At 42.2% G+C, this 57,032-nt stretch carries 62 protein-coding genes, 3 pseudogenes and 1 CRISPR repeat array (1 of these 66 cut by a window edge); of the genes and pseudogenes, 37 read left to right on the plus strand and 28 right to left on the minus strand.

Annotated elements, in window-relative coordinates; all coding sequences use genetic code 11:
• Position 1 precedes the first annotated feature (1 nt).
• From KA717_30180 to KA717_30290, 23 genes are all read left to right on the plus strand, one after another.
• Positions 2-1,222 carry a phosphoglycerate kinase gene (locus tag KA717_30180; GenBank protein UXE64817.1) on the plus strand — a complete coding sequence of 407 codons (1,221 nt, stop codon included), beginning with the start codon at positions 2-4 and terminating at the stop codon, positions 1,220-1,222.
• Between the two features lie 163 nt (positions 1,223-1,385).
• A complete protein-coding gene (locus KA717_30185; protein UXE59922.1) occupies positions 1,386-1,841 on the plus strand; it encodes a hypothetical protein in 456 nt (151 codons plus the stop codon).
• Positions 1,842-1,897: 56 nt separating this feature from the next.
• The gene (locus KA717_30190) at positions 1,898-3,949 is read left to right on the plus strand and encodes an FAD-dependent oxidoreductase (GenBank protein UXE59923.1); all 2,052 of its coding nucleotides are present in this window, start codon (positions 1,898-1,900) and stop codon (positions 3,947-3,949) included.
• A gap of 161 nt (positions 3,950-4,110) precedes the next feature.
• Complete coding sequence (locus tag KA717_30195; GenBank protein UXE59924.1) at positions 4,111-4,854, plus strand: hypothetical protein; 744 nt, start codon at positions 4,111-4,113, stop codon at positions 4,852-4,854.
• A gap of 83 nt (positions 4,855-4,937) precedes the next feature.
• Positions 4,938-5,495: a hypothetical protein gene (locus tag KA717_30200; GenBank protein ID UXE59925.1), complete on the plus strand. Its 558-nt coding sequence runs from the start codon at positions 4,938-4,940 to the stop codon at positions 5,493-5,495.
• Positions 5,479-5,793, plus strand: a complete 315-nt coding sequence (locus KA717_30205) for a tetratricopeptide repeat protein (protein ID UXE59926.1) — start codon at positions 5,479-5,481, stop codon at positions 5,791-5,793. The genes KA717_30200 and KA717_30205 overlap by 17 nt, the downstream gene beginning before the upstream one ends.
• A 27-nt stretch (positions 5,794-5,820) precedes the next feature.
• Complete coding sequence (locus tag KA717_30210; GenBank protein UXE59927.1) at positions 5,821-6,441, plus strand: DUF3782 domain-containing protein; 621 nt, start codon at positions 5,821-5,823, stop codon at positions 6,439-6,441.
• Between the two features lie 175 nt (positions 6,442-6,616).
• Positions 6,617-7,030: a hypothetical protein gene (locus KA717_30215; GenBank protein UXE59928.1), complete on the plus strand. Its 414-nt coding sequence runs from the start codon at positions 6,617-6,619 to the stop codon at positions 7,028-7,030.
• A 54-nt stretch (positions 7,031-7,084) separates the two neighbouring features.
• Positions 7,085-9,286, plus strand: coding sequence for a tetratricopeptide repeat protein (locus KA717_30220; GenBank protein UXE59929.1), 2,202 nt, complete (start codon positions 7,085-7,087; stop codon positions 9,284-9,286).
• A gap of 30 nt (positions 9,287-9,316) precedes the next feature.
• Entirely contained in the window at positions 9,317-9,544 is a 228-nt protein-coding gene (locus KA717_30225) for a prevent-host-death protein (GenBank protein ID UXE59930.1), read from the plus strand.
• Positions 9,541-9,927, plus strand: a complete 387-nt coding sequence (locus tag KA717_30230) for a type II toxin-antitoxin system VapC family toxin (GenBank protein ID UXE59931.1) — start codon at positions 9,541-9,543, stop codon at positions 9,925-9,927. The genes KA717_30225 and KA717_30230 overlap by 4 nt, the downstream gene beginning before the upstream one ends.
• 171 nt (positions 9,928-10,098) lie before the next feature.
• Positions 10,099-10,338, plus strand: coding sequence for a DUF1902 domain-containing protein (locus KA717_30235; GenBank protein UXE64818.1), 240 nt, complete (start codon positions 10,099-10,101; stop codon positions 10,336-10,338).
• 2 nt (positions 10,339-10,340) lie between these two features.
• Complete coding sequence (locus KA717_30240; GenBank protein UXE59932.1) at positions 10,341-10,562, plus strand: type II toxin-antitoxin system HicA family toxin; 222 nt, start codon at positions 10,341-10,343, stop codon at positions 10,560-10,562.
• Between the two features lie 524 nt (positions 10,563-11,086).
• Positions 11,087-11,302, plus strand: a complete 216-nt coding sequence (locus KA717_30245) for a PIN domain-containing protein (protein UXE59933.1) — start codon at positions 11,087-11,089, stop codon at positions 11,300-11,302.
• Positions 11,299-11,502 carry a hypothetical protein gene (locus KA717_30250; GenBank protein ID UXE59934.1) on the plus strand — a complete coding sequence of 68 codons (204 nt, stop codon included), beginning with the start codon at positions 11,299-11,301 and terminating at the stop codon, positions 11,500-11,502. Before KA717_30245 ends, KA717_30250 begins: the two co-directional genes overlap by 4 nt.
• Before the next feature lie 141 nt (positions 11,503-11,643).
• Positions 11,644-11,982: a XisI protein gene (locus KA717_30255; GenBank protein UXE59935.1), complete on the plus strand. Its 339-nt coding sequence runs from the start codon at positions 11,644-11,646 to the stop codon at positions 11,980-11,982.
• Between the two features lie 199 nt (positions 11,983-12,181).
• Entirely contained in the window at positions 12,182-12,385 is a 204-nt protein-coding gene (locus KA717_30260; GenBank protein UXE59936.1) for a type II toxin-antitoxin system HicB family antitoxin, read from the plus strand.
• Positions 12,382-12,489 carry a type II toxin-antitoxin system HicA family toxin gene (locus KA717_30265; GenBank protein UXE59937.1) on the plus strand — a complete coding sequence of 36 codons (108 nt, stop codon included), beginning with the start codon at positions 12,382-12,384 and terminating at the stop codon, positions 12,487-12,489. The genes KA717_30260 and KA717_30265 overlap by 4 nt, the downstream gene beginning before the upstream one ends.
• A gap of 240 nt (positions 12,490-12,729) precedes the next feature.
• Positions 12,730-12,927: a hypothetical protein gene (locus KA717_30270; protein ID UXE59938.1), complete on the plus strand. Its 198-nt coding sequence runs from the start codon at positions 12,730-12,732 to the stop codon at positions 12,925-12,927.
• Entirely contained in the window at positions 12,905-13,246 is a 342-nt protein-coding gene (locus KA717_30275) for a type II toxin-antitoxin system PemK/MazF family toxin (protein UXE59939.1), read from the plus strand. Before KA717_30270 ends, KA717_30275 begins: the two co-directional genes overlap by 23 nt.
• Positions 13,247-13,253: 7 nt before the next feature.
• The gene (locus KA717_30280) at positions 13,254-13,436 is read left to right on the plus strand and encodes a DUF4926 domain-containing protein (GenBank protein UXE59940.1); all 183 of its coding nucleotides are present in this window, start codon (positions 13,254-13,256) and stop codon (positions 13,434-13,436) included.
• Positions 13,437-13,864: 428 nt separating this feature from the next.
• Positions 13,865-14,104 carry a DUF1902 domain-containing protein gene (locus tag KA717_30285; protein ID UXE59941.1) on the plus strand — a complete coding sequence of 80 codons (240 nt, stop codon included), beginning with the start codon at positions 13,865-13,867 and terminating at the stop codon, positions 14,102-14,104.
• A 2-nt stretch (positions 14,105-14,106) separates the two neighbouring features.
• Positions 14,107-14,328 carry a type II toxin-antitoxin system HicA family toxin gene (locus tag KA717_30290; GenBank protein UXE59942.1) on the plus strand — a complete coding sequence of 74 codons (222 nt, stop codon included), beginning with the start codon at positions 14,107-14,109 and terminating at the stop codon, positions 14,326-14,328.
• 109 nt (positions 14,329-14,437) lie between these two features.
• Here the strand turns inward: KA717_30290 and KA717_30295 are convergent.
• Positions 14,438-14,704 (minus strand): annotated as a pseudogene (locus KA717_30295) (ISAs1 family transposase).
• Between the two features lie 587 nt (positions 14,705-15,291).
• On the opposite strand from KA717_30295, the gene KA717_30300 reads away from it, so the two are divergent.
• Positions 15,292-16,335 (plus strand): IS630 family transposase, encoded by a 1,044-nt coding sequence (locus KA717_30300; protein ID UXE59943.1) that lies wholly within the window; start codon positions 15,292-15,294, stop codon positions 16,333-16,335.
• 302 nt (positions 16,336-16,637) lie between these two features.
• Here KA717_30300 and KA717_30305 read toward each other — a convergent pair whose 3' ends face one another.
• The 4 genes from KA717_30305 to KA717_30320 form a co-directional block, all read right to left on the minus strand.
• A complete protein-coding gene (locus KA717_30305; protein ID UXE59944.1) occupies positions 16,638-16,985 on the minus strand; it encodes a Uma2 family endonuclease in 348 nt (115 codons plus the stop codon).
• A 143-nt stretch (positions 16,986-17,128) separates the two neighbouring features.
• The gene (locus KA717_30310; GenBank protein UXE59945.1) at positions 17,129-18,124 is read right to left on the minus strand and encodes an alpha-ketoacid dehydrogenase subunit beta; all 996 of its coding nucleotides are present in this window, start codon (positions 18,122-18,124) and stop codon (positions 17,129-17,131) included.
• A gap of 110 nt (positions 18,125-18,234) precedes the next feature.
• Complete coding sequence (locus tag KA717_30315; GenBank protein UXE59946.1) at positions 18,235-20,271, minus strand: protein kinase; 2,037 nt, start codon at positions 20,269-20,271, stop codon at positions 18,235-18,237.
• A gap of 72 nt (positions 20,272-20,343) precedes the next feature.
• Positions 20,344-20,832 (minus strand): universal stress protein, encoded by a 489-nt coding sequence (locus tag KA717_30320; protein ID UXE59947.1) that lies wholly within the window; start codon positions 20,830-20,832, stop codon positions 20,344-20,346.
• Between the two features lie 116 nt (positions 20,833-20,948).
• Here KA717_30320 and KA717_30325 point away from each other — a divergent pair, with 116 nt between their 5' ends.
• Positions 20,949-21,161, plus strand: coding sequence for a DUF2839 domain-containing protein (locus KA717_30325; GenBank protein ID UXE59948.1), 213 nt, complete (start codon positions 20,949-20,951; stop codon positions 21,159-21,161).
• A 94-nt stretch (positions 21,162-21,255) separates the two neighbouring features.
• Positions 21,256-21,492 carry a 50S ribosomal protein L28 gene (gene rpmB, locus KA717_30330; protein ID UXE59949.1) on the plus strand — a complete coding sequence of 79 codons (237 nt, stop codon included), beginning with the start codon at positions 21,256-21,258 and terminating at the stop codon, positions 21,490-21,492.
• Positions 21,493-21,591: 99 nt separating this feature from the next.
• Here rpmB and KA717_30335 read toward each other — a convergent pair whose 3' ends face one another.
• Both KA717_30335 and KA717_30340 read right to left on the minus strand, forming a co-directional pair.
• Positions 21,592-21,996, minus strand: coding sequence for a 4Fe-4S binding protein (locus tag KA717_30335; GenBank protein UXE59950.1), 405 nt, complete (start codon positions 21,994-21,996; stop codon positions 21,592-21,594).
• 4 nt (positions 21,997-22,000) lie between these two features.
• The gene (locus tag KA717_30340; protein ID UXE59951.1) at positions 22,001-23,653 is read right to left on the minus strand and encodes an NAD(P)/FAD-dependent oxidoreductase; all 1,653 of its coding nucleotides are present in this window, start codon (positions 23,651-23,653) and stop codon (positions 22,001-22,003) included.
• A 138-nt stretch (positions 23,654-23,791) separates the two neighbouring features.
• Between KA717_30340 and KA717_30345 the strand changes: the two genes are divergently transcribed.
• Positions 23,792-24,130 (plus strand): STAS domain-containing protein, encoded by a 339-nt coding sequence (locus KA717_30345; protein UXE59952.1) that lies wholly within the window; start codon positions 23,792-23,794, stop codon positions 24,128-24,130.
• 93 nt (positions 24,131-24,223) lie between these two features.
• On the opposite strand, the gene KA717_30350 is transcribed toward KA717_30345, so the two are convergent.
• Entirely contained in the window at positions 24,224-25,309 is a 1,086-nt protein-coding gene (locus tag KA717_30350; protein UXE59953.1) for a SpoIIE family protein phosphatase, read from the minus strand.
• Between the two features lie 467 nt (positions 25,310-25,776).
• Between KA717_30350 and KA717_30355 the strand changes: the two genes are divergently transcribed.
• From KA717_30355 to KA717_30365, 3 genes are all read left to right on the plus strand, one after another.
• Positions 25,777-26,625: a sulfurtransferase gene (locus tag KA717_30355; GenBank protein ID UXE59954.1), complete on the plus strand. Its 849-nt coding sequence runs from the start codon at positions 25,777-25,779 to the stop codon at positions 26,623-26,625.
• 228 nt (positions 26,626-26,853) lie between these two features.
• Positions 26,854-27,390 (plus strand): NYN domain-containing protein, encoded by a 537-nt coding sequence (locus tag KA717_30360; GenBank protein UXE59955.1) that lies wholly within the window; start codon positions 26,854-26,856, stop codon positions 27,388-27,390.
• A gap of 189 nt (positions 27,391-27,579) precedes the next feature.
• Positions 27,580-28,815, plus strand: coding sequence for a transposase (locus tag KA717_30365; GenBank protein UXE59956.1), 1,236 nt, complete (start codon positions 27,580-27,582; stop codon positions 28,813-28,815).
• Between the two features lie 42 nt (positions 28,816-28,857).
• On the opposite strand, the gene ilvN is transcribed toward KA717_30365, so the two are convergent.
• Entirely contained in the window at positions 28,858-29,382 is a 525-nt protein-coding gene (gene ilvN, locus KA717_30370; protein ID UXE59957.1) for an acetolactate synthase small subunit, read from the minus strand.
• Between the two features lie 152 nt (positions 29,383-29,534).
• Here ilvN and KA717_30375 point away from each other — a divergent pair, with 152 nt between their 5' ends.
• Together KA717_30375 and KA717_30380 are read left to right on the plus strand one after the other, a co-directional pair.
• Positions 29,535-30,254: a hypothetical protein gene (locus tag KA717_30375; protein ID UXE59958.1), complete on the plus strand. Its 720-nt coding sequence runs from the start codon at positions 29,535-29,537 to the stop codon at positions 30,252-30,254.
• Between the two features lie 104 nt (positions 30,255-30,358).
• Positions 30,359-30,697: pseudogene (locus KA717_30380) on the plus strand (ISAs1 family transposase).
• 221 nt (positions 30,698-30,918) lie between these two features.
• Here the strand turns inward: KA717_30380 and KA717_30385 are convergent.
• From KA717_30385 to KA717_30420, 8 genes and pseudogenes are all read right to left on the minus strand, one after another.
• Positions 30,919-32,487: a B12-binding domain-containing radical SAM protein gene (locus KA717_30385; protein UXE59959.1), complete on the minus strand. Its 1,569-nt coding sequence runs from the start codon at positions 32,485-32,487 to the stop codon at positions 30,919-30,921.
• 199 nt (positions 32,488-32,686) lie between these two features.
• Positions 32,687-35,038, minus strand: a complete 2,352-nt coding sequence (locus tag KA717_30390; protein ID UXE59960.1) for a leucine-rich repeat domain-containing protein — start codon at positions 35,036-35,038, stop codon at positions 32,687-32,689.
• 40 nt (positions 35,039-35,078) lie between these two features.
• Positions 35,079-35,912, minus strand: a complete 834-nt coding sequence (locus KA717_30395) for a DUF2887 domain-containing protein (GenBank protein ID UXE59961.1) — start codon at positions 35,910-35,912, stop codon at positions 35,079-35,081.
• A gap of 110 nt (positions 35,913-36,022) precedes the next feature.
• Positions 36,023-36,193: a DUF4351 domain-containing protein gene (locus tag KA717_30400; protein ID UXE64819.1), complete on the minus strand. Its 171-nt coding sequence runs from the start codon at positions 36,191-36,193 to the stop codon at positions 36,023-36,025.
• Between the two features lie 15 nt (positions 36,194-36,208).
• Positions 36,209-36,295, minus strand: a pseudogene (locus KA717_30405) (DUF2887 domain-containing protein).
• Positions 36,296-36,533: 238 nt separating this feature from the next.
• Positions 36,534-37,961 (minus strand): YdiU family protein, encoded by a 1,428-nt coding sequence (locus KA717_30410; GenBank protein ID UXE59962.1) that lies wholly within the window; start codon positions 37,959-37,961, stop codon positions 36,534-36,536.
• A 246-nt stretch (positions 37,962-38,207) separates the two neighbouring features.
• Positions 38,208-41,051: an N-6 DNA methylase gene (locus KA717_30415; protein UXE59963.1), complete on the minus strand. Its 2,844-nt coding sequence runs from the start codon at positions 41,049-41,051 to the stop codon at positions 38,208-38,210.
• A gap of 56 nt (positions 41,052-41,107) precedes the next feature.
• On the minus strand, positions 41,108-41,824 hold the full coding sequence (locus tag KA717_30420; GenBank protein UXE59964.1) for a C40 family peptidase: 717 nt from the start codon (positions 41,822-41,824) through the stop codon (positions 41,108-41,110).
• A gap of 144 nt (positions 41,825-41,968) precedes the next feature.
• Here KA717_30420 and KA717_30425 point away from each other — a divergent pair, with 144 nt between their 5' ends.
• Entirely contained in the window at positions 41,969-42,451 is a 483-nt protein-coding gene (locus KA717_30425) for a GNAT family N-acetyltransferase (protein ID UXE59965.1), read from the plus strand.
• Here the strand turns inward: KA717_30425 and KA717_30430 are convergent.
• The 4 genes from KA717_30430 to KA717_30445 are packed head-to-tail and all read right to left on the minus strand — an operon-like array spanning position 42,426 to position 45,565.
• Positions 42,426-43,214 carry a hypothetical protein gene (locus tag KA717_30430; GenBank protein ID UXE59966.1) on the minus strand — a complete coding sequence of 263 codons (789 nt, stop codon included), beginning with the start codon at positions 43,212-43,214 and terminating at the stop codon, positions 42,426-42,428. The genes KA717_30425 and KA717_30430 overlap by 26 nt on opposite strands.
• Before the next feature lie 42 nt (positions 43,215-43,256).
• The gene (locus tag KA717_30435; protein UXE59967.1) at positions 43,257-43,844 is read right to left on the minus strand and encodes an L-threonylcarbamoyladenylate synthase; all 588 of its coding nucleotides are present in this window, start codon (positions 43,842-43,844) and stop codon (positions 43,257-43,259) included.
• A gap of 58 nt (positions 43,845-43,902) precedes the next feature.
• Positions 43,903-44,796, minus strand: coding sequence for a peptide chain release factor N(5)-glutamine methyltransferase (gene prmC, locus KA717_30440; protein ID UXE59968.1), 894 nt, complete (start codon positions 44,794-44,796; stop codon positions 43,903-43,905).
• Position 44,797: 1 nt separating this feature from the next.
• Positions 44,798-45,565 carry a hypothetical protein gene (locus KA717_30445; protein ID UXE59969.1) on the minus strand — a complete coding sequence of 256 codons (768 nt, stop codon included), beginning with the start codon at positions 45,563-45,565 and terminating at the stop codon, positions 44,798-44,800.
• Between the two features lie 442 nt (positions 45,566-46,007).
• Between KA717_30445 and KA717_30450 the strand changes: the two genes are divergently transcribed.
• The 3 genes from KA717_30450 to KA717_30460 all read left to right on the plus strand — a co-directional run bounded on the left by KA717_30450 (position 46,008) and on the right by KA717_30460 (position 49,103).
• Positions 46,008-46,895, plus strand: coding sequence for a glycosyltransferase (locus KA717_30450; protein UXE59970.1), 888 nt, complete (start codon positions 46,008-46,010; stop codon positions 46,893-46,895).
• 9 nt (positions 46,896-46,904) lie between these two features.
• The gene (locus tag KA717_30455; GenBank protein UXE59971.1) at positions 46,905-47,966 is read left to right on the plus strand and encodes a glycosyltransferase family 4 protein; all 1,062 of its coding nucleotides are present in this window, start codon (positions 46,905-46,907) and stop codon (positions 47,964-47,966) included.
• A 159-nt stretch (positions 47,967-48,125) separates the two neighbouring features.
• On the plus strand, positions 48,126-49,103 hold the full coding sequence (locus KA717_30460; GenBank protein UXE59972.1) for a glycosyltransferase: 978 nt from the start codon (positions 48,126-48,128) through the stop codon (positions 49,101-49,103).
• 5 nt (positions 49,104-49,108) lie between these two features.
• Here KA717_30460 and KA717_30465 read toward each other — a convergent pair whose 3' ends face one another.
• The 4 genes from KA717_30465 to folB form a co-directional block, all read right to left on the minus strand.
• Positions 49,109-49,741, minus strand: coding sequence for a methyltransferase domain-containing protein (locus KA717_30465; protein ID UXE59973.1), 633 nt, complete (start codon positions 49,739-49,741; stop codon positions 49,109-49,111).
• 37 nt (positions 49,742-49,778) lie between these two features.
• Complete coding sequence (locus KA717_30470; GenBank protein ID UXE59974.1) at positions 49,779-50,492, minus strand: class I SAM-dependent methyltransferase; 714 nt, start codon at positions 50,490-50,492, stop codon at positions 49,779-49,781.
• A gap of 59 nt (positions 50,493-50,551) precedes the next feature.
• On the minus strand, positions 50,552-51,295 hold the full coding sequence (locus tag KA717_30475) for an SDR family NAD(P)-dependent oxidoreductase (protein UXE59975.1): 744 nt from the start codon (positions 51,293-51,295) through the stop codon (positions 50,552-50,554).
• 98 nt (positions 51,296-51,393) lie between these two features.
• Positions 51,394-51,750, minus strand: coding sequence for a dihydroneopterin aldolase (folB, locus tag KA717_30480; GenBank protein UXE59976.1), 357 nt, complete (start codon positions 51,748-51,750; stop codon positions 51,394-51,396).
• Positions 51,751-51,868: 118 nt separating this feature from the next.
• Here folB and KA717_30485 point away from each other — a divergent pair, with 118 nt between their 5' ends.
• Positions 51,869-52,291, plus strand: a complete 423-nt coding sequence (locus KA717_30485) for an NUDIX domain-containing protein (protein UXE59977.1) — start codon at positions 51,869-51,871, stop codon at positions 52,289-52,291.
• A gap of 26 nt (positions 52,292-52,317) precedes the next feature.
• Positions 52,318-53,532: direct repeats of the CRISPR family, unit length 37 nt; unit sequence GTTTCAATCCTCAACTCCTTAAGAAAGGAATTGTAAT.
• Between the two features lie 250 nt (positions 53,533-53,782).
• Here KA717_30485 and cas7c read toward each other — a convergent pair.
• The 3 genes from cas7c to cas5c all read right to left on the minus strand — a co-directional run.
• Positions 53,783-54,643 carry a type I-C CRISPR-associated protein Cas7/Csd2 gene (gene cas7c / locus KA717_30490; GenBank protein ID UXE59978.1) on the minus strand — a complete coding sequence of 287 codons (861 nt, stop codon included), beginning with the start codon at positions 54,641-54,643 and terminating at the stop codon, positions 53,783-53,785.
• 581 nt (positions 54,644-55,224) lie between these two features.
• On the minus strand, positions 55,225-56,979 hold the full coding sequence (locus KA717_30495) for a type I-C CRISPR-associated protein Cas8c/Csd1 (GenBank protein UXE59979.1): 1,755 nt from the start codon (positions 56,977-56,979) through the stop codon (positions 55,225-55,227).
• Positions 56,976-57,032: the end of a type I-C CRISPR-associated protein Cas5c gene (cas5c, locus tag KA717_30500; protein UXE59980.1), read on the minus strand. The gene runs 546 nt beyond the window's last position; 57 of the gene's 603 nt are visible here — the last part of the coding sequence; the start codon falls outside the window, past its right edge; it ends in the stop codon at positions 56,976-56,978. Before cas5c ends, KA717_30495 begins: the two co-directional genes overlap by 4 nt.

A 57,032-nucleotide genomic window follows, 5' to 3' on the forward strand; every position in this document is an offset into this window, starting at 1 on the left:
CGTGGCCAAAAAATCGATCGCGAATTTAACTGCCGCCGATATTGAAGGAAAACGTGTATTTGTACGAGTGGATTTTAATGTGCCTTTGGATGACAGTGGTAGCATTACCGACGATACTCGGATTCGAGCCGCTTTACCCACCATTCAAGATTTAATTTCCAAAGGTGCGAAGGTTATTTTAGCCAGCCATTTTGGCCGTCCCAAAGGAGAAACTTTTGCAGATCGAGTTAAGGATAAATTACGCTTAACCCCTGTCGCGACTCGATTATCAGAACTGTTAGGTAAGTCAGTGACCAAACCCGATGATTGCATTGGGGCTAAAGTGGCGGCAACGGTAGCCAGTCTTAAAAAGGGAGATGTGCTGTTGTTAGAAAATGTCCGTTTTCATCCAGGTGAAGAAGCCAATGATCCCGAATTTGCCAAACAGTTAGCGGCCAATGCGGATTTATATGTGAACGATGCTTTTGGCACAGCCCACCGCGCCCATGCTTCTACCGAAGGTGTGACTCATTTTCTTAACCCCTCGGTTGCTGGTTATCTGATCGAAAAAGAATTGCAATTTTTACAGGGTGCGATCAAAGAACCTAAACGTCCCTTGGTAGCGATCGTGGGTGGTTCTAAGGTTTCGAGCAAAATTGGGGTGATTGAAGCCCTGCTAAAAAAGTGCGACAAGCTGATCCTTGGTGGCGGTATGATCTTCACTTTCTATAAAGCTCAAGGGTTAAGTGTCGGTAAGTCCCTAGTGGAGGAAGACAAATTGGATTTGGCTAAATCTCTCATGGCCAAAGCTCAAGCAAAAGGGGTAGAGTTCCAGTTACCGACTGATGTGGTGGTAGCGGATAATTTTGCTCCTGATGCTAATGCCAAAACGGTTAGCATTTATGCTATTCCCAATGGTTGGATGGGCTTAGATATTGGCCCTGATTCCATCAAGTGGTTCCAAGCGGCCTTGGCGGATTGCCAAACAGTGATCTGGAATGGCCCAATGGGGGTTTTTGAGTTTGATCAGTTTGCGGCGGGTACGGAAGCGATCGCCCATAGTTTAGCGGCTTTAACGGATAAAGGTGCAACGACTATTATTGGTGGGGGTGATTCCGTTGCGGCAGTAGAGAAAGTGGGTGTGGCTGAAAAAATGAGCCATATTTCCACAGGAGGCGGAGCTAGTCTAGAGTTGCTCGAAGGTAAAGTCTTACCAGGGATTGCGGCTTTAAATGATGCTTAATTTTTTCCTGATTTTTTAAGGATAATTCATCGGAGGTTCTATCAAATTTGTGAGGTAGAGCCTCTTTGTCGTTTTTATCCGCGATCGCCGGTCGTGAACATTCGGTTTTAAAATAAGTCTATTTAATTGGTCTATGGGAGTATTGCCCAAACTAACAGCAATTATGAATTTCAGAATCCTTACCTCTATCTTGCTCACTGGAACCATCGGGATTAGCGTCATTCCGCCTGTCTTGGCAGAGACTCCACCCGCCCAAACCTATCAACCTGGCTTTTGGCAACCCGTCGCTCGCTTTAACCCCAAGGAAAACGTTAGTCTGAAAATGGTTAACGAAAGCGGTATCAAACTGAACTATGATCTGACTAGTTTAGATACTGATACGCCGAGAGATCTAGAGAGCGGCCAGGATATTGTCTTAAAAGATATCGGACTCTCCGCTTACATTATGGTTTATCCCGCCGAGACTATTGATCCGGATAATCCCTTTGCCCTGCAATTTACAGTATCAGTTAATGAAGCTGACAATCTAGTGACAGTAACGGTAAAAAGAGCAGAAAAGGGTTTTATGGGTCATCGCACCATTAATCTCCAGAAAACTGGGGCTATTTATTTCTACTAAATTTCAGATCAGTGTCAAACAAACAGTAATATATTAGTTCATTTGGAGATGAGGCTATGGGCCAAACCTTAACAAAGAAAACCTGGGCAGTGCTAAGAGCCATTTCTCTCAGTCTCCTCTTCCCTCCCAGTCTCCTCTTTCCTTCTGCTCCTCTGCTCGCGGCTCCCCCTCGTCCCATTGATAAAACGGTAGAATGTGGGATTTTAATTGTTGGGGCTGGATTGGCTGGATCGGCAGCGGCCTATGAGGGATTACTGGCCGGAAAAAGTGTTTGTTTAACAGATATTACCGATTGGGTCGGTGGACAAATTTCTTCCCAGGGAACTTCCGCCCTGGATGAACGGCCAACTCAAGCTCAAAAACTCTTTTACCCTAGAGGTTATTTAGAATTTCGGAAGCGGATTCAGCAGGTTTATGATACCCGTAACCCTGGAGATTGTTGGGTCAGCGAATCTTGTTTTTTACCGAAGGACGGCCACGATGTGCTGATGGCAGAACTGAAAAAAGCGGAAAAACGAGGACAAGGTAAACTTCGTTGGTTTCCCAATACCGTTATTAAATCTCTAGATATTCAACCTGTCGGTTCAGGTGAACAAATTAAAAGCGCGATCGCCATTCAACATCAACCAGCCCAGGGCGCAGCACCGCTTAATACAGCCCCGCTTTCCCAGACCATTGAAGACAGTTATCGTTACGAAGATTCTGCCCAGTTTAGCAAGACCCTGATTCGTTTGGTGCCTAAATCAGCCTTGAAAGGTGAACCGGCTCCTTGGTATGTAATTGAAGCCACAGAAACCGGGGAATTGATCGCTTTAGCTGATGTGCCGTACCGATTAGGCATTGACCCCCAATCCTATTTAGAACCTTCTGCTTCAAGCCCAAAGGCCGATCCCTACTGTACCCAAGGTTTTACCTATCCCTTTGCCATGGAAAAAACGGTTGATCCTCAACCCCAAACCATGCCGTCTTTCTATCCTCAATATGCCCCCTACTATAGTTACGAAAAGCCCCGTTTTACCAATCCCGATTTGCTTTTTACCTATCGTCAAATTTGGAGTCCAGAGCAGGGAGAAGTCCTAAAATACAATGGCATTAGTTATCATCAGCCCAGCCCAGGCAATATTTCTATGCAAAATTGGACTTGGGGCAATGATTATCGTCCAGGGACAGAAAAAGATAATTTTATCTACACCCGTGATCAATTAGCCGCCACAGGACAATTGGCTCCTAATGGTTGGTTAGGTGGCTTACGCACTGATGCCCTGAAAAAGGGAGAAGAACATTCCCTCGGTTTTTATTATTGGTTTGTGGCTGGTACAACGGATTCACAGTTAGGAGATGGGGTTAAAAAACCCGATCCCAATAATCGTTTTTTAACCGGCTTAGATTCTCCGATGGGAACCGAGCATGGGCTATCTAAATATCCCTATATTCGTGAAGCGCGTCGCATTATTGGCCGTCCTTCTTTTTACTATCCCGATGGTTTTACGGTATCAGAAATTGATATTTCCCGTCGCAATTATCAAGAGGATTATTATCGTCAAAATTTGTCGCCTGATACCTATCGCCAATTGCAAGCAACCTTGTCCGGTTTGGAAGGCTTAGATGTGTTAAGCGGTAAACTTTCTCCCGATGCGGTGGAACGCCGTAAACGTTCGACTATCTATGCTGATTCGGTTGGGATTGGTCATTATGCGATCGACTTTCATCCCTGTATGACCCTTTCTCCTCCTGAAGCTCCCGGTAATACGGAAAAAGAAGGAGAGCGTCAAGGTGCGGCCCAGGCTTACCCCTTCCAAATTCCTTTGCGGGCTATGATTCCTCAGAGAATTGATAATTTGCTCGTGGCCGGAAAGGCGATCGCTGTCAGTCATATTGCTTCAGCGGCCTATCGGGTGCATTCCTACGAGTGGTCATCGGGAGCGGCGGCGGGAACAGTAGCGGCCTTTGCCTTGGATCAAAAAATTATGCCCTTTCAATTAGTGCAGGAACCCTTGGTACAGCAGAAAAAATTACAAGAATTACAATTATTATTAAACGATAATGACAATCCCATCGCTTTTCCTGATACTTCTATTTTTAATAACACCTGGGATGATTGGAAGTAAGCATAGAATCTGAGTAAAAGCTAAAGCTATCGTCAACAGGGAATTCCGTACTATTGTTTTTGCCTACTATCTATGGAGCTTCCTATCCGTCAGTTTTAAGAATCCAGAAAAGATGTGCTAGGCTGGCTTTAGTAACTAGATTTAGACTTTAGAAAAATATCATGAATAAACAATTACTCTATATTCTTACCGTGATAACTGGCATCAGTTTATCTACATCTAAGGTAGTTGGTATTACCCTTGATTTTGATAATCTACCCACGCAAGGGGCAACGAATCAAAGTCTGTCTTTTGAAGACTCTAATGGTGGAAGTAATACGTTTCAAGGCGTTACGTTCAATGCAAATCAGTTTAGAGTAACTGGCGATGACTATCGAGTTGGGGGAGCCGCTCCGAATCCTGCTTTTGGTTTGCCACATTCTGGCCACTTTTTTCTAAATAATGCCAATACACCTAACGATGGCGTAGTTCTGACGACTTCTCTGGTGTTAACAGAAGCGTGGTTTGGTCGAAATGAATATTACGGCTATGGTGGTGGGGCCAGTGATGTTACTGTTACAGCTTTTGGGGTAAACGGAGATCTTGGCTCGGTTGCGATCTCGTTACCAGATACCTTTCCTTATACAGGGAATCTACCTTCTCCAAATCAATCCATTGGTAATGGACTACCTGATCCTATGGTGCGAATGGATACTAGCAACTTTTTGGCTTTGTCTGGAATTACGGGCTATCGAATTAACCGCATTGAGATTGGTTCATCGTCAGGAAACTGGGTCGCTGATGATTTTACCTTTGCTCAAGCTGTTCCTTGGGAAACCGATGCTCTACCTATTGTTGGAAGTACTCTTCTCTTTGGATGTGGTGTTTGGGCAAAACGCAAATTTGGAAATACCGACACAAAATAAGCATTTTTTCTCTTGCTTTTTCTGATTTAAAGAGCTTTATTAAGGGATCAGAATCGGTGTATAGGCGATCGCGTTGTTATTGGTTGCCCTTAAAAGGGTTAGCAGAAGCCGATGCAATTCGTTTGGTGACGGAAGACTATGGATTAACGGGAAAAAAGGAAGAATTAGCCCATTTTGTCAACCAGATGGGACGGCATCCCCTCTTAATGCAACTGGTATCGAGTTGGATGCGGGAGGAGTTGGGGGAAGGGGTTTGCGTGACAGAGGCGGAAAATTTGGGCTTAGATTTGTTTACGGTGGAGGGTTATCACCATGATACGGAAACCTGTGTCAAAGAAGTGGTGACGGCCAGTTTGGCGCGATTATCGGCACGGTTAGGGGATATTTTAAAGCGTTTATCGGTATTGCGAGGGATTTTTGATCTAGGGTTAGCTCAGGGGTTAACAGCAGAGGTAACAGAGGCAGATTTACGGTATTTAGCCCGTTTGTCGTTGTTGCAGGAGTTTCCGCCCGAACCCAAAGAGGGAAAACGGCGACGGTTTCAGTTTTTGCCCTTAATTCAGATGTTTGTGCAACAGCAAGCGGATTCTGAGGTGTTGCGATCGGCGCGACTCGTTAAACCTTGTGGCACTTTGTTATAAATCCTTGGGGCAGTATGAAAAAGCGATCGCCTATCACCAGCAACATCACGACATCAGTGAGGAAATCGGCAATCGACAAGGGGTAGCAAGTTCTCTAGGGAATTTAGGCATTTGTTATAGAAACTTGGGGCAGTATGAAAAAGCGATCGCCCTCTTTTTAACAAGAGATCTAAAATGCGATCGCCACTTCCAATTTCATTCCCATAAAATGCGATCGCCTCTTTATTTTTTGTGGGAGAGCCGTGCTGATGGGAGGGTAGAGGCTTTCTGTTCAGCCAAGTCGCTAGAATGGGACTAGACTTTCCCAAATTTTAAAAATCTCTTTATGTCAGACACCGTATTGATCGCCGATATTTATAAGCTATTTGAGAAAACTGAAGCTCAATTTGCCGAGTCTCAAAAAGAAGCTGAACGTCGCAATGCTGAAGCCGATCGCCGTAGTGCCGAAGCTGAACGTCGCGAGGAAGCGAATCGCACTATGGAAGAATTAAAGAAACAGGTACAAGAAACCACGAAAGCAGTTAATAACCTTACAACTCCTTTGTGTCATTTTATAGAAGAAATGGTGGAGCCTGCGGTAGTAAGGTTATTTCTGGAACGGGGGATTGATGTAACCCAAACGATGAGTCGCCTGAAAAGTCAGCTTCCTGGGGCGGCTATGGAAATTGATATTGTGGCGGTGAATGGGAGCGAGTTGGTAGCAGTGGAATGTAAATCCCGACTATCAAAAGATGATGTCAATGACTTTTTAACCCGATTACAGCGATTTAAAGTTGCCTTTCCCCAATTTCGAGAGTTTCAGGTTTATGGTGCGGTGGCAGGAATTGAAATTGACCAGGGGATAGATGCCTATGCCTATCGGCAGGGATTATTTGTGATTAAGCAATCGGGAGAAACGGTTAAAATTGCTAATGATGATCTGTTTCAGCCAGTGGGTTTTGCCTAATCAACAACAGAAATATAAAAATTTAGTGATCGCCGATTAATTGATAGTTGATAATGAATAGTTGATAATTATCCATTGTCAATTGTCCATTATCCATTGAAAACGGCGATCGCTGGTTATTTCGACATGGATGTATTAGAATTAGAAAATCTTATAAAATCCCCTGATTAAGACGATGGAACCTTTCACAACCGCCGCGATCGCCATTGGTTCAGTAGTAGCAACTAAAGCCCTGGAAAAAACGGGTGAAAAAGTAGCTGAAACCCTTTGGCAACAAACAGGTAATTTTTTGAATTCCTTGAGAAACGAATCACCCGATACGGTCACAGCGATTGAAAAAGCTCCTGAACAGCCCTTGGATTATGGAAAAGCGGTATTAGAAACTGAAGCCGCAGCAAAGGCCAATCCTGAAGTAGCTCAAAGGATGCAGGAATTAGTCGCAATGGTAGAAACGGAACCTTTGCTAAAAGAACTTGTGAATTCAATTAAATCTCAGACGCAACAGACAACCGTTATTAATTCTCAGAAGTTAGCCGATGAAATCAAGAATGTTTTTCAAGGCAATACAATCATTGGTGGAACTTTTTGACTGTATTCGTCTGGTGAGGAACAGACAAAGTTAGCCCCAACGCAATCAGCAACCATGATTACGACACCCACGCCTGTGGATAAATGGCAGGGACGACAGGATGAAATCAAGGAACTACAAACCGCCCTCAGCAATGAGAAAGTACGCTTAATCGGGATGACCGCCGCAGGAGGCTATGGTAAATCAGCTTTAGCGGTAAAGTTCACACAGCAGTTAACCCCTAATTGGCGGGTGTTGTGGGTGAGTTTTATCCAGCCTTATCCCTTGGCGCAATTTGGGCGATGGTTATTGGAGCAGTTAGGACGAGATTATGATGAAAAATGGGACGATGAGACGTTAATTGGGCAGATCATCGCAGGGTTGATCGCCGAGCCTTATTTGTTGGTGTTGGACAATATGGAAACGGTAATACCAGCAGAAGGGAAGTCGGTTTATGGTCAATTTTTGAGTCAATGGTTAGGGAATGGGAGTAACAGTAAGCTATTGCTCACCAGTCGGGAACAGCCAACGTTGGCCCGCAATTTGCAACCGCGTTGTTATTGGTTGCCCTTAAAAGGGTTAGCAGAAGCCGATGCGATTCGTTTGGTGACGGAAGACTATGGTTTAACGGGAACGGAGAAAGAATTAGCCCATTTTGTCAATCAGATGGGACGGCATCCCCTCTTGATGCAACTGGTATCGAGTTGGATGCGGGAGGAGTTGGGGGAAGGGGTTTGTGTGACAGAGGCGGAAAATTTGGGCTTAGATTTGTTTACGGTGGAGGGTTATCACCGTGATACGGAAACCTGTGTCAGAGAAGTGGTAGCGGCGAGTTTGGCGCGATTATCGGCAAGGTTAGGGGATAGTTTAAAGCGGTTATCGGTATTGCGAGGGATTTTTGATCTGGGGTTAGCTCAGGGGTTAACAGCAGAGGTAACGGATGCAGAGTTACGGTATTTAGCCCGTTTGTCGTTGTTGCAGGAGTTTCCCCCCGAACCCAAAGAGGGAAAACGGCGACGGTTTCAGTTTTTGCCTTTAATTCAGATGTTGGTGCAACAGCAAGCGGGTTCTGAGGTGTTGCGATCGGCGCATCAGGCTGCATTAGATTATTTTTTGGCCCATTTACCTGCGCCACCTTGGGAATCGTTGGAAGATTTGACGGCCTATTTAGAGGCGTTTTACCATGCGGGGGAATTGGGAGAATGGCAGTTAGCCTATGATATTTTGGATGAGGAGCGGGGGGGAGAAGGGAAAAATAAATCCGTTGATGAGTTTTTGGATTTACAAGGTTTTTATCGTCAGCAAGCACAGTTATATGAGCAGGTGGTCGCTGGAAGCGCGCCTACGGCAAACGCAGGGAGTCAACAGGAACAAGATTGTCATCGCAACTCGTTAAACCGTCTGGGTATCTGTTATTTTTCTTTGGGGCAGTATGAAAAAGCGATCGTCCTCTACCAGCAATATCACGACATCAGTGAAGAAATCGGCGATCAGCAAGGGGTGGCAAAGTCTCTAGGCAATTTAGGCAATTGTTATGTTTCCTTGGGGCAGTATGAAGAAGCGATTGCCCTTCTCCAGCAAAATCACGACATCAGTGAAGAAATCGGTAATCGGCAAGGGGTGGCAAATTCTCTAGGCAATTTAGGCAATTGTTATTATTATTTGGGGCAGTATAAAAAAGCGATCGCCCACTACCAGCAAAATCACGACATCAGTGAAGAAATGGGCTATCGGCAAGGGGTGGCAATTTCTCTAGGGAATTTAGGCAATTGTTATTATTATTTGGGGCAGTATAAAAAAGCGATCGCCCACGACCAGCAAAATCACGACATCAGTGAAGAAATGGGCTATCGGCAAGGGGTGGCAAGGTCTCTAGGGAATTTAGGCAATTGTTATTATTGCTTGGGGCAGTATGAAAAAGCGATCGCCTATCACCAGCAACATCATGACATGAGTGAAGAAATCAGCGATCGGCAAGGGGTGGCACATTCTCTACATAATATAGGGGTGGCGTTGATTAAACTAGACCAATACAGTGAAGCAGAACCCAAAATTCAAGAATCCTTAGTTATGTCCCAAGAGATTAACTTTAAACAGTTAACCGCCCATAGTTTCAAAGCCCTTGCTCAAATTGCCCATCAAACCAATCAACCCGAACTCGCCCTCAGCCATTGCCAAAACGCCCTCACTCTCTCCCAAGAACTTGGCATTCCTTTAGTCAAAGACTGCGAAGAACTCCTAGCAAAAATTCAGGAAAACTTAGGAGAAAATCAATAAACCATCAATTCAATCTGAATAAACAAAGCCATGCTACAACTAACCCTAAACGAAGCCCAAAACCAACTTCCTGAAATCCTAAAAGCCGCCGCCGAAGGTCAACAAGTCATCATCCAAAACCACGACGGTAAAAACTTTCAGATCATTTCCCTTCCTTTTCCTTCCCAACATTCTCACTATGGAAGCGCAAAAGGTATCGTTAAAATGCTTGACAACTTTGACGATCCGATTGAAAACTTTGAGGACTATATGCCATGAAATTCCTGATGGATACCCATGCGTTTTTATGGTTTATCGAAGGAGACGAAAATCTTAGTCATACTGCTCGCTCTATTATTGAAGACAATCAACATAAAAAACAATTAAGCATTGCTAGTCTTTGGGAAATATCTATCAAAGCCAGCCTTAAAAGACTAGAATTAAAAACCACTTTTCCCGAATTAGTTCAAAATCATATTTATGGTAACAACTTTGACATCCTAGCCATTTATCCCGAACATCTCGAAAAACTAAAGACACTAACATTTCATCATAAAGATCCCTTTGATCGTCTTATTATTGCTCAAAGCTTAGTAGAAAATATGATCATAATAACCAAAGATTCACTATTTAAAAACTATACTAACAAACTGTTATGGTAGTCCCAATAGAGATAATCTCGTTGAACAATATAGGAGAGCGGTTGATCAAATTGGCATTCCTTTAGTTAAAGACTGCGAAGAACTCCTAGTAAAAATTCAGGAAAACTTAGGGGACAATAGTTAGTATCAAAAAAATTCACCTTTCCTATCCATTTTTAAATATTGATCAATATGCAAAACCAAATTATCCTCAATATCGAATATTGCCAAGAAAACAATCAAAATTACTTTGTAGCGACCAGTCCCGACATCCAAGGACTCGTTGCCGAAGCCGATACCATAGACGCTGTGATCGAAATCGCTAAAGATTTGATTCCTATTCTGTTGGAACTTGATCAAACGAAAGCTGAACATCCCTGTATCACCTTGACTCCCGCAAGTCACTTTCAAATTCCCCTTATGGCATCGTAGAAATGGGCAAACTATCTGGCTTTACTTACCGAGAAGTTATCCGCAAACTGAGAAAAATAGGCTTTGAATTTTATCGAACAGGTAAAGGCGATCATGAAATTTGGTTTAATCCTCAAACTCGCTTAAAAACAACTATCCTTCATCATAAAGAAATCCGAGAAGGGACTCTTCATAATATTCTCAAACAATGCCAAGTTAGCATTGATGAATTCCTTAATCTGTAAGGCTATCTGTCAGTAACTCTCATTCTCACTCAACAACTGGAAATTCCCCTCCTTCAAGACTGCGAAGAACTCCTCGCAAAAATTCAGGAAAACTTAGGGGACAATGATTAAAGTTTAATTTCCAAGTTCATAAATATTGGACTTAGAAACTAAGCCCCTACCCTAAAACTTTTGAGAATATGATAAGCTTTTCCTATGAGAATTTATCTTGATATGTGTAGTTTACAGCTTCCATTGGGTAACCGTTCAGGGGGTAATCAAGAAAATGAGCTACATGGAATTGGATGGAATCACTATGAACAAGCAGTTGTAATTGATTTCATTGCCAATAATTCTGAGTAGCCAAAGTCCTATATCAAGTTGCGAATCGCCTTTTAGACTTCTTGGGCGCGCTCATCCCATTGCATTGATCTCATCTATCCCTTGCTATACAAAGGTTTTGATCATTTTGGCAAATGCGCTATCCCCCTGAACGATTACGAAAAAACTATATTGCAGAAATCCTATCGAAAGCAAATCCATTTGTGTCAACAAGTATTCAGGTCGAACAATGGGCAGAGATGTTTTCTACGGTAGGTATTAAAACATTAGACGCACTACATTTAGCCTTCTCAATTGAAGCAAAATCTGACTATTTCTGCACCTGTGATGACAGATTTTTGAGACGCGCTAAAACAATAGATACTAAACAAACTAAAGTTGTTTCTCCCCTAGAACTGATTACGGAGCTATCCCAATGATTACCCAAACTAAAAACCTCAGCGAAATTACTCAACAATCCATAGAAGTTCTCTTTAAAGAGGTTGGTATTGCCAATACAATCCGTTTTTTAAATCAGTTTTCGACGGGCTATGGCAATTATACAGAAGAACGAGAAAAATTTTTTGAAGACTTAACTCTTAATGAGGTTTTAGCAAAGTTTAAAAACTTAACTGAGTAAAACACGCTTTTATTTTTGTCCCAACTTCATCGAGAACATCATTGGCTGAAAAACGCGATCGCCAAACCATCAAAAAACCAATGCCTACTAAAGATATTTTTCAGTATTTAGTTTTGATCCTAGCCAGGAGGTAATTGTACGATGGCTTCCTTAATTGCTCAATATCGGCAAATTATTGAAAAAATACTCCAAGATTATGCCGACTTCCTCGACACCGATCGCCAAATTCAAATCGAATTAGTCTTAGATCAAAAACGCGATCGCTATTTATTGGTTGAAACAGGTTGGCAAAATGGTTATCGAATCTACGGAACCCTATTACATATTGATATTATTGATCAAAAAATTTGGATTCAACACGACGGAACCGAGGATGGTATCGCCGATGAATTGGTTGCCGCAGGAATCCCTCAAAACCAGATCATTTTAGCATTTAAATCCCCTGAAATTAGACCCTATACAGGCTTTGCTGTAGCTTAACGTTCAAATATGATGGACAATTCTCAAGACCGCGATCACCCCAAAATAATCGAGAATATCACTAGCTAAATACGCGATCGCCCTCTCCCAAGAACTTGGCATTTCTTTCGTCAAAGACGGCGAAGAACTCCTCGCAAAAATTCAGGAAAACTTAGGGCATAATCAATAAACTATCAACTCAATCTGAGTGAACAACACCATGAGAATTAAAGCCATTATCCATCCCGCAGAAGAAGGCGGCTACTGGGCAGAAGTTCCTGCTCTCCCTGGTTGCATCACCGAAGGCGACAACCTTGAAGAAGTCACTGAAAATTTAAAAGATGCCATTGAAGGATGGTTAGCTGTCGCCAACGAATCCAGTCAACCCAGTATCAACGATCAGCTAGTGGAAATTGCCCTATGAAATCCATTTCAGGGAAAAAACTCTGTAAAATTGTTGAGCAACAAGGATGGCTTTTAAAACGGGTATCGGGCAGTCACCACATTTATCAAAAACCAGACAGTTAGCAAATTTTATCTATCCCAGTCCATCGTAACCAAGACTTAAAACTTGGTACTCTCAAATCATTGATGAAAATTGCCAATCTATCCGAACAAGACTTACTATAATTGCCAAGCCGCCCTCTCCCTTACCCTAAAATATTAACCAGTGACTGAATAACGCGATCGTCTGAAATATTGGACTTAGGAACTAAGCCCCTACCTTAATTTAAACTAAAAACCCTTTTCAATCGCTCCCTACTGTTTATGAAAACTATCATTGCAACTGTCAAGAATGGCAAAATCGAATTACCTCCACAAGAACAACTCCCTGAAGGAACTCAAATAACAGTAATTATTGATGAACCTGATGCTAACTTCTGGCAAAATACCAGTCATAATTCCCTAGCAAAAATCTGGGATAACACCGAGGATGACATTTATGCCCAGCTACTCCAAGAATGATGTAATTCTAGTCCGTTATCCCTTTTCTGACCTCTCCAACGCAAAAATCCGTCCCGCTATTATTATTAGTATTCCTCATCCCTCTCAAGACATTTTCATTACTCCCTTGACCAGTCGAACCCAAAACCTACTCCCAGGAGAATTTATTCTTCAAGAATGGCAACAAGCTAAACTCAATGTTTTAACCGCAGTCAAAAGAGGCATTTATACCCTAGAAAAATCTCTAATTATCAAAAAAATTGGTATCTTAGCCCCCGTAGATATTGAGAATTTAGACGTTTCCTTACATTACTGGCTAGGTTTTTCCTCTATCGATTAACTGTTTTATGATGAACATCATTCAAGAATACGACCTCGTTGCCCTAACCGAAGATATCACAGCAACTCACAAAACCACCCATCAACCCATCCTCCTCCGTCGTGGACAAATGGGAACTGTTTTAATGTCCTTTGATCAACAAGCGTTTCTGATTGACTTTACTGATCAAAAGGGTGTGACCTCTAATTGATAAATCCTTGTTTAATGAGTCCTTTTGCCGGTAGATACTTCAGAACATCGTATGTTACGATTGATTGAAAAATCGATGTCCAGTAAACTTTTTAAAAACCTTATTTAATATCAACTAGAGGTCGCACCCGATCAAAACGGTCAAACTTTTGCAATGGAAACCGTCGATCGCTCAAAACTTCTACGGCTGATCAGTGAACCTGAATTAGTCTCAGTCTAAATTGTTCTCGCTGCGATCGCCCATCAAACCAATCAACCCCAACTCACCCTCACCCATTGCCAAAACGCGATCACTCTCTCCCAAGAACTTGGCATCCCTTTAGTTAAAGACTGCGAAGAACTCCTAGTAAAAATTCAGGAAAACTTAGGGGACAATAGTTAGCATCAAAAAAATTTACCTTTCCTATCCATTTTTAAATATTGATCAATATGCAAAACCAAATTATCCTCAATATCGAATATTGCCAAGCAAACAATCAAAATTACTTTGTAGCGACCAGTCCCGACATTCAAGGACTCGTTGCCGAAGCCGATACCATAGACGCGGTGATCGAAATCGCTAAAGATTTGATTCCTATTCTGTTGGAACTTGATCAAACAAAAGCTGAACATCCCTGTATCACCTTGACGACCGCAAGTCACTTTCAAATTCCCCTGATGGCATCGTAGAAATGGGCAAACTATCTGGTTTTACTTACCGAGAAGTAATCCGCAAACTGAAGAAAATAGGCTTTGAGTTTTATCGAACAGGTAAAGGCGATCATGAAATTTGGTTTAATCCTCAAACGCGCTTAAAAACCACTATCCCTCATCATAAAGAAATCCGAGAAGGGACTCTTCATAATATTCTCAAACAATGCCAAGTTAGCATTGATGAATTCCTTAATCTGTAAGGCCATCTGCCAGTAGCTCTCACTCTCTCCCAAGAACCTACTGTGTACACACATCTATTCGCAAACCTCATTTTGCCCCCCCAGCCCCCCAATTTTGGGTAGGGCTGTTTCATTCTAACAAATCACAAAGCCTGAACCACCTGTTGTCAAGCCATCTTTGCCCCTTTGTAATGGATAAAAAGCCTAATCCTCTGAAAAGATTAAGAGCTATAGTTTGGAGAATTGACAAATTACTAATAGCTTGAAAGTCAGTTAAAGGAAGAGTATCTTCCTTAAAGATTACGTCTTTTACCCAGTGTAACTGATTTTCTATTTTCCAATGACCTCTGATCTTTTGAGCAAAAGTTTGAGCATTTTCTACCAAACTACTAATGTAACCCATATTCCGTACCAATTAGAAGAAAATAAATAATTTAAAATTTACACGCTATATGCAGGCATCATTAGCCATCACAACACTAGATATAGACGGAGAAGGAAAGACTATAGTAGTGCGTTTATCAGTGCTTTTGTGCTGCATAAAGAGGCGTACTTTTGTTGATCAGCAGATTGTGATTCCTGAAACCTTTGTGGGGAAGCACTTCTGCTAATCTAGACTTGTTCGTATTAATTAAAATTCTTGTTACCAAGTACGGAATGTGGGTTATTAGAGATTTGTTGACATCTTCCCCGCCCTAAAAGGGCTAGGATTCCTCACCACGCTACCTGTTTAGGGTAGTGCGATCACCCCAAAATCCTATTTATTTCCTCGAAAATGGCAAAATTATCGAAAGTAGAACCTTAAACGGAGTCTGGATCAATTCCCAATGCCATTAACTTTTCCCTGAGTCGGCGATTACGTTGTTCAGAAATAGAAAGAGCCTCTTCCGTTGCTAATCTATACTGAACACGGTCACAAGTTGCGAATTTTAAAAATAAGAGATAATATAGTAAAAATAGAAAAAGTAGTCAAGAGGCTGAGAAATGATTAAGTTAGAATTTACGGAAGAAGACAAAAGACTGTTGTCTTACGGTCGGTTTAATCACCCGCATCCTAGAGTACAGCTAAAGATGGAAGTTTTATGGTTAAAAAGTCAGGGATTATCTCATCAAAAAATTGCTCAATTCGCAGGAGTTTCAGTAAACACGGTGACAAGCTATATCCATGATTATCAAGAGGGCGGGATAGAAAAACTAAAAGAAATAAAATTTAATCGCCCGAAAAGCGAGTTAACAGAGCATCAAGGGACAATTGAGGCATATTTTGAGTCAAATCCACCAGCAACAATAAATGAAGCAGTAAAAAGAATAGAAGAATTAACGGGAATAAAAAGAAGTCCAACGCAAGTCAGAAAATTTTTAAAGTCAATAGGAATGAGGTGTCTAAAGGTGGGAACAATTGCATCAAAAGCAGATGTAGAAGCTCAGGATAGCTATAGAGAAAAAGAGCTAGAACCAAGGCTAGAAGAGGCAAAAGCAGGAAAAAGGGCAGTTTTCTTTGTAGATGCCTCTCACTTTGTAATGGGAGCATTTGTAAATTTTATATGGTGCTTCAAAAGGATTTTTATTAAGTCACCATCAGGTAGAAAACGTTTTAATGTGTTAGGAGCATTAAATGCAATTACCCATGAAGTGGTTATGGTAACGAACGATTCTTATATTACGGGAACTCAGGTTTGTGAACTCCTAGAAAAGATAGCAGAATTAGGACTATTAATACCGATTACGTTAGTATTAGACAATGCTCGTTATCAAAAATGCCGAATTGTGCAGGAGTTGGCAGAGTCATTAGGAATAGAGTTACTGTACTTACCTCCTTATTCTCCTAACTTGAATTTAATTGAAAGACTGTGGAAGTTTGTGAAGAAGAAGTGTTTATACGCAAAATATTATGAAGATTTTACGCAGTTTTCTGCAGCAATTTCAGGATGTCTTGAGGATGCTAACGTAAAATATAAGGAGGAGCTTGATTCTTTGCTCACCTTACGATTTCAACGCTTTGATAAATCTCAGATTATGAACGTTTGAAGTATAGTCTTTTCTGATTCCTCTAAAGCTTGCTGAGAAAGGCGATCGCGATCGGCTAATTCTAGAGGCGTTAATAAAGTTTCCCCAGAACGAGGATTATAAAAACGCATTTCTCCATTTTCCAGATGCAATTCTAACCCCAATACCTCTGAAAACAAAATAGCTTTTTGTGACGTATTACGAACAGAAATTGCTTCATAATTCTTACCGACTAAACGATAACCCTGAAGAGCCGGTTTGAGATAATCTGATGTAGGATCATACTGAAAATATTCCCTTACCCCCAGATAGGCATAGAGTCCTCACTTTGTTCCCTGATCTTCACTCACGGTACTTTTAGAAGTAATTTCTAACACAAAAGCAGGAACTTGATTATCCTCTTCCCAGACCTTATAAGAGCCTCTTGCCTTTTTTGTAACCCCAAAAATGACAAAAACATCAGGAGCAATGACCGCTTTAGGGTTGCCTTTTTCGTAATAAATCAACAAATTGCCCGAAACATAAATATGGGGTTGATCCCGAAAATAAAAATTCAGAGCCTCCACCCCATAGACCAAATAATTACGAGCCAAATCACTTTCCGCCATCGGCAAACCGTCACTATCAGGGTAGTCAATGTCTGAAATAACTAAAGGTAGGGTGGTGATCATTGCTAGACTCCTTCGACTAACCGTATTTGTTAGGATAGCATGAGCTTAAAAAACGCTAGTTTTAACCATTAACTAATCTATCCATAACCTACGTACCGTTAAATAATCTTACCCTGATTACCGCTTCCCAAACTATTCAATCATCACCCATTGACACATGTCCCGAAACCAACAATTTGCTTGACTGCCTCTACAATTTGAGGAGGCTGTACAATGGTTAAGCGTTCCAACATCCCATTATAGGGAGTGGGAATGTCCTGGGAAGAAAGACGAATGACAGGGCCATCCAATTCATCAAAAAATTGATCGTTAATAACGGCAATTAATTCCGCTGCAATGCCTCCCGTTTTCATACATTCTTCGACAATAATTACCCGATGGGTTTTGCGAATAGAATTACCGATCGCTTCTAAATCAAAGGGTTTGAGGGAAATTAAATCAATGATTTCAGGATCATAACCGTCTTTTTCCAGTTGTTTTAATGCCTGTAAACAATGGTGACGCATCCGTGAATAGGTCAGAATGGTGACATCTTTACCAGGGCGAACAATTTCAGCCTTATCTAGAGGCACAATATATTCGTGATCGGGTAGATTTTCTTTTAAGTTATAGAGCAGAACATGCTCAAAAAACAGGACAGGGTTATCATCCCGAATAGCTGCTTTTAATAAGCCCTTGGCATTGTAGGGAGTGGAACAGGCGACAATTTTCAGACCCGGAACTGCGTGGAAATAGGCCTCAAGTCGTTGGGAATGTTCTGCGCCTAACTGACGACCAACGCCACCGGGCCCCCGAATCACCATCGGAATTTTAAAGTTACCACCAGAGGTATAGCGTAACATTCCTGCATTGTTGGCAATTTGGTTAAAGGCTAACAGCAAAAAGCCCATATTCATGCCTTCGATGATGGGACGTAATCCTGTCATGGCAGCCCCAACAGCCATCCCTGTAAAGCTGTTCTCGGCGATCGGCGTATCTAGAACTCGCCATTCTCCATATTTCTGAAAGAGATCTTTGGTTACTTTATAGGAACCACCGTAGTGACCGACATCTTCGCCCAAAACAAGAACGGTTTCGTCCCGTCCCATTTCTTCGTCGATCGCCTGTCGTAACGCGCTAAATAAGAGGGTTTCTGCCATAGTTTCTGTCAGTCTTCAGAATCTCACCAACCGTCAGAGCGAAATGCTCATTGCGACGATATTTCGATACATTATAGGGCTTTGTGGAGGTGTGTTGACGAGAAACCGCTTTACCAAACCCGAATATTTAACTGATAGTCCAGGGGCTGTTTCCCTTTTGACATCACCACAAATTCATAGTGGCCAGACTCGGAAAGCAGTCCAGACCATTGATGAAGGCGAGAATTTTCTAAAATCACCTCTTTGCCGGTGGGGGAGTAAACCGAGATCAAGGCATCATTGGGAGCATCTAATTTAACTTCCATAAATTTCCCCTCTGGAATCGGGAGAGCATAGGCTTTTCCGCCCCCTACCTCTAGATGACCACTCACCTGAAGTGGTGTTTCATTGGTATTTAGGGTTAATAATTCGTAATTTTGTCCTGATTCTAGACTTTTAAGCTGATTGACGGCGATCGCACTCCAAACCTGACCCAGGGGTTTATTCAACACATCTTGATTTTCCTGATCGGGAAAAGCCGCCAAAAATTGAACATTCACCAAATCCATCAGGGTGCGACTGCTCAGGTGCAACTGATTAACCCTGGGTTTCCAAGTTTCCCTTTGTTCAGGGGTATATTTCCCCAAGGAAGATAGGGCAGTGGGATCGAGCTTTTCTAGCTGATCCAAAAGTTGCTGGGCCATCTGATTCCAAGCCATTTTTTCCTGGTTATCATTAATAGACAGATTAGGATTTGTTTCTTGTAACCGTTCATCCACCAGTGATTGGAAAAACTGACGATCAATCCCTAACTTGAGACGACGACTCCGAATCGTATTTTTAATTTCTAAATCACTATTCAAATCACTATTGACACCAGAAGCGATCGCACTGGATGAACTCGATGGACTCGGCTCAACGGGCGTAGCAGGAGATAAGGGTACATCTAAGGACGGTTGAACAGTTGGGTTTGTTAGGGACTGAAATACCTGGGAAAGCCATAATTTGCCCGCAAACCAGCCAATGCCACCAGAAGCCACAATCAGCACCAGCAATAATACTATTTTCCCAAAACAACCTAAAACAGGAGACTTTTCAAGCGCAGATAATTCGGTCGAGATCGGTTGAGTAAGCCGGGAACGGGAGGATGGCGATGTATTGGTCTCTGGTTCCTTGATCGGTAAACGGCCGGAGATTGATGCCGTCGGTGGCATAGTAGATTCCGGGGAAATCGTCGGCGAGAGACTCTCTGAAACAGACGAATTCGCTTTAGCTGTACTATCGACCCCATTTGAAAGAGATATAGGCGTTGTTTGAAGTAAGGAAATTAGCTCTTTGGCCGACAAAGGGGACAATATCGGGGGCATAGCCAACATCCTTGCAAGGGTTTGATGAAACCTTGGACGGAGGGAAAGTTCGGAGAGAATTTTTTCCCAATCATTTGCCTGGTCACGGTTAGCGGTAAAATCCTTGCCAGTCAGAAGTACCAAGATAGTGATTGCCAAACTGTAAAAGTCTCGCTCTGGTGTGACAATTTCTTCCGGTTGCTCCTGAGTAGAATAGTTCATTTTACCGAACTGGCTTAATACCCAGGAAGTACTAGGTTGTCCAGAAGCGGCTTTAATCTCTGGTTTAGCAACAATCGGCTTAACACTACCAAAGTCGATGAGAACCGGTAAGTGATCCAATTCACGGCAGATAATATTCTCTGGGCAAATATCCCGATGGACAATTCCCTCCTGGTGGAGATACTCGACAATCGGCAATAGATTTTGCAACAGTTCTAGGACTTCCGCTTCAGAAAAGGTACGCCCCTGACTCCGCCGTAAACTTAGTAAGTTCTGATAGGTTTCGCCTTCAATATAGTCTTGTACTAAAAAAAGCCGTATCTGGTCTCCTTGTTGAACCCGAAAAAACTCCCGAAAGTTAGCAATTTGGGAATGATAAATCCGGTAGAGGATTTCAGCCTGACGTTGAAATAGTTGGGCCGTGGTTTGACGAACAACCGGATCTTGAATCTGAGGAGAAAATTCCTTGATAATGCAAGGTTCATGGAAACGATGAGTATCATCAGCTAAGTGAGTACGGCTAAAGCGTCCCTGTCCTAAAGTAAGTTGAATCAGATAGCGATCATTGATGAGTTTACCGGGTTTGATTGACTGGTTCATCGAGGGGTAGAAGCGTTTATCCCAGGGAGTATCTGATTCATTATCTAATATCCGTTCTTAAAACACTAACCTTTATAGGTCTGGAGTCGGAACAACCAAAACTGAGCAAGGAGAATGATGAAAGACATAGTTACTAACACTTCCCAGAAGAATTTCACTCAGTCCCCAACGTCCCCGATGGCCAACAACAATGACATCTGTACCTTGCTCTTTCGCGGTTTTGCAAATAGTTTTTCCCGGACTTCCTAAAACTTGCTCAAAACTTGATTGAACGCCAGCTTCCCTTGCTTCTTCATTCCGTGCTTGCAAAAGATCTAGACCTCGTTTTTCAAATTTATCCCATTGCTCTTGCCAGAGTTCAATCGTCAATTCATTCCCCATCGCGGGATAGACTTCATCTAAGTTGACGGGGATAGGAATGGGACTGGTTTCTTCTTCCGCCGAGAGGACATGAATGAGATGTAATTCCGCTTCGTATTTCTGTGCTAAGGATAGTGCTTTATTAAAGACTTCCTTTGAATGGTCAGAGATATCCAATGCGACTAAAATTTTGGCAAACATCTGCGGCCCGATTTGATGATGGGGTGTGTGTTTCCCCAATTGTGCCATAAATTGCAGTGAATCCGATAGGATATAAAAGTTGGTAATTATCTTTCAAATCTTTAATAGTTAGTACTATGGGTGAATCAAAACGTCGTAAAATGGCTTTAGGAGAAAAATATGGTCAGGAAGAACGTTTTGTCTCCTGGCTGCCTGTCACCAAAGGTCAAGCTTCGGCTTTTTATCAATGGACAACTCGTGGTGCATGGATTGGCATTGGGGTAATGATTGCGCTCTGGGCCACTGTCCGTTTTATTGGGCCCGCTTTTGGTTGGTGGACAGTTCAGTAATTTTCGAGGAACTTCACCGTAATTTTTTAACATAAAAAGTTTTAAGCCTGGTATGATGGGAGGCTGGACTTATATTCAGTTAATGAGGTTTACTATGTCTCGTCAGTGTCAGTTAACTGGGAAAAAAGCGAATAATGGCTATGCTGTTTCCCACTCCCATCGTCGTACTAAGAAGCTCCAGCAGGTGAATCTTCATTGGAAACGAGTCTGGTGGCCAGAGGGTAATCGTTGGGTAAAATTACGTCTTTCGACCAAAGCCATTAAAACCATAGAACTTAAAGGTTTACAGGTGATGGCTAGGGAAGCAGGGATTAATTTAAATCATTATTAAGTTTGATTCAAGCTTGATCGGGCTTCTGAGTGGTAGTAGGAAATTTTGGAGTTTATCCCCCTTGCTAGGGGGACTGGCCACTGGCAGTTTTTGAGATCTTTAAAAGTTGGTGGAAATTGCCTGTACGGGACAGGCCGGAATACATTGTTCACAAACGACACAACGCGATCGCCGAAAAGTCAGTTTAAAGGTTTCGGGATCAAGAATGAGGGCTTCGGTGGGACATATTCCAGTACAAAGTCCACAGTCCACACAACTATCTTCATTAATACTAATTTCTCGACTGGCGAGGGAAACCTGGATTTCTTGAGAACGCATCCACTCGATCGCCGCTTCCAGTTGATCAATATCGCCGGATAATTCTAAAACCAATTTGCCGACCTGATTAGGCGCAACCTGGGCACGGATAATATTGGCCGCCACATTAAAGTCCTTTGCCAATCGATAGGTGATGGGCATTTGGATCGTGCGTCGAGGAAAGGAGAGAGTAACTCGTTTTTTCATGGCTTTACCCCAAAGCTCGAAATGGACGAAGCCAGGAGCGTTGTTGCTTCAAGAAAACCCTAGCACAGTTACGTCCTGGCATTCCTGAAATGGAACCGCCTGGATGGGTTCCAGCCCCCGTCAGATAGAGATTTTTGATCGGGGTTTGGTAATTCGCGATTTCAGGTAGAGGACGCAAAAACATCATTTGATCTAGGGTCATATCTAAATGATAGTAGTTCCCCTTATAACTGCCCAAACGTTCAGCTAATTCGGCAGGGCTTTCCACATGGCGGGCCAGAATGGCTGCTTTGAGATTGGGGGCATAGTCCGCCAGTTTATCAATGACCCGATCTGCGACTTTGTTTTTTAGCTCCTCTGTCCAACCTGTCCCATTTAAACCCGTTCCTTCCGCTCCGGCAATTTGATAGGGCGCGAAAAATTCAATCCAGAGGGTATGTTTGCCTGGAGGAGCCATCGATGGATCGAGCAGGGTGGGAATATCTAAATAGAGCGAGGGATTACTATCGGGAATTTGTCCCAGAATGGTCAGGGCATGGGACTGTTCCACGTGTAACATGGAATCGGCGATCAAAATCGTTCCCATCAGATGACTTTCATTCTGGGTAAAGCGTTCAAAACGAGGCAGTTCGGCCAAAGCGCAGTCAATTTTTAAAATAGTTTCGTTATTGTTAATTAAGCGTCTTTCAACCCGTTCTCGTAAGTGAGGATCGGCCTCTGCGATCGCCCCTGGTTCCACTAATTGTAGAAATAACCGTCGGGCATCCAGATTAGAAATAATTCCTTTTGCTGCCTTAAAAATTTTGCCATCGGCCACTTCAACGGCGATCGCCGTTCCCTTGTCCACCAAAACCCGCTTAACGGTCTGCTCGGTCAGAATCGTTCCCCCTTTGGCTTGGACTAATTTCACCAAGGCATTGATTAAAGCTCCCGTTCCCCCCTTAGGTCGAGCCATACCAGGATCATGACGCATGGCCATCATCATCATGCCCGCCGTAATCCCTTTTTGAGAGGGGGGAGCACCAATCTCTGCTGCTAATCTAGCTAACGGTGCTTTGACAATCTCGCTATCAAACCATTCATTCAATAAGTCTTCTGGAGAACTGATCATCGTCCGAATAAAATCCAAAGCCTTATTCTTAGAACCGGCGATCGCCCAGATCTGCTGCAAACGGCGGCGATCGTAAGAACCGAGAATTTCCAAAATCGCCTGGGGGGGAACATTAAAAAGGGGTTGAATCGCCTCCATTAAAACTGACCAATAGCGAATAAACTCCCCATACTTTTCCGCATCACGGGGGCTATAACGGGCAATCTCTGCACAGGTTTGAGCCAGGGAACGATGAGCCAGAAAATACTGCCCATTGGGATGGGGACAAAATACCGTCGGATCACAAAACAAATATTCCAGACCGTATTGAGCTAGGCCTAATTCTTGCAGAACAGGGCCTAAAAAAATAAATTCATGATCGATCGCACAGCGATTAAACTGGAAATGAGGAGCCTCCTTTGGCATCAATTCTTCCGTTGTGGCTGCTCCTCCAGGAATAGAACGTTTCTCTAATAACAACACCCGATAGCCAGCTTTCAGTAGATAAGCCGCGCAAACCAAGCCATTATGTCCCGCTCCAATCACAACAACATCATAGATTTCCATTCAATACTTTTCACTTTCAAGAGATAAGGTTGTATAGATAGATAGATGCACTCATTATATAATAGTAAATAGACCATTTTATACTTTCTTTTCTGATTTCCACCAACGTTATCTTATCCCATCTCATTAAAATATCCTATGAATAGCAGTATTAGAGTAATTGAACCATCTGGACTTTTTGATAGTACTCAGGCTCCTAAGTTTTGTCATGATATTGAACAATTACTCAACAATAAAGTTGTGACTATTGTGGTCGATTTTAAGGATGTTACTTTTATGGATAGTTCTGGGTTAGGTGCCCTTGTCCAGTCCTTGAAAATTACACGAGCTACTGGCGTTAAGCTACTTCTATGCTCATTTAATGATCAATTAAAAATGTTGTTTGAACTTACGGGAATGGATCAGGTTTTTGAGATTTTTTCTGGACGGGAAGAGTTAGAGCAAAAAATCGATCCTTTTTCTCCCAACAGCGACTAAAGAGATATCCCAAAAACGAGGATTATTTCACGATGTTGAATTTTGGGGAAAGCAACCTAATTCCTTACAATTTATTTTTGGATCAGTACCCTGTTAGTGAAAATTGATCTCAATAATAGATAAATCATCCTCAAAAATTGCTTTTTGATAAAATTGGTTTAACAGTAATAATAATTTATCGAGATTCTCTGCAGGCATCAAATGATATTTTTTAAGTACAGCGAGAAAGTCCTCTAGGCAAAAGAAGTTATGACTATCCTTTTCCACTTCGTAGATCCCATCACTAAAGATATAGAGACTCGCTGGGGTAGAAATGGGAATGATTTCTTCATAGTATTCTGAATCTAAAAACATACCAATGGGAAAACCATTTGTTTTAAGACGCATTTCTTCGATCTGACCATCCTCAATTGTCCTGAGTAAAATCCCTGGGGGATGTCCCGCACTACTATAGGTTAGTTTTCGAGTGCGACAATTATAGACACCGTACCAGATAGTAAAATAGGAATTATTTCTGGCGGTCATCTGGAAAACCTGATTCTGATTCAATTCATGAAGAACGGCCTGGGGACTGTAGTAATTGACTTGATCGCCTTGTCTTTTTCGCAGGGAATCGATGACATAAATAGACGGCACAGCCGCTTTAAATCCGTGTCCGGCCACATCCAAAAGATAAAAAGCGATATTTTCTTCATCTAACCAAAAATAGTCAAAACCATCTCCCCCCAATTGTCGAGAAGGTATAAATCGAACATCGATACTCAGAGCTTTGTGGACTAGAGATTGAGGTAAAATAGAGCGTATATATTCTGCGGCTTCTCGAAGTTCTGCCTCTAATAGTTCAGTTTTTTCTTTTAACGCTTGACTTAAATCATGAAGTCTTAAACCAGCCCTGACCCGTGCCAGTAACTCAGCAACTTGTACTGGCTTAAAGAGGAAATCATCGGCTCCCGCATCTAAACCGGCTACCCGATCTTCAATCGAAGCGAGGGAGGTCAAGAGAATGAAAAAAGTTGTTGATAATTGAGGTAACTTTTTGATCTGGGAACAAACCTCTAATCCAGACAGGTTTGGCATTAACCAATCACAGATAATCAGAGCCGGACAAATTTCCTTGGCCTTGGCTAACCCTTCTTCTCCATTGCTGGCAACACTGACAGAATAACCGCTTCCTGTCAATATCCGTTGCAGTAAACGTTGGATAGCGAAGTCATCATCAACAATCAAGATTTGTACCATATCTGGTTAAAAATAAATAAAATGTGCTTTCCTCTCAGCTCAATCATTGAGTCTGTCAAAAAGTATGACTTTAAAGATCAGTATTGGCTACTATCCCTAGAGAGGTCTTGCGGGTTACTCAGGACCTTTTTACTAGTTAGGGGAGTTAAAGCGTGAAAGTTAAGATAATGACTCTCCCCCTTAATCTGGTCAGCAACGAACAAACCCTGAATCCCGTAGAGAATGATCGAACAGGGGAAACCAAATTCATTGGGATGCTTCAGAAACTTGTCTCTGAATTGAAGTTATCTTTATGCCAGAAGACTGGCTGAATGAGTTATCTATTGTATATTATCCATTATTCAATAATTTTTTGTCTTTCTTTGGCAAGCATCTGACAACATTTATTCTTAACTATTATTAATATGATGTCTGTTTATCCGCAATCAGAGCTTATTTCCCCCTCTCAATTAGCCCAGGCATTGGAGCATAATCCTTTGCAAGTGGTTGATTGTCGTTTTCAACTGAGTGATCCGGCTTGGGGCTATGAACAGTATTTACAGGGGCATATTCCAGGAGCCGTTTATCTACATTTGGATCGGGATCTTTCCTCTCCTATTGGTCGTCATGGCGGTCGGCATCCTCTTCCTGAGCCATCACAGTTGGTCAAAACCTTAGCCAAAATGGGAATTACCTTGGGGGAAACCTGGGTGGTTGCCTATGATGACAGTCGCTTTGCTTTTGCGTCTCGGCTTTGGTGGTTACTCCGCTATCTCGGCCATGAAAGGGTTTCGCTGTTGGATGGTGGTTGGCAGGCTTGGCAGGCTGCTGGTTTGGCGATCGCCTCTGGCTTAGGGGAAGTAAGCTCGATTCCCATTGTCAATGATTTTGTCCCCACTGTGCAAAGCGATTGGCTGGTGGATTGGGAAACCATGCAAACTAAACTGAATTCCCCTGGCACGGTTTTGGTGGATTCCAGGGAACGCGATCGCTACGAGGGAAAACGAGAACCCATTGATCCAATCGCGGGCCATATTGAAGGAGCTATTTGTTTACCCTGGCAAGAAGTTACCACTCCCGACGGTTATTGTCAATCGCCGGCAATCCTACGTCAACGCTGGCAAGAGCAGGAAAAGGCCGAAGAGATTATTGTTTACTGTGGTTCTGGAGTAACAGCCTGTGTCAATCTTTTTTCACGGGCGATCGCCGGTTTACCGATGGCAAAACTGTACCCTGGCGGCTGGAGTGATTGGTGTTCCTATCTGATTAAATCCTAATAACGGAGGATGGTCTAGGGGATTTGGTCAAGAATCCCCTTCCTCTTGTACAATTTGGAAAGGTTAGTTTCCGAACTGCTTGGATTATAATCTTTATACTATCTATTAAAGACTTATCCCTTATTAAATAGCTGACGCTCAACTTATAATCTAGTCATAATTCTCTAACTTAACTTCTAATTTCAAAATTACTTCTTATTTTATCTAAAAATTTAGGTCTAACTTTCTATGACGAATAGTAACGGTTTTCCTTATCTTAAGGAACGTCTTTCCATTTTTGTGGATGGGAATAATATGTTTTATGCACAACAAAAAAATGGTTGGTTTTTTGACCCTAGAAGGGTTCTAGAACATTTTACCAATGATCCAGGGGTTAATTTAATCAATGCTTTTTGGTACACAGGCTTAAAGGATTCTCAGGATCAAAGGGGTTTTCGGGATGCTCTCATTAGTTTAGGTTATACGGTTAGAACTAAAATTTTAAAGGAATATTATGATGATAATTCAGGCCGTTATTCCCAAAAAGCGAATCTTGATATTGAAATTGTTGTCGATATGTTTAACACCGTTGATCAATATGATCGGGTAATTTTATTTAGTGGGGATGGCGATTTTGAACGGGCAATTGAATTACTGCGTTCTAAAAATACTCATATTACGGTAGTTTCTACCGAAGGAATGATTGCTAGGGAATTACGAAATGCGACAGATCGCTATATCGATCTCAATGATATTCGCCTACAGATCGAGAAAAACGATTATTAATTCGTATTAATTTATCTCAATCCGTCTTTTTTGCCCCCCAACTTTTCAACCTTGCTCAGGGAAGGCTTTGGGGGGATTTTTCAGGTTATTTATCAATTTACCAGAAAAATGGGTAAAAGCCTCGTCCTTCTAGGGCGACTTTCTATAATTCAGTGTTTTATCTGTAAATTTCTATGATAAAATAAAAGCATGATAGTCAGAGAAGCCAAGCTACTCCATGGAACAAAGGAGCAATACCAGTCTCTTGATGAAGCTATCCGTACCGCGCAATTTATCAGAAACAAAGCGGTCAGATATTGGATGGATAATCAAGGGGTAGGTAAAGCCGATTTGTATGTGCTGTGCAAAGAGTTAGCCAAAGAATTTCCTTTTGCGAAGAAGTTAAATTCGGCGGCTAGACAGGCCAGCGCAGAACGGGCTTGGGCTTCTATCTCCAGTTTCTACAGCCGTTGTAGGAGAGGGGAGAAGCAAAAAGGTTACCCCAAATTCAAAAAACATTGTCGCTCTGTAGAGTATAAAGTTTCAGGATGGAAACTGTCTGATGATTGCCTGAAAATTGTTTTCACCGATGGCTTTAATGCTGGTTCTTTTTCTCTTTATTGCAACAAAGAAACGAGGGAAGACCTATTTCGATTAAAGATCAATCGGGTTCGGGTAGTCAGAAGAGCAGATGGTTATTATGCTCAATTCTGCTTTGATGTTGACCGCAAGGAACAAGGGGAATATACAGGGAATGTAGTTGGTTTGGATTTGGGATTAAAATATTTCACCAAAGACCAAAACGACAATGCTGTAATCTATCCCCAGTTCTTAAGAAAGTCCGAGAGCAAATTAAAAAAGGCTCAAAAACGCTTAAGTAAAAAATTTGTAAAGGGGGTTAAACCCCAATCCAACAACTACCATAAAGCGCGAAAAAGACTAGGAAAAATCCATCTTAAAATTCAACGCCAACGGAAAGATTGGGCAATTAAGCAAGCCCGAAATGTAGTGGCATCTAACGATGTCGTGGTGTATGAAGATTTGAATGTGTCGAATATGGTCAAGAATCATTCTTTGGCTAAGTCAATTTCTGATGCTAGTTGGTATCAATTCACTCAATGGTTAGACTACTACGGGAAAATCTGGGACAAGGCAGTGGTGGCGGTTTCGCCAAACTATACTTCTCAAGATTGTTCTCATTGTGGGCATCGGGCGAAAAAGTCATTAAGTACCAGAACTCATTTTTGTCCCAATTGTGGAATGGAGATTTGTCGTGATACAAATGCGGCAATTAACATCCTAAAAAAGGGAATGGGTATCTTGGGAATGGCATGGCAAAACAGTACCCAAGGGCATTGGGAATCTGCCTCGGAAGAGGGAAAGCATGGGGAGAAGACTGCCTCTACTATGGGCGGGAAACCAACAATAGCAAGTGGACTTCCGTGAACCATGAAGAAGAATCCCTCGTCGTTCACGCGGGGGAGTATGTCACAATTTGATGTCCAGGTTTTTGAGTTTTAAAGATTCGGTGTTAACGCCCGACTCTCGTACCAGGGAAATCTTGCCAGTACGAGCCACTTCTTTAATCCCAAATTTAGTGAGCATTTGGAGAATGGCCACCATTTTTCCAGGATCTCCAACCACCTCTACTGTCACCGTTTCTTCTGAAATATCGACAATTCGGGCGCGGAAAATCTGGGCTAACTCAATTACCTCGGCACGACTGTCGGCGATCGCATTGACTTTCACCAACATTAGCTCTCGTTCTACACAAGGGGTTTGGGTAATGTCTTGAACTTTCAGAACATTAATAAGTTTGTAGAGTTGTTTCGTTAACTGCTCAATGGTACTGTCATCACCAGGGACAACCATTGTAATTCGGGAAACGCCAATTTGTTCGGCTGGGCCAACGGCTAAACTCTCGATATTGTATCCACGTCGGGCAAATAACCCGGCGATGCGTGTTAGAACGCCTGCTTCATCTTCAACTAAAACAGAAAGCGTGTGTTTCATGACTGGTTTGTATCAAAAAAAGTAGGATAGAAAAGAGGTATTGCGGCGCGAGTGTAAAAGTTTTGTTCAACAGCAGCAGTCAAATGCTCTTCGTTATCCTAAAATTCATCGTACCATAAGAAGGAGCGAGGCCCCCTAGTGGCCGATTAGAAATGCGTTTCCGTCGTTTTTTCTCCTACGGTTGTCTGACGCTTTTGACGATCGCTTTTTGTTGGGGTTGGGCCTTTCTCAGTTTTCCGTCTGGATTAGCCCAAGTTCCTAAGCTAGAAGCTTTGACTGAAGCGAGTCTTGAATCCAGTGTTAAAAGTGTTGGCCCACTAGAAATCACCGCCAAAAAGGCCTATCAAGAGGGGCAGTTAACCACCGCGATCGCGCTCTGGAAAAATTTGGCCGCGATCTATCAAAAAGCAGAGCGTCCCCTAGAAGCCGGTCGCATTTATAGCTATTTGGCCTTAGCCTATCAACAGCTTGGCAAAGGTAGTCTTGCTCAGGACGCGATCGCTCAAGCTATGGCCTTAGTCGAAAATCAAACCCCTGATCAAACCATCTGGGCAGAGGTACTTAATACCGCCGGAACCTTACAATTGGCTCAGGGTAATGCTCAAGCGGCTTTAGCCAGTTGGCAGGAAGCTAGTCAGCGAGCCACCGCCGATCAAACCCTCAGACTTCGTAGTCAAATTAATCAAGGAAAAGCCTTAATGGCTCTGGGACTCTATCCAGCCGCCTGTCAGCACCTTCTAAAAACTCTGGATATTTCTGAGTCCAATTGTCAGACCTTATCGATTGAGGAACTTAACCAACGTCTTTTGGCCTTGTCCAGCCAGTCTAATCCTTTTAATACTATTTGGGAACATACGTCTGATGTGAGTTAAAATAACCTAGTAGTCAGCAAGGGTTTTAGCCCCCCCTTTAATTAGAGAAAGCATCAATTAAACGAGTTTACGCCATTCCATGCTCCAACTCACATCAGGCGTAACATATAAAAAGTTATATTAAGGTTGAAAGGTATGGTGAAATAGATGGGAAAGAATATTACAATTCTGCCTATTACATTAGTAGTTTGGTAGAAAATGCTCAAACTTTTGCTCAAAAGATCAGAGGTCATTGGAAAATAGAAAATCAGTTACACTGGGTAAAAGACGTAATCTTTAAGGAAGAGTATCTTCCTTTAACTGACTTTCAAGCTATTAGTAATTTGTCAATTCTCCAAACTATAGCTCTTAATCTTTTCAGAGGATTAGGCTTTTTATCCATTACAAAGGGGCAAAGATGGCTTGACAACAGGTGGTTCAGGCTTTGTGATTTGTTAGAATGAAACAGCCCTACCAAACTTGGGGGGCGGGGGGGCAAAATAAGTTTTAGGACAAGATGTGTGTACACAGTAGCCAATGTTGGGGGGCTGGGGGGGCAAAATGAGGTTCACGGGTAGATGTGTGTACACAGTAGCCTTATCAAGGGGGGCAGGGGGGATCAAGTGCAAAGTCTATTTTCTATTTAATGACAACCAGCTACTTGGTTGGACTTTGCCTAGAAAATTTAGATCGCGACGGGGGTTGGACGCAATTCTGGCATCACTGCGGTTAAAGCGGTTTCTAGGGGGGCACGACCTAACTGGGCTTCCAGAATATTCAGGACCTCTCGTCCAAAATCGTTGGGATTACTGCGCCAAGCCTGAAGGCAAATTTCTCCAAAATAGGAGCCTAAAGGTTCAGGATTCCAGAGCAATTTTTTAGCTGTCCAAGGCATAATACTCATGGGATCGTAGCCAGGCTTAAGGATATTATGTTCAAAGGCATATTCTTCTAGGTGGGTATGGGGTTGAAGTCCGATAAAGAAAATAGCTGGTTCGACTTTTTCAACTCCAAAAATAGCTTCTAATTCTCGATGGTAGGCGATCGTTTGGCGAATTGTTTCCCGACTCTCATCAATCACATTAAAGGAATAATTGACTGAGACTAAATCATTAAACCCTGCTGCTTTAAGATCTCGACAGTTTTGGAGAACGTTGCGCAGATTATAGCCCATTCGCATTTTTCGCACTAATTCCTGGGAACCACTGGTAATGCCAATTTCAAAATAATTCATGCCGGTTTTGACCATTAGCTCGCAGAGTCGCGGCGTTAAATTATCAGCCCGAATATAGGCAGCCCAGTGAATATCTTCCATGCCAGATTCCAGAATTTTTTCGAGTAACTCAATGGCATCATTAATGAATTTTTTAGCAGGAATAAATTGAGCATCGGTGAACCAAAAATTGCGAATACCGCGATCGTATAATTGCCGCATTTCCTTAACGACTTCCTCGGCTGGATTAATGCGAACCTGTTTCCCTTCTACCACGGTATAAACGCAATAACAACAATTATGGGGGCAACCCCGTTTAGTTTGAACACCTAAATAAAAGTCACTTTCTTGCAGGTAATAACTAAATTCGGGCCAAATTTGCTGGGTATAATCATAATTACAAGCTGTTTTGACTAATGGTGTCGGTTCTTCGTGAATTAGACGAGGACGGGGAGCATTTTCTCCGACGATATAACAGCGTTCAGCCTGAATGTCTTTGCCTTGAAGTAACTTTTCTAGTAGAGTTTCTCCCTCACCGACAGAGACAATGGTTCCTTGGGGCAGTTTTTGTTTAAGTTGTTCATAAAAGACACTGACGGCACCGCCACCGACGACCACTCGACTTTGGGGATGGTAACGCCGCGATCGCTGTAAGCCCCGACGGATCAAGCCTAAATTGCGCCACAATTCACTGTAGTAGGCAGTTGTCACCTTGAGGCCACCCATGGCCCCCCGCAGTTTAATCAATGGATTTTTTGCGTAGTAAAATTCAAAGGCATTTTGCAGAGGATTGCCCCCACGACCGCCAACGGGTGCATAAATTTGGATATCCCGCCAGGAAAAAACTAAAAAATTGGGTTGAAAATCATCAATACACTGATCGAGGGACTGGGCAAAGTCCAAAGGAGGTACTGTACCGAGATCAAAGATTCTTTGTTCTACTTCAGGAAAAAGTTTATGGACATGATCAGCGAGATAAACGACTCCGATGGGGAAAATGGGATTGCACGGGAGACGAACGTAGAGGATGCGCTGATTCATAGCGTTTTTGTGGTTAAAAGCCAAAAATAAGTCAATGTAAACGGTTTTTAAAGGTAAGAGGCAATCGAGAGGGGGAGGATTCCTTAGAACATAGCAGTGAAATGGCGATCGCCTTCAGTTCTTATTTCTTATTATAGCGCGATCGCTCTTGTTTGATTGCTTGGGATTACTTTCTCGTGTTGAGAATTAGTATTAGACTCTACCGTATTTTGTCGCGGCCAATTTTATCTTGACCAACTTTATCTCCACTCATATTATCTCCTTGACCGTATTGATTATAAATCGTTTGATTGACAATATAACCAACTTGAATTTTCCTACTTTCAAGGGTTTCATAACCATTCAACAGTTGAGAAATATTAAGGTCAATTGGTGGGCGACCAATTGAATATTCTTTTTTTTCCCTTGCCTCAAGAGCAAGTAAATTTTGGTAGTCTAACACTATTTCAGAATAATCTGGTACGGGAACCCATTCGCTTACTTCAAAATTAGTAAAGGTATGATGAATTTTCTGAAAAGTGTCACGAATCAAAGCTAGAAATAGGCGGCGAGTTTGTTCACGTCCATTAATGCTAATAAAGATTTTTTTGTCTTCAAAGTCTGCTTTAATGCAAGCTAAATTACAAATTTCTGAGGCTTCTTGATGAAACAAAATAACCCCACTGCGCCAGTAGGTTCGCTCATAGATTTTTTCATGGTTGAGAACAATAAAACGAGAAATAATACTCTCTGGTAAAACGCGGTAATGATATTGAAATTCGAGGCAATCTTGACCCAGATCGGTATTTTCAGGTTCTTCTTTGGGGAGGAGTCCAGGGATTAGATATTGTTCGCTTTCATTGAGTTTAAAACAGAGTTGAAATTCTTTCATCAATTCGATTAGATAATGATGACGTTTTTCGGGATAGCGTTGATTGTCGAGAATGCGGATGAGTTCCGACGCGCCGAAAATACCTTTCTTTTGGGTTTTCAGGATTTCATCACTGAGCAGGGCATAAATTCCTGTCGTTACCCAGTCGGGTTTAAGAACATTGGTTGATTGCAGGAGGGCATGATTGCGGAAACAGAGAACTAAACCGAGACGATGAAGCAGGTCAATTAATTGTTCTTGATTTTCGTCTTCAGTAATATTGTTTTCAATGCAAATGCGGATATATTTGCGATCACTAATAAAGTCTTCGGTCATCGTTTCTAACTGTTCTTTGACTTCAAACCAGGGCAACGGAAGAGGATTATAGACATCTTTAAGTTGCTCAATTTCTTGCGTAATTGCATTGCGAAGTTTGGCAATACCCTGGCCTGATAAACAAGAGGTTTCGAGGATGGCTTTAATATTGGGATATTTTTCTAATAAGGCTTTACGGTTAATATCAAAGGGTTGTTCATCTTTTTTATTGCCGACAATAATAACGGGAGATTGATCACCAAAGGTTTCTATCAGTTTTAGCCAATATTCGAGGCGATTTTCTTCTTCACTGATGCGACAATTACAGACTAAAAGATAAAGGCTCCGTTTAGTCAGAAAAAATTGGTGGGTAGCATGATAAATTTCCTGACCACCAAAGTCCCAAACATTTAAGCGTATTTTATTTTCGTTAATTTTAATCGGCCAATATTCAACTTCGAGTCCATCTGTTTTAGATTCATTTTGATCAAATTGGTTATGAATTAATTGTTTTTTGAGGGAAGTTTTACCGACGGAACCTTGACCGACTAATAATACTTTAGCTTCATGGAGAGGACGAACTGTATTTTGACGCAGTTGACGCAAATAGTTAAGAATTTCAGCAACAGGAGCAGGGTCTTTATCAAGTCTAAGTGGCCCTAAAATTTCAGGGGGAATAGATAGGTAATTTCTTCGTAGATCAAGTTTTTTAAGCTTGGTTAATTTTTGTATTTCATCGGGGATTTCCACTATTTGGTTACGAGAAAGATCAAGCCTTGTCAGATTTTGTAATTGAGCGATCGCATCGGGTATTTCTACTATTTGGTTATTATGAAGATTAAGTATTGTCAGATTTTGCAATTGAGCGATTGCGTCGGGTATTTCTACTATTTGGTTACGAAAAAGATAAAGCGATGTCAGATTTTGTAATTGAGCGATCGCATCGGGGATTTCCACTATTTGGTTACGAGAAAGATAAAGCACTTTTAGACATTGTAATTGAAAGATAACATTAGGTATTTCCACTATTTGATTATTGTGAAGATAAAGCACTTTTAGACGTTGTAGTTGAAAGATAACATCGGGTATTTTTACTATTTGATTATTGTGAAGATAAAGCACTTTTAGACGTTGTAATTGAGCGATCGCATCAGATATTTCCACTATTTGATTATTGCTAAAATTAAGCCTTATCAGATTTTGTAATTGAGTAATTGCATCGGGTATTTCTACTATTTGGTTATTATAAAGAGAAAGCGTTGTCAGATTTTGTAATTGAAAAACTTCCCTCGGAATCTCAGTTAATCCTTGAGCAGCCAAATTGAGTTCTTTGCTATTGCTCCTAGCCGCTTCTTCAATCCGTCTTAAAACTTCGTCGCTTGCCATTGTTTACCTCTCTAATCTTGATCAATCATTTTAACCAACTTTACAGCGAGCAACTGATTAACCAACTATCTAATTCCGCAATATCCGTAAAATCTAATAGAGCCTCTCCCAAATCCTCCAACTGTTCCAACGAAAGACTATCAATCGCTTCCAAACGGCGATCATTCAACTTACCAAATCGCTTAGACAATAGACGTTTTAACATCAAACTCGCCTCAACCTGACGACCTTCCTGACGCGCCTCTTGATAAACTCTTGTTTGTTTAATATCAGTGAGTAAAAACATCGCTTGAATCTCCTGACGACTTAATTGGGCAAATTTAGAGACCAAGACCGTCTCCAATAAATCTATAATATCGCGTGTTACCCAAGCATCGGCAATTTCCGTCTTTGCCCGTTGTAATAATTCTTGCACCAAAACAGGAGCCTGGGATTCCTGAGCTACAATTAACTGAATTAACCCCACTCCAATGGAACCCGTCGGCAATTCGTCAAGATAAATACGAATAATGCGATCGCTATTGACCAGTTCTTGTTGGTAGGGCGTTAAGTTTTTAACCTCAAAACGACGGTCTGCAAATAAAGCTACCGCTTTCCAATCCTGGACTGGTTTAAATTGATTAAGATAAATGTTAATTTCAGCCAGCAATTCCCAATAAAAATCTGGTTTAGGTTGACATTGTACCTCAACAAAATAGATTAATTTATCTTCACGATTGGGGATAAAAATGCCATCAAAACGAAAAGCTTTTTCCTTGATTTCTTCTGAGATAAATTGATAATAATCTGCCTCTGCCAAGGGCTGGCCAAGAAGTTCAAACAATAAGGAGTGAAAGGTCAGAAATAACTGATAGAAAATAGTATCAGTGTGCATAAAATTTTAGGGTGAGAATCTCACTATCTTAAACGATAATGGCGATCACTTTTCCCTCTCTATTCTGTTTCTCATCTGGGCGATCGTCTTTGCATACCGACTAAAATACTTTACAAAGCAATTCCTTTGGTGATTAACCAAGTATCTAATTCCGCAATATCCGTAAAATCGAGTAGAGCCTCCCCCAAATCCTCCAACTGCTCCAACGAAAGATTATTAATCGCTTCCAAACGGCGATCATTCAACTTACCAAATCGTTTAGCCAATAGACGTTTTAACATTAAACTCGCCTCAACCTGACGACCCTCTTGACGACCCTCTTGACGACCCTCCTGACGACCTTCCTGACGACCCTCCTGACGACCCTCCTGACGTGCCTCTTGATAAACTCTTGTTTGTTTAATATCAGTGAGTAAAAACATCGCTTGAATCTCCTGACGACTTAATTGGGCAAATTTAGAGACTAAAACCGTCTCCAATAAATCTATAATATCGCGTGTTACTTAGGCATCGGCAATTTCCGTCTTAGCCCGTTGCAATAATTCTTGCACCAAAATAGGAGCATGGGATTCCTGAGCCAGAATTTAGCCGCGATCGCTGATCAACGATTGGTAGAGCATTTTATTCTTTTGTCTGCAATGTTCGTACCAACTCCTGAAAAGGTTGCCAATTATTCTCCTGGGCGATCGCTTCCCACACCTCTTCAATCAAAGGACGTAATAAAGCCGTTTTGGGATTCGCCGACCGTAAGCGATCGCCGATAGTGAGAAACTCCTCATCCGATAACGACTTTAAAGCTTGATGATAAAGCGATCGCCAATTTGACCAATCCGTTTTTCCTAAATCAACATTTTCTAAAATCAGCGACTCATCCTCACGCCAACCAACATTAAAACTTTGCGTTAACTCCGTAAAAAATTGATGATAACCCATCTCAGTCGTCTGCAAAGAATGGAGAGTTTGATTGATTAAAGTTTGGCCCAACTGTCCTAGAGGAGCGTGAGGATCTAACCCTAATTTTTGTAACATCAGAGCGCGATAAAAATGGAGATAGTGATCGGCAAAAGTGCCTAAACCAGATGCCAGATCAGAAGGAGACATCACCAAACTTAAAGGAGCCTGTAATAACTCTAAATTAAGTTGACAAATTAAGGGCTGATTGCCAAAACTATAACGACCACCATAGTCAAAATAGGCGGCAATAAAATGAGGATTATAATTATTAATAAAACCGTAGGGGCCATAGTCAAAACTTTCCCCCGTAATCGACATATTATCGGTATTCAAAACACCATGACAAAAACCTGCCGCCATCCATTGAGCAGCCAACTTAGCCACTCGTTTCACTAAATCTGCATAAAATTGGGCATAACGATCCCCTGTAAAAGGAACCTCTGGATAATAAATCGCAATGACGTGATCCAATAACTTGGTAATTAAATCGGGGCGTTTTAGATAATGCAAACGCTCAAAAGTCCCAAAACGAATATGGGAACGACTAAAGCGAATCATTACCGAAGCACGAGTCGGAGAAGGTTCATCCCCTCGCCATAGAGATTCTCCCGTTTCCACCAAACTCAAACATCTGGAGGTATGAACACCTAAACTGTGCAGAGCTTCTGCGGCTAGAACTTCTCTCACGCCTCCTTTGAGGGTCAAACAACCATCACCATTGCGAGAATAGGGTGTTCTTCCCGATCCCTTCGTACCAAAATCATAAAGTTGCCCATCAATCCCCCGTACTTGTCCATAGAGAAAACCGCGGCCATCGCCTAAAAAAGGGTTATATTCTCCAAATTGATAGCCATGATAACGTAGGGCTAAAAAAGGACGAACGCCCTGAAATAAACCGAAGGCTTCAAGAAAATGCCAATCCTGGGTCTGTTGAGGCTCAATCCCTAAAACTGGTAAAAGTGCATCATTACGCCACCGCAAATGGTGTTCAGGAAAAGAGGCCGCCTCGACGCGATCGTAGTAGTCATCCCCTAAGTTTTCTAGGGCTGGTTCATAGGTCAGAGACAAAAAAGGATTACTTGTAGCTTCAGTCATATTAGAACGATAGGGAATTGTCTATAAAAGGTTGAATCCTAAAAATTAGGTTTGAAGCCCCTTTTTTAAGAAATTCTATTATTGTCGCATTACTTTACCACACTTTTGAGAGAGGATAACCTGCTTAACGTGATCAGGCGATCGCTTTTATATTAATTTTATCTCAAATCTATATCTAGATCTAGTCATCACTATTTATTCAGTTCAGCATTGCTAGTTACTGTTAGTTTATCATTAAATTTACCATTAAATACAAACACAGTCTTGACTAATAAAATCCTTTGGATTGTGAATAAAATCAGGCAAACCAGGAGCCGTAACTTTATCACCTTTTGCTTCCTTGTCCACCACTTCTAAATTAAGATTCAGTAAAAATGCTAAGGGATCAGCTTGACCATCCATTCCATAGGCGATCGCAACAGCTTGATCTAATTGCTCTTGAGCTAGTTGTACCCGTTGAATATCAGAATTTTGAGGATCATTGGTTAAATTTCGGTACAGTTCTCGTAGGCTCCATTGATTTTTAGTCATTATTTCTCGTCGCGTTTGTCGTAAATTAACAGAACTTTCTGCAACCTGTTGAACTTGTTCGAGGGTTGGAAATTGGGGAAAGGGAAAGGTATCAAAAACACTTTCTGAAGTATAACGAAAATCCTTTTTTAACGTTGAACAGCGATTTGTAAACCATAACCAATGTAAATTGGATTGTAAAATACCGAAGGAATAATCATCAGCTAGAGGAAAAACAATCAAAGCAGCATTGGGTCTAATAGCTGAACTAATAAACTCAAAAATTGGGCGTTTAGTCACTTGTCCGCAAACAATATACCGAGAAATATTATTAATTCTTTGAATAAGTTCAGGGCGATCACGCCAATATTTCCACCAACGTCGAAAATGAGTCTGACGTGGCCCAGTTGTTTTATTCGTTTTTGATTGTTCTTCATCTGCATTAGCTTTTATAGTAGGAAAAACAAATTCTTTAAGATGTTTAAAAGCTTTTTCATAGGATTTCGCTGCATTTAAATCGTTACAATGATTAAGATCAATGACATATCGAGAAGGTAAACCGTCTAGATTTTTGAATAATTCATCGGCTGTTAAATAGGGGTAAATAATTGTTCTTGATATTAAGTCATTAAACAATGTTTCTACTTGAAACGGAGTTAATAGAAATCCTTCATTTCCATGAGTTTGCCCCTGACAGCAAGCTCCTGATTGGGCATTGGTTAAAATTTTTCTGGCTTGAGAAATATCAATGGTTGGTGACAAAGAAGAATTGATATCATCTAATTCCCACACTTGCCAGGGACTATCCTTATAGTCTCCTAATTGCATTGATAATTTCTTTTTGCCTATTTTTTCTGCTTTTACCCAATTAACAATAGAAACATGAACCACTGCATCGCCAGACCAAACTTGAGTGGAAACGGCTTCCGTAATTGTGCCATTATGCTTAACAATATAGTCCAAACCCCCTTCACGGGAATAATTTTGGCGAATGGTATTGGTTCCCACTAAACCCGCACAGCCATTGTCTGGTAACTGTTGATGGGCTTTATAAAACCAATAAACACAATAATCGGCTCGCCCTGGAATTTCGGGGTATTTTTCTCGAATTTGATTGACATATTTGGCTCCAAATTCCTGCTGCATTTTATTTTTGGATTGAAACGGTGGATTGCCGACAATAGCATTAGCTTGGGGCCAATCCATTAACAACGCATCGCCTTTAATAATATTATTATCTAAACTATCCAATGGCAAAGCATTTTCTGTTAAACCTAACTTATCAATCGCGACTTTTCTGGCAATTAATAGAGTTACTCTTGCTAACTCTACTGCAAAAGGATTATAGTCAATGCCATAAAATTGTAGAGGAGTCACAAAACTCATTTCTAACTGTTCTGTTTTTCTTAATTCTGCTGATTTTTGTAATAATAAATGCTCTGCTTGCTTTAACTCCTGATAAGCCATGTAGAGAAAATTTCCCGAACCACAGGCAGGATCAAGTACCCGATAATTCCGCATCTCAATTTTTAATTGTTCTAACGCTTTTAAATCATTGACGGCCTCAATTTTTTCTTCCCAATAACGGCTAATCGTAGGGCGAATAATTTTCATAATGTCATTTTCTGAGGTGAAGTGAATTCCCCCTTGATGGCGTTCTCCTTCGTTAACCGTACTTTCAAAAATACTGCCAAAAATTGCCGGTCTCACCTTACTCCAATCCTGATTCGCCGCTAATTTTAAATAATCTAATTCTTCTTTGTTTAATTCAATCGGATAAACTTCTGCAAATAAGCCACCATTAAAATATTCAACACCCTTAAACCGTCCTACAGGATTTTTAATCATATTCATGCGCCGAAATAGCCCATCATTGAGCAAATCAAAACTACTCTTGCCAGCTAAACAATCTTCTAAACATTGGGAAAAAAGTGAATTTTCTAAGAGTTTTGTATCTTCGGCAAACATGGCCATCACACATTGCAGCGTAAATTTCTGAGCGATCGCAGCATTAAAATTAGCTTTATGACTCCTGACTTTTAATAGTTGATAAAATTTTCCCATATATTTAGCCGCAGTTTGGGTAATTTCTACCTGATTATTTTGAAATTTAGGAGCCTCCATTGTAAATTCCATAAACCTAAAGGCTTCCAATCTTTCAGGTAAATCTACTCGGCGAATTTTATCTAAGGGGGTGTCAATTTGTATCTCAAAATCATAAATCCAAAACTCATCAAAGTTACATAAAATAACGTATTGCGGTTGAGGATTTAACTGTGTGCAATAATCCCAGGCTTGACCATAATGGCGATTAAGATTTTCTCCCCGCGATTTCATTTCAATTAATAATGTCGCTAAATTGTCCCTCGGCCACCACAAATCGGCATAACCGGTATGACCTTTAGCACTGGCTTTGGGAATCGGTAATTCAAATCTTGCCCCTGCTTTTACCGCACTTTCATGACCAAAAGCTTTAAAAAATTCATTCAAAAAAGTTTGAGCATCAGAGCGTTCTTTACCCTGAATATGGCGATCGCAGAATTGTAAAAATTGGTAAATATTGTCACGATTCACTGTCATAGTGGTAAATCTCCCCTTACTTTTAGCCTGTTTCCTGGATTGGCAAGCAAAGCTGATCAACCCGTCGCATAACTTTTCATCACCCGACCACAACTCCACCAGCGACGAAAATAGCCCTGACTAATCTCATCTCCGGCTGCGGATAAAACATCAATGCCGATCCCATTACGTCCCATTTGTTTGCCTGAACTATGAATATAGTGATTTTCCCCTAAATAAAGGGCAACATGATCAACTCGTTGACTGCCAAAAAAGATTAAATCGCCTGGTCTTAAAGCCGCGATCTCGCAGAGATCCGCTTCGCGGTGCGCCACCCGTTCGGTAAAAGCTTCCTGTTGGTAGGAGTCTCGTGGTAGCCAAATCCCCGAAGCTTGAAAAGCAGCTTGTATAAGTCCCGAACAATCATAGTTAGGGCCAAGATTCCCTCCCCAAAGATAAACATTAGGAATAGCCCTAGCCGCTTGAGTGTAGGCAATAATGTCTGGAATTTTGGCTTCAATTGCTGGACGGTCAACTGCGATCGCCTGGTAGGGAGTTAACGCTGAGGTCAAATGAATTAAGTCTGTGAGGGGTAGCCAAGCCTCATAACCATCTTCCAACAAGTGAACTAATATTGCCTCCGCCTGGATTTCCCCTAGCCGTAAATGTCGCCCTACACCGGGCTGGGTCGCTAAAGTTTGACAGTCGGGGCGATCATAGAGGTTAAGTGCTACCTGACAACAATATTCGCCATTGGTAGAATTCGGTAAAGTTGGGGGAAAAGTTACGGACATCGGAGAATAATTTGGGCTTCAATAATTTCCCAGATCATGTCATAAAATTGCCATTTTAGCCTTTGCCCATCGCACAATAGAGATAACTTTTCGTTAAACTGCTATCAGTTCTAAGTTAATCCCGCTTTTTTGTTAATTTAATTCATGGATGATCGTCCCATTCAGTTTTCTAGCCAAAAACAGCAAGTTGATCTTCTACAATTACAATCACTCTTTAACCTCGCTACTTTCTGGGCTAAGGATCGTAATTTATCGGATTTACAAACCGCGATCGCCCATAGTAATCCAGTGGTGAGTGCCTGGAGTCAACAAAATCTGATCGGCTTTGCGAGGGCAACTTCTGATGGTATTTATCGAGCCACCTTGTGGGATGTGGTAGTTCATCCAGACTATCAAGGCATGGGTTTAGGACGCAAGTTAGTGGAAACCGCTTTGGCCCATCCTCACCTCCAGCGTGTGGAGCGGATCTATTTAATGACTACCCATGAGCAATCCTTTTATGAGCGTATTGGTTTTCAGCAAAATCAGACCACCACAATGGTCATCTACAATCGTACTGTGATTTGCAATCTGCCCAATATTCTTGATTTCTCTGACTCACCTAAGCTAATGGTAGCCAACAAGTGAGACAGGTTTGGCTATTTTCTGCTGTCTCTGGTGAAATATCTAAGACCTCAAGTTTGCCTCCCATTTTTAGGATTAGGATTTCAGCCAATAGAAATTTCATCCGAGCCGAAGTTTCAAGGCTACGACTAAAGGCGGCTAACTGTTCTAGGGTGGCCTCCGCTAAAAGGGGAATGCCTGGATTTTTATCCGTCCAAATCAAGGGTGAACAGGGAAAAGCGATCGCAATTTGGGCTTGTTGCTGAGACGGGATTATTTCCGTCCGAATATCAATACTGCCCCTAGTCATGGTTTTGAGGATCGCATCTAACAGAGAAAGTAATATTTGCAGTAAACGGTTGCGATCCGCTAAAACGAGCAGGGATTCCTCTGGAGCCTGAATCTGAAGCGATAAATTACGATTGCCAACAGGCATTTCCACTAATTCCCGTAGTTCTGCAAGTAAGGGTCTTAAGGGGGTCGGCTCCAACGCTAAAGCCACAGGACCATAATCTAATTTAGAAACTGCCACAATTTCATCTATCATGCCAAGCAGTTTTTGGGCCGATTCATAGGCGTGTTCTAAAAAAGATTTCTCCTCTTCTCGGTTTTCACAAAAATCTAAAAGAATTAACTGTTGCAAACTAATTAAACTACTAAGCGGAGAACGCAATTCATGGGCAACCCTCGCTAGAAAACCTGTTTTAAATTGGTTAATATCCCTCGCCATACAGTAGGCAAGTTTGGTTTCTTCTAATTCAATTTTTAGGCGTTCTATCTCACTCATAGTAGTGGGTTTTATTTCAATAGCAATGCGGATGATTAATGCTTATAAAATAATGCGGCCTGGGCGTAAAATTTTCCAGTTGGGATTGATCCATTGGGCAACGGTGGAAGGCTGGCCATTTCCGATGGGTTGAATATTCTCCAAATTAGCACAGTTCAAGGTTAAAACTTCAGGAAAACTGTCCGCGATCGCCGTTAAAAATTGTAGGGCAGGTTCGCCTGATCGATTGGCACTGGTGGTAGCGAGGGGCCCTGTTTGGGACAAAATTTCTAGGGCTAAAGCTTGATTGGGCATTCGTACGCCCAAGGTTGAGTCGTTGAGAGGATTCATGGCCAGGGGCAATTGGGAAGAAGCCGGTAATACCAGGGTTAATTCTCCTGGCCAATGTTGAGCCATGACTCTTTTCCAAATCTGGATTTCTACCTCTGTTCCTTCAATATAGGGCCAAACTTCGTCGGGAGAAGCCACCATCAAAATCAGGGGTTTGTCTAGCGATCGCTGTTTAAGCTGATAGATTTTGGCAGATTCTTCTGGTTTAACGGCCAGGGCCGGGACAGTATCGGTGGGAAAACTCACCACAGCACCGGCGATCGCGGCGGTAATTAGTTCAGATTGGGAGACGAGGGGCATGGAGGGGGAGATGGGAGACGGGGGGATGGGGAGACGGGGGGATGGGGAGACGGGGGGATTAGCGGCGTAGGGCTAGGGCGAAACGTTCAATTCCGGCTAAATCTTTGAAAATCTGAATAGCGTCATAACTGCCTTGTGCTTTTAACAAGGTTTCTACCTGGGGAGCCTGACCGGCCATCATTTCTATGAGCCACAGGCCCTGGCTTTGCAGATAAGCAGGGGCGGTATTGATTAAATAACGAATGGCGGTTAGTCCATCTTCTCCACCATCTAAGGCTAGTCTGGGTTCATGATGGGCAACTTCTGGTTGTAAGCCAGGGAGATCAGAGGAGGGAATATAGGGGGGATTGGATACCATGCCAGCTATTTTTCCCCGCAGAGTTGTCAATGGTTGCCACCAGGAGCCTTGATAAAATTGGATGCGGTCGGCTAGATCATATTTTTGGGCATTACTAACCGCGATCGCCAAAGCATCGGCACTTTGATCCACTGCATGAATACTGGTCTGGGGTAATACGGCAGCTAATCCTAAGGCGATCGCCCCACTGCCAGTTCCTAAATCAACCCAGTTTCCCGTAGCCAGTGCAGGATAATGACGAACCTGAGCTAATACCAGATCAATTAACAGTTCGGTTTCGGGACGAGGAATTAAGACTGACGGAGAAACTTGTAATAAAAAATGCCGCCAGGGAGCGGCTCCAACCAGATATTGTATAGGACAACGTTCTAGGCAGCGTTTTTGCCAGATTTGACTGAGAGCCGTTAACGAGTAAGTACAAGCAATCCGGTCTTGACTCGCAAAGGTTCCCAACCTTAGTGATAACTTATCCAGATCGGTGCAGTGTTGCAGCAACCAGTCCACTTCTTCCGGCGCGATTTGGGCCGCGATCGCCTCAGCTTGAGCTTTTTTTCGCCAATCTGCCAGAGCTTGACCCTCAACCCAAACCGTCATCTTATTTTTTCGGGGCTGGACTAGGTTGAGCCGCCGGGGCTGCCCCTTTCCCCTGACTACCCATCAACGAACGAATAAAGGACAAAGATTCTTCCGACGGCACAAAGCGAATTTTTTTGAGCATATCGTCGTTGCTCTGCTGTAGGGTCGAAATGACATTTTCTAGGGGGACAACATCAATTTTGACTGTTGAGGCGAGATCCGGCTTATCCTTTTTAAAACGAGCCACCATTTCCTCTATTTGCTTTTGTTCAAAGAAAAAGGGAATAACCTGCTCATTATTTTGCTGAATGGTGAGATAGCCTTGTTCCTTGCCACCACGAGCTACAAAAAGAGGAACGCCTCCTTGATACTGCTGGCCGGCTGAAGCCATCAACTTTTTAGCCAAATCAACTTGACTGGGAGCGGGAACATAGGCAAAACTCAGACTATCGGGTTTGCCCGCACTGGCCACCATAATTTTATAAACTTCACCCAGAGAAACGGGTTGAACCGTCACTTTAGCGGCCACATCGGGTTTCTGCTTTTTCAATTGATTAAAAAAGTTCTGTGCTTCCTGTTGGCTCATAAAAACGCCAGTTACTTTTTTATTTCCTTCGCCGATCGCCACTAACGGCGCACCTTGAGCATCCGAAATGGTAAAGACGGGAACGCCTTGCAAAATTTTAATCACGTCATCTGTCGGTAGAGCAAGAACCTTAAGGGTCTGACCTAACCAAGTGGCTAATACGGTACTTCCCACTAATCCTAAGGTAGTACTCCAACGCATCAAAGAATTCATGTTTTAAAAACCTCGGACAATTAAACTCGGTGAATAAAAATTACGAAGGACTCCTCACCCTTACTGCGATCATCAATAATAAGCTATTGCAACCAAACTTTGCGCTTGCTACTGGTCAGAGGCCAATCTAAACAGAATGGTTAATTTCCCATTAAGTGGAAAGTTTTTCAGCTAACTCAGAAAATTAGGTCATGAATTCGCGGTTGGGTTGGGTTTTGTCTAGAAAGTTCCCCTCTTTGAAAGCATTGTCCTTATCGTTACCCTAACATAGCTGCCGCAGTCTTGACTTCGACTTCGTTCTCCTTAGCAACTGTCCTCAATGTGCGATTATCCTTCAGTTAGGGGAAGGGCGGAATACCCATCCACAGGCGAGAGGCCTGTCCCGCCATCCAACACTACTACATAGTCAATTGGCTAAATTTACTCGCTTATGTCCAAGAATACCCAGCCTAAAGTTAGCATTATTATTCCAGCCTACCGAGCCGAAAACACGATCACCCTAGCGATCAAAAGCCTTGTGCACCAAACTTATACTAATTGGGAAGCGGCGATCGCCTCGGATGACGGTGTGGACTATTTATTAACGCTATCGAACAAAGGTATTAGAGATCTCCGCTTGAAACAAACCTTTACCGGCAACTGTGGTAGTGGAGAAGCTGTAGCCCGTAATGCTGCCATTGAGATCTCCACAGGGGAGATAATCGCCAACCTAGATGCTGATGATGGTTACGAACCCAACAGGCTAGCAGAATTGGTTCCCCTAGCAATGGAGTACGGAGCAGCCATCGACAACACGGGTGTATATAATACGAAACTAGTTTTGTATAAGCGTCCCTTTAGCGATCGCGCAAAAGTTACCTTGGCCACGCCAGACGATATTCTCAAACCCCGCGTCCCCTTCTTCCCAGTGTTCCGGCGGGAATTTCTCGGCACGGGTTGGACAAAAGTGCCCTTCGCTGCCGATGTTCTGTTCAATCTGGAACTGTTAAGCCGGGTAGAGAAAGTTGCCGTTCACCCTCAGCCTCTTTACCAATACTACAAGCGTGAGAACTCAATCACCCAATCAGCCACAGCTTTCGACACCGCCGAACGGGCCTATAAGCAAATTCTGGCACTTTTAGAAGCCGGAGAACTGGATCTCACCCTAGCAATTCGCACCGCCGCTAAAGAAGAGTTTTCCCAAAACCTCCGCCTCAATCGCGTATTCCGCCAGTATATGCAGTCAGGACGCTGCCAAAACCTTGAAGAATTTCTCGATCTGACTGACAATGGTCATGCTGACTGGCTACAGCCCGAATTGGAATCTATTACAGTTTAGAATTTTAAAATGAAATTACTCTTTGTTTCTAGTCCTGTCAGTTCCTTAAACTCTGGTCGCTTGGGGGGCGTGGCACTCAATATACAGGATATTAGTCGGGAAATGCTGCGACGAGGACATCAATTACAAATTGTCGCCCCCCCAGACTCAGCAGTTGCATCCTTACCTATTAAAGAGATAGCCGGAGAAATCCAACCCTTAATCCCCGAACCCACTTATAACGACCCAGTACTAATTCCAGATAACACGGTTCTAGGGAATATGTGGGATTATGCCCGCAAAGTCCAGGCTGATTGTGACTTAATTGTTGACTTTGGTTACGAATGGTTACCGTTTTACCTGTCGCCATTTTTTAGTTGTCCCGTTCTCCACTATGTCTGTATCGGTTCCTGGACCGCAGTCATGGATCGGGCGATCGAAAGATTAGCGCACCTGTGTCCGGGGACACTGGGGGCTCATACAAGGTCCCAAGCTGCCACCTACTCAGTACCAGAATCATTTCGCATTTTAGGTGGAGCAGTTGACATCACTCAATACGAATTTTGCCCAGAACCCGGAGATAGTTTGGCCTGGGTAGGGCGAATTTCACCAGAAAAGGGACTTGAAGATGCCGTTGCTGCTGCTGATGCTACAGGCATCAATCTGAAAGTTTTTGGGTATCTTCAAGATCGAGAGTATTGGGAACAGATCCGCCAGAACTATCCCCATGCTGCGATGGAATATATGGGTTTTTTACCGACGGAAAAGTTCCAAACCGAATTAGGAAAATGTCGGGCCTTGCTGATGACCCATAAGTGGGTGGAGGCTTTGGGAAGGGTAGCACTAGAAGCACTTGCTTGCGGCGTTCCCGTAATTTCCTACCGCCGGGGCGGACCGTCAGAGATTGTTGTGGATGGCAAAACTGGCTGGTTAGTGGAACCTGATAACCTAGAGGAGTTAATAGGGGCAATGAAGCGTATTGACCAAATCGATCGCCATCGGTGTCGCCAACGGGTAGAAAGAGAATATTCATTGCCAGCATTTGCAGATCGAGTACAACAATGGTTTCAAGATGTTTTGCATCACAGATAGTATTACTAAACGATCCGTATATATATTCTGATTATGTTTTTATCTGAGGTTTATCCTATGAAATTACTTTTTATGTTTAGTCCCATTTTTCCCTTTCTCCAAGATCCATCAGTGGGGGTCGGAGGAGTAGAGCTAAATCTGTGCAATATTGCTCAGGAGATGATCGGGCGACAACATCAATTACAAATTGTTTCTCCTAGAGGTTCCTCAGACAAATTATTGCCTATCAAACAAGTGGAGGGAGAACTCCAACCTTGCATCCCGAAAACTAAGTATGCAGACCCAGCTATCATCCCCAATAATGCAGTTCTGGCTAATATGTGGGATTATGCTCGTCAAGTGCAGGGAGATTATGACCTGATCCTTAACTTTAGTCACGAATGGTTGCCGTTTTACCTGTCCCCCTTTTTTAGTTGTCCCGTTCTTCACTATGTCTGTATCGGAGCGTCGATATTAGTCATTGATCGCCAAATCGAACGAGTCGCTCACCTCTGTCCGGGAACGTTAGGGGCCCATACAAGAGTGCAAGCAGCCACCTACTCAGTACCTCAATCCTTTCGGATTTTAGGCGGAGCTATTGACATTACTCAATATGAATTTTGCCCTGAACCCGGAGACAGTTTTGCTTGGGCTGGCCGAATTACACCGAACAAAGGACTTGAGGATGCTATTGCAGTTGCTAATACTACAGGCCTCAAGCTGAAAATTTTTGGGCTCATGCAGAACCCAGAATATTGGGAACAGATTCGTCAAGACTATCCTAATGCTCCTATAGAATATATGGGCTTTTTACCTACCAAAAAATTTCAAGGGGAATTAGGGGAATGTCGGGCCTTGTTAATGACCCATAGATGGATTGAGGCGTTGGGACGAGTAGCGTTAGAAGCTTTAGCCTGTGGTGTGCCTGTGATTTCTTATCGTCGGGGCGGCCCGTTAGAGATTGTCGTGGATGGCGAAACTGGCTGGTTAGTGGAACCTGATAACCTAGAAGAGTTAATAGGGGCAATGAAAAGAATTGACCAAATTAATCGCTATTTATGTCGCCAACGAGCCGAAACCGAATATTCCTTGCCAGCTTTGGGTAATAGACTAGAACAATGGTTTGAAGAGGTTCTCAGACGCTATCCCAGCCAGTAAACCCGCTATTTTTCCGCAATAATCCAGGTCACAATCGGCCAGTCAGGATCATTGCGAAGGGCTAACTGGTGGAGAGGATGCCAAGTAGCCTGGGGGATGCCTTCAAACCGCAGACCATCACGAATCAATAGCCAGGCTTCAAAATTGCCCCAACCTTGACAAGCCAAAATCTTAGAAAATCGTTGACTCAACAGAGCCAAGGCATCGGGGGTGAATCGCCAATAATCTTTGGGTACCAGATGAATTGGATTGATAAAACAAGTGGTATGAACCGCAATACCGCCAGGTCGCAATACTCGCCAACTTTCATCAATGGCCTGTTGGGGATTACCTTCAACGTGTTCTAAGACTTGATCGGACAACACAAAATCAAAGGACTCATCGGCAAAGTTCAGGGATAAAAAGTTATGATCGGGATAATTGGCTTCGGTTAAAGTTTTAGCTTGAATACCTAATAGTTCGATTAAATTTTGCGAGTGACTAATGGACAGAATATCCCCTACTTTTTTGGGCAGTTGTTGACCCTGGGCTTGTAAACTTGCATACATGGAATAACGAGTGATGTGGGGGCCACGTTCTAAGCCAAGGAGGGATAATTTCCAAAGATTAGCTCTTAAATTTTGCCAAAAAGTTGTCATTGTTTACTTAAGTTTAAGATTAAGAGATATCGCCAATTCAAAATTGAATATTCTTATTGAGATTAGCGATCGCTACATTGCCTTCCGAGGTATAAAAGCTGATGGGTAATAAAGCTTGCCAACGGCGTAAAATTTCCCGTTCTCCTGAACGATTAATATCATCCAAAACAATTGTAGCGTTAGGGTTAAATTGGTCTTGGAAAAAGGGAAAAGCAGGAAAGCGAGAAAATTGCATCCCAGGAAGATAAGCAGGGGGGCCATCTACTAATAAGCAATCAATTTTTTGACTGGCAGAGAGTTGCTGACGAATTTTTTCGGTATCGTACCAATCTAAATTTTCCAGACTTAACTCACAGGATTTAAGGGGAGCATAAATCAAGGTGACATAACTTTCTAGATTTTCTTGGGCTAATCGTTCTACGAGAAAATTTAACCAGTCTAAACTATGTTCAATGCAATAGAGATGACCTGAAATACCATTACGCTGAAAGAGACGGGCGATATACAAGGTTGAGACTCCCCCTCCACATTCCACGATCTGTAAATGACCATTAATTAAAATCTGATTGAGGATTTTAACTAAACCACTAGGACGCAGAGCGTAGGCACTCCAAGGAAAATATTGACCTGCTAAAGGAGTTAAATAATTCATGGCAAGGACATCCTTTAAGTACTCCTCTGTGGATAGAGTAAATAAATCTTCCTCAGTATTATTACTCACTTGACTAGATATTTGACCAGAAGAACTCATTTCACTTTCCTATTGCTAATTAAAATTTATTGCTAATTAAAATTGTCTTGGGTTCAAAATTAATATCGTAAATATTCTCCTCCATCTAATTTAATGGTCGTACCCGTTAAAAAATCTTGTGCCAGTAAATATAGGGCCGCATCCGTCACCACTTTGGTATTGCCCGGCATTTTTAAGGGAATGCGGCGATCGGCATAATCCTGTAGATATTGTTGGGGATCGGGAACACCTGGGGCTTCTAAAATTTGTCCAAGGGCTAAACTATTGACCGTAATTTGAGGGGCTAATTCTAGAGCCATCATTTCCGTCATATCCCATAGGCCTCTTTTGGTCAGACGATAGGCAAAATGGTCAGGTAAAGGATGGGGAATACGAGCATCATTAATATTAATAATTTTTCCCTGGCGATCGCCGATTTGTTGGGCAAAGGCTTGAGACAGTTGGAAGGGGGTGCGTAAATTAATGGCAAAAATTTTATCCCACAATTCCACATCGGTTTGTAGTAGCCGATCTTCATGGAGAAAAATTGAGGCACTATTAATCAAAATATCTACCTGTCCAAACACGGATACCGCTTTAGGGATAATCGTTGCGGTTGCGGTTGCATCAGCCAAATTTGCTTGATACAAAAATATGCTTCCTCCTAAGGCTTCCACTTCTGCCTGAACTTCTAGGGCGGCTTCCTGGGAATTGCCATAGTGAAGAAAAATACTACAACCTGCCTCCGCTAATGCCAAAACTAGGGCCCGTCCAACACGAACGCCACCTCCTGTCACTAGGGCTATTTTTGCCGTTAATTCCATAATGTTTTTTGCCAGATAATCTCAATCAGTGGGGTACTTCTCAAGGTCTATTTAATCAGACAACTGAGCTAATACTTTTCCCTAACCTCTTAATGATTTTAACGAGAACGGATAATTTCCAAAGTAATTTCTCCATCAAAGTCGGGAATCGGTGGTTGACACTTGGTTAAGTTGACCTTTACTTGATTCGTTTTACCTGTCTCTAAAATTCCCGCCGCGATCGCCTCTGCCAAGCGTTCAATCATTTTAAATTTTTGATTTTTGACAATATTCTGCACGATCATTACGGCTTCTGCGTAATTGAGGGTATCAGTTAATTCATCGCTATGTCCGGCCTTGGATAAATCTAGCCAGAGGGTTAAATCCACTTCAAACCACTGTCCTAAAAATTGTTCTGCTTCAAAATAGCCCGTATAGCCGTAAACTCGAATGCCTTTAACCGTTAATGTATCCATGAATAAGTTTGTTAGTTCGCTTAATGAGGTTCAACGGCGATCGCCCGTCAATTTCCTTTCTAATGGTAGGATGGGTTTGCACAAAACGTAAACTCTGACGAATTTTGTCCTAGTTGCTATGGCGACAACACAACCGCAATACCCCCTCACCACTGTCGGCGCGCTACTCCGCAATCGGGAAGGTCAAATTCTCATTGTCAAAACCACCAAATGGCGAGGAACCTGGGGAATTCCAGGCGGAAAAGTCGAGTGGGGCGAAACCCTAGAAACAGCCGTTCAACGGGAACTCCAGGAAGAAGTGGGCTTAACTTTAACCAATATTCGCTTTGCGTTACTTCAGGAAGCTGTCAATGATCCGCAATTTTATCAACCCGCCCATTTTGTGTTAGTGAACTACTATGCAGACAGTCTTTCCAGCGACGTTATTCCCAATGAAGAGATCGTCGAATGGCAATGGGTGACACCGGAACAGAGTTTTACCTTTCCCCTCAATTCCTTTACTCGTATTTTGATCGAAGCCTATCTCAATGATAACCCTTAATTGCTACGGCTCCACAACGTAAACAAGTTTCAATCCTCAACTCCTTAAGAAAGGAATTGTAATTTATTAACTTCAAAATCCCCAGGCATTCTCAGGTATTTCAATCCTCAACTCCTTAAGAAAGGAATTGTAATCATCTCCACTTCACTGGCTACTTGTGGAAAGTTGGTTTCAATCCTCAACTCCTTAAGAAAGGAATTGTAATTTTGGATGCCAATAAACAAAATCGAAATCAAAAAAGGTTTCAATCCTCAACTCCTTAAGAAAGGAATTGTAATTTGTCCATAATATAAAACCATGCTGAAATGTATGTGTTTCAATCCTCAACTCCTTAAGAAAGGAATTGTAATCTTGTTTGTGTGAGAAATTCTCACGTGAGAATTTCTGTTTCAATCCTCAACTCCTTAAGAAAGGAATTGTAATAGGAGATGGGATTACGGGCCAAGGTTGGCTTTAATGGGGTTTCAATCCTCAACTCCTTAAGAAAGGAATTGTAATCTGTCGTCAATCTCACAGATGGCGGCCCAGATGGCAACGTTTCAATCCTCAACTCCTTAAGAAAGGAATTGTAATCAAAATTTGGCCAATCGCTCAAAGATGCTGCTTCCCATGTGTTTCAATCCTCAACTCCTTAAGAAAGGAATTGTAATTAGTTCAGGGAATAGGATGCTCCGTAAAATTGAGCGTTTCAATCCTCAACTCCTTAAGAAAGGAATTGTAATCTCAACCGTAAACGGCTCAACCGAAACATATATAAATGTTTCAATCCTCAACTCCTTAAGAAAGGAATTGTAATGGCTAAACCAATATCTGATCCGCCCGATTGAATGTTTCAATCCTCAACTCCTTAAGAAAGGAATTGTAATCTTTAATTTTAAAGATTGGCAATCAGAAAACATCAGTTTCAATCCTCAACTCCTTAAGAAAGGAATTGTAATGGGAATGCGATCGCGCCGATGGCGTTAACGCTTGACGTTTCAATCCTCAACTCCTTAAGAAAGGAATTGTAATATGGCTAATTACGAAAATTTCTCGCCTGAGTATCAGACTGCAATCAGTTTCAATCCTCAACTCCTTAAGAAAGGAATTGTAATTATGGATACGTCTAACCCCTTGGCCTCGGCAAGCCTTAAGTTTCAATCCTCAACTCCTTAAGAAAGGAATTGTAATCCGATCCGCCGCCAAGGATAACCCGCTACAAATTGTTTCAATCCTCAACTCCTTAAGAAAGGAATTGTAATAGCTGGCGTTTGAAAACCTTACGGAGTAAAGCTTTCAACATCTATTTGCGCGGCACATCTTCAAAAATGGATGATCCGATACCAACCAATTGTAACAGAATAGCTGAAAACCTTACCCAGTAAGGTGCGCGGTTGATTCCTTCGCTAAAACCTCTAGAACCATTGTAGAGCAAGGGATAGGAGCAGCAGACAGGTTTCCCAAAAAATTACACCTATCCCCCCGCGCAACAGAAATCGTTCTAGCGATGTACTAAAAGTGAGTTAGAGATACATTTGGGGGTAAATCAGCCGTTAACTCCACCTCATAATCACTGAAATGACGCGGATATTCAACCCCTGACTTTAACTGAATAGAAAGCAGATCAAATAACTTGTGAGTAGGATAATTACCCAAAGGAGACTCATGGCTAAAAATCCAAATGCCCTGGGTCGCCATCAATCCTCGTGCCGAAGAACGATCCACCTCAAACGCTTTGAGTATCGCTTCCCAAAACAAAGCTAAATCCTCCGTTGAAACACCCGTTTGTTGGACAAAATGCGGCGAAATAAAACCATAACTCTTATAAAGACCATAGGGAATAATATTTTTACGCCCCATCGTCTTATTATCCTTGCCCTCAGTGGCTTCCGTCGCCGCACAACGAGTCACCGACAAATTAATAGGTAATACTTGATCCAAAGATTCAGCAAAGGACAATTGCACCGCACCGCGCACTTGACCCGCATTTTTACCCGTAGAAAGCACCGCGCCAAACATCCGAATATCATAGAAATTTTGACACATCCAATCCCGCGCCAAAGCCACATCCTTGGGAGCCGTTAACCGCTTTTTGTCTCCCAACTTTGACTCCAAATCATTGGCCGTAATTGACTCCGCGATCGCCTCATTGAGAATTGAATTCTCTGCGACAAAAATCCGTTGATCCGTCGTTAAAGTAACATAATTGCGAATCTTGCGTTTCAGACAAGCATCAGTGATTAAACCGTGACCCGTTTGTAAATCCGTGCGGGGCGTATTATCGGCATCAGGATCACCATTAGGATTACCATTTGTACAATCCAAAAGCCAGATAAAGTCATGTTTTTTAGTCGGATCGAGATGAATAGACATGGATTTTTTTCCTGTTTGAATAATAGAAATGAACGTGAATTAGGCGATCGTTGGAAGAAGACACGCTTTTAGGTTTTATCCCACTAAATCCCCCTTGGGAAGGGAAACTTTTAAGCGTTGATTGGTCTGTTTCCCTTTTTTAAAAGGCTACTGTGTACAGACCTCTTGAAAAAGACACGCTTTGAGGTTTGATCCCCCTAAATCCCCCTTAAAAAGGGGAACTTTTGAGCGTTGATTGGTCTGTTTTCCTTTTTTAAAAAGCTACTGTGTACAGACCTCTTGAAAAAGACACGCTTTTAGGTTTGATCCCCCTAAATCCCCCTTAAAAAGGGGGACTTCAAACCTTTAATTTGTCTTCCTCCTTTCAACGCTGTTCGTTACACAAATCTCCTGATCAAAAAAACTCAAAGCCATACACAGCAAGCTTTTCATCTTCTCCCCCCTTTTTAAGGGGGGCTGGGGGGGATCGAGTCCCAGTAAGGGTTTCAGCAACTTGTGCGTAATGGATAGCTTTGAAAGGGGGGCTAGGGGGGATTTTATGACTTTGTACACAGTAGCGATTAATAATTTAATTCGATAGATTAATCATCCGCGTTAGACTGCGTATCGGATTTATCAGCCTCCTTGGTTTTGCGATGTAACTCAGACCAAAAACCTAGATCAAAATGGGCTTGGGCATTGGTATCAAAAACCTGGGGAATATCAGTCTTTTCAGTTAAATCAGCAATTTTTGCGTTAATTTCAGCTAAACGTTCAACGTAACTTTGCATAGTCTTAAATTGCCAACTTTCAAATAAGGCTAAATGATGTGTAGCCCCTGATCCTAAACGATGACTCATGGGTAAGGGAGAACAACCTGCTGAAGCATAGGCTTTCATAGCATTTGTATTAGTAAGTTGAAAATATTGTCCCTTTTTCTTATTAGTTTTGGCTTCCTGTTCTAAAAGAGCATGGACTCCTAATAAACGCCCATACTGAAACGCAATTTCATGTGTTGGTGTCACTTGATTCCTCCTTTGTAGAGAATGAATATACATATTGAGAGCCAGCGATCGCGCATAGGACAATGAACTAAAGAGTTCAACGCCTTCAATTCGATTACGATGACAAATATTTTGGATAAAGGCGCTCGGTAATGGTTCCCCATAGATAGCATTGCGAACAATACTATTAACCGTGCGAGGTAAAATTTCCTTAGACTCTCGAACCCCCGCCCTAGCTAACTGCCAAATACTCAGATAACCCCAACGATGATCCCCCGACTTATCCGACCATTCTCGACCATAACCAGGTAAAAAATGAGGTTGGGAAGAATCATTTTGAGCTTGACTATTGAGAATTTGACTGTCCAGCCATTGCTGATAATGGGCCGCAAAATTAGGTTCCTGAATTTCTACCCAATCACGCACAACAATACGTCCCGCATTCCCCGTTAACGCTAAAATATAAAATTGCCAATCGGGATCAATATTTTGCTTGGACTGCTGGAATTGCGATAGATAATCTTTCACTGCTTGAGAATTAGGAGTACCAAACAAATCGCCACTGGCTAACCCAGAATCACTCCAAAAAGCATAGACGATATTGGCGATCGCAATGTGATGCTTTTGCTCACGGAGAAGATAACTGAGAGCCTGGGATAAAAGTTCATCTGCTTGTACACTGAGAGGAGACACTAAGGCCCCTTCCAAGCCATAGGAAGAACAGGAGTCAAGATAGGCACTGAGTAAAGAACCGCCCTGGGCATTCGTGCCAGGTACACCCTTAACCTGTAAAGCAAATTTAGTCGTGATGGGAGCAACTTCTCCTGTCGCTAAACATTGCCCTAAAAGACGATTTTCTCCCGTTAACTCATCCACATATCTTGCCCAAAATCGCTGAACAGAAGGTAAATCATGGACTAGGATTGACTCATCCTTAATGGCAAACATCACCGCTAAACTGGGATCAATTTCTAGACTCGGTTTGGTTTGCAAAAACGCTAAAATAGCCTTAACAGCCGATTCGTTAGTTTCTCGATAACAGCGTTCCAAAAGAGCTAAATAAGCTTCATTTTCGGGGCCGTCTCCTAACACATATTTGGCAGTGTCGGTAATTAATTTGGGTTGCAGGGCATTGCGACGAATATGGGGACAATCGTATTTGCGTCCAGCTTTCGGCTTTTTGGGTTTACCCTTATGATCAAATTGTGCGGTTTCCAATGGTTCTAAGAGATAAAAACTGCCATCAGGATTCAAGCGAATCTGATAATAAACGGTTAATTCAGCGTAACCAGTGGGCGGTAATTTAGAAACAATTGATTCTCCAAATTTAACCAATTGAGTTAGGATTGTCATTTCGTCACCTCCATTACTCCTTGCCGTATTTTGGCGGGAAAAAATTTAGGTTT

The sequence above is a fragment of the Woronichinia naegeliana WA131 genome (assembly GCA_025370055.1).
In the GTDB taxonomy this organism is placed as follows: domain Bacteria; phylum Cyanobacteriota; class Cyanobacteriia; order Cyanobacteriales; family Microcystaceae; genus Woronichinia; species Woronichinia naegeliana.

Excerpts from the sequence above, each read along its gene's own strand:
- KA717_30185 (UXE59922.1), top strand. The coding sequence starts at position 1,386 with ATGAATTTCAGAATCCTTACCTCTATCTTGCTCACTGGAACCATCGGG.
- KA717_30190 (UXE59923.1), top strand. The coding sequence starts at position 1,898 with ATGGGCCAAACCTTAACAAAGAAAACCTGGGCAGTGCTAAGAGCCATT.
- KA717_30195 (UXE59924.1), top strand. The coding sequence starts at position 4,111 with ATGAATAAACAATTACTCTATATTCTTACCGTGATAACTGGCATCAGT.
- KA717_30210 (UXE59927.1), top strand. The coding sequence starts at position 5,821 with ATGTCAGACACCGTATTGATCGCCGATATTTATAAGCTATTTGAGAAA.
- KA717_30215 (UXE59928.1), top strand. The coding sequence starts at position 6,617 with ATGGAACCTTTCACAACCGCCGCGATCGCCATTGGTTCAGTAGTAGCA.
- KA717_30220 (UXE59929.1), top strand. The coding sequence starts at position 7,085 with ATGATTACGACACCCACGCCTGTGGATAAATGGCAGGGACGACAGGAT.
- KA717_30225 (UXE59930.1), top strand. The coding sequence starts at position 9,317 with ATGCTACAACTAACCCTAAACGAAGCCCAAAACCAACTTCCTGAAATC.
- KA717_30230 (UXE59931.1), top strand. The coding sequence starts at position 9,541 with ATGAAATTCCTGATGGATACCCATGCGTTTTTATGGTTTATCGAAGGA.
- KA717_30235 (UXE64818.1), top strand. The coding sequence starts at position 10,099 with ATGCAAAACCAAATTATCCTCAATATCGAATATTGCCAAGAAAACAAT.
- KA717_30240 (UXE59932.1), top strand. The coding sequence starts at position 10,341 with ATGGGCAAACTATCTGGCTTTACTTACCGAGAAGTTATCCGCAAACTG.
- KA717_30250 (UXE59934.1), top strand. The coding sequence starts at position 11,299 with ATGATTACCCAAACTAAAAACCTCAGCGAAATTACTCAACAATCCATA.
- KA717_30255 (UXE59935.1), top strand. The coding sequence starts at position 11,644 with ATGGCTTCCTTAATTGCTCAATATCGGCAAATTATTGAAAAAATACTC.
- KA717_30260 (UXE59936.1), top strand. The coding sequence starts at position 12,182 with ATGAGAATTAAAGCCATTATCCATCCCGCAGAAGAAGGCGGCTACTGG.
- KA717_30265 (UXE59937.1), top strand. The coding sequence starts at position 12,382 with ATGAAATCCATTTCAGGGAAAAAACTCTGTAAAATTGTTGAGCAACAA.
- KA717_30270 (UXE59938.1), top strand. The coding sequence starts at position 12,730 with ATGAAAACTATCATTGCAACTGTCAAGAATGGCAAAATCGAATTACCT.
- KA717_30275 (UXE59939.1), top strand. The coding sequence starts at position 12,905 with ATGCCCAGCTACTCCAAGAATGATGTAATTCTAGTCCGTTATCCCTTT.
- KA717_30280 (UXE59940.1), top strand. The coding sequence starts at position 13,254 with ATGATGAACATCATTCAAGAATACGACCTCGTTGCCCTAACCGAAGAT.
- KA717_30285 (UXE59941.1), top strand. The coding sequence starts at position 13,865 with ATGCAAAACCAAATTATCCTCAATATCGAATATTGCCAAGCAAACAAT.
- KA717_30290 (UXE59942.1), top strand. The coding sequence starts at position 14,107 with ATGGGCAAACTATCTGGTTTTACTTACCGAGAAGTAATCCGCAAACTG.
- KA717_30300 (UXE59943.1), top strand. The coding sequence starts at position 15,292 with ATGATTAAGTTAGAATTTACGGAAGAAGACAAAAGACTGTTGTCTTAC.
- KA717_30305 (UXE59944.1), bottom strand. The coding sequence starts at position 16,985 with ATGATCACCACCCTACCTTTAGTTATTTCAGACATTGACTACCCTGAT.
- KA717_30310 (UXE59945.1), bottom strand. The coding sequence starts at position 18,124 with ATGGCAGAAACCCTCTTATTTAGCGCGTTACGACAGGCGATCGACGAA.
- KA717_30315 (UXE59946.1), bottom strand. The coding sequence starts at position 20,271 with ATGAACCAGTCAATCAAACCCGGTAAACTCATCAATGATCGCTATCTG.
- KA717_30320 (UXE59947.1), bottom strand. The coding sequence starts at position 20,832 with ATGTTTGCCAAAATTTTAGTCGCATTGGATATCTCTGACCATTCAAAG.
- KA717_30325 (UXE59948.1), top strand. The coding sequence starts at position 20,949 with ATGGGTGAATCAAAACGTCGTAAAATGGCTTTAGGAGAAAAATATGGT.
- rpmB (UXE59949.1), top strand. The coding sequence starts at position 21,256 with ATGTCTCGTCAGTGTCAGTTAACTGGGAAAAAAGCGAATAATGGCTAT.
- KA717_30335 (UXE59950.1), bottom strand. The coding sequence starts at position 21,996 with ATGAAAAAACGAGTTACTCTCTCCTTTCCTCGACGCACGATCCAAATG.
- KA717_30340 (UXE59951.1), bottom strand. The coding sequence starts at position 23,653 with ATGGAAATCTATGATGTTGTTGTGATTGGAGCGGGACATAATGGCTTG.
- KA717_30345 (UXE59952.1), top strand. The coding sequence starts at position 23,792 with ATGAATAGCAGTATTAGAGTAATTGAACCATCTGGACTTTTTGATAGT.
- KA717_30355 (UXE59954.1), top strand. The coding sequence starts at position 25,777 with ATGTCTGTTTATCCGCAATCAGAGCTTATTTCCCCCTCTCAATTAGCC.
- KA717_30360 (UXE59955.1), top strand. The coding sequence starts at position 26,854 with ATGACGAATAGTAACGGTTTTCCTTATCTTAAGGAACGTCTTTCCATT.
- KA717_30365 (UXE59956.1), top strand. The coding sequence starts at position 27,580 with ATGATAGTCAGAGAAGCCAAGCTACTCCATGGAACAAAGGAGCAATAC.
- ilvN (UXE59957.1), bottom strand. The coding sequence starts at position 29,382 with ATGAAACACACGCTTTCTGTTTTAGTTGAAGATGAAGCAGGCGTTCTA.
- KA717_30375 (UXE59958.1), top strand. The coding sequence starts at position 29,535 with ATGCGTTTCCGTCGTTTTTTCTCCTACGGTTGTCTGACGCTTTTGACG.
- KA717_30385 (UXE59959.1), bottom strand. The coding sequence starts at position 32,487 with ATGAATCAGCGCATCCTCTACGTTCGTCTCCCGTGCAATCCCATTTTC.
- KA717_30390 (UXE59960.1), bottom strand. The coding sequence starts at position 35,038 with ATGGCAAGCGACGAAGTTTTAAGACGGATTGAAGAAGCGGCTAGGAGC.
- KA717_30395 (UXE59961.1), bottom strand. The coding sequence starts at position 35,912 with ATGCACACTGATACTATTTTCTATCAGTTATTTCTGACCTTTCACTCC.
- KA717_30400 (UXE64819.1), bottom strand. The coding sequence starts at position 36,193 with ATGTTAAAACGTCTATTGGCTAAACGATTTGGTAAGTTGAATGATCGC.
- KA717_30410 (UXE59962.1), bottom strand. The coding sequence starts at position 37,961 with ATGACTGAAGCTACAAGTAATCCTTTTTTGTCTCTGACCTATGAACCA.
- KA717_30415 (UXE59963.1), bottom strand. The coding sequence starts at position 41,051 with ATGACAGTGAATCGTGACAATATTTACCAATTTTTACAATTCTGCGAT.
- KA717_30420 (UXE59964.1), bottom strand. The coding sequence starts at position 41,824 with ATGTCCGTAACTTTTCCCCCAACTTTACCGAATTCTACCAATGGCGAA.
- KA717_30425 (UXE59965.1), top strand. The coding sequence starts at position 41,969 with ATGGATGATCGTCCCATTCAGTTTTCTAGCCAAAAACAGCAAGTTGAT.
- KA717_30430 (UXE59966.1), bottom strand. The coding sequence starts at position 43,214 with ATGAGTGAGATAGAACGCCTAAAAATTGAATTAGAAGAAACCAAACTT.
- KA717_30435 (UXE59967.1), bottom strand. The coding sequence starts at position 43,844 with ATGCCCCTCGTCTCCCAATCTGAACTAATTACCGCCGCGATCGCCGGT.
- prmC (UXE59968.1), bottom strand. The coding sequence starts at position 44,796 with ATGACGGTTTGGGTTGAGGGTCAAGCTCTGGCAGATTGGCGAAAAAAA.
- KA717_30445 (UXE59969.1), bottom strand. The coding sequence starts at position 45,565 with ATGCGTTGGAGTACTACCTTAGGATTAGTGGGAAGTACCGTATTAGCC.
- KA717_30450 (UXE59970.1), top strand. The coding sequence starts at position 46,008 with ATGTCCAAGAATACCCAGCCTAAAGTTAGCATTATTATTCCAGCCTAC.
- KA717_30455 (UXE59971.1), top strand. The coding sequence starts at position 46,905 with ATGAAATTACTCTTTGTTTCTAGTCCTGTCAGTTCCTTAAACTCTGGT.
- KA717_30460 (UXE59972.1), top strand. The coding sequence starts at position 48,126 with ATGATCGGGCGACAACATCAATTACAAATTGTTTCTCCTAGAGGTTCC.
- KA717_30465 (UXE59973.1), bottom strand. The coding sequence starts at position 49,741 with ATGACAACTTTTTGGCAAAATTTAAGAGCTAATCTTTGGAAATTATCC.
- KA717_30470 (UXE59974.1), bottom strand. The coding sequence starts at position 50,492 with ATGAGTTCTTCTGGTCAAATATCTAGTCAAGTGAGTAATAATACTGAG.
- KA717_30475 (UXE59975.1), bottom strand. The coding sequence starts at position 51,295 with ATGGAATTAACGGCAAAAATAGCCCTAGTGACAGGAGGTGGCGTTCGT.
- folB (UXE59976.1), bottom strand. The coding sequence starts at position 51,750 with ATGGATACATTAACGGTTAAAGGCATTCGAGTTTACGGCTATACGGGC.
- KA717_30485 (UXE59977.1), top strand. The coding sequence starts at position 51,869 with ATGGCGACAACACAACCGCAATACCCCCTCACCACTGTCGGCGCGCTA.
- cas7c (UXE59978.1), bottom strand. The coding sequence starts at position 54,643 with ATGTCTATTCATCTCGATCCGACTAAAAAACATGACTTTATCTGGCTT.
- KA717_30495 (UXE59979.1), bottom strand. The coding sequence starts at position 56,979 with ATGACAATCCTAACTCAATTGGTTAAATTTGGAGAATCAATTGTTTCT.